Genomic DNA, 56,321 nt, shown 5'->3' on the forward strand with positions numbered 1-56,321 from the left:
CAGCAGGGTGGTCTTGCCCGCCCCGTTGGGCCCGACGAGGGCCACGACCGCCCCCTCCCCCACCCGGAAGGAGACGTCGCCGAGCAGCGCCCTCCCGTCGGGAAGGTAGTACTCCAGGTGCGCGGCTTCGAGGTGACCCATGGGGCCTGATTCTGCGGCCCCGGGCGCGTCCCGGGCAAACCATTTCACGCGCCGCGCGGCCGGGGGCGCCGGCACGGGGCGGGCTGCTCCGGCAGAAAACGCCGTCGGCAGGGTATTCGGCAGGCATGAGCCCCGACGTAGACCTCACCGCCCCGATGCCCGGCACGCACCCGGTCCGCAACGGTTTCCTGCGACTGGACCAGCGGGTGTTCGAGGCCGTCGCCGCCCGGACCTGGCCCGGCGCCGACCCCCTGCTGCCCCGCCTGAGCCGTGGCGCCAACCACGGCGTGCTGTGGTTCGCGGCCGCCGCCGCTCTGGCGGCGGCCCGTACCCCGAGGGCCCGTCGCGCCGCCGCCCGGGGCCTTGCCTCGCTCGGTCTGGCCTCGCTGACGATCAACACGCTCGGCAAACGCTCGGTCCGCCGCCCCCGTCCCGTACTGGACCCGGTGCCGCTGGTCCGGCAGCTGAAGCGGCAGCCGATCACGACGTCCTTCCCGTCGGGGCACGCCGCCTCCGCCGCCGCGTTCGCGACCGGCGTCGCCCTGGAGTCCCCGGCCTGGGGGGCGGCGGTGGCACCGGTGGCCGCCGCGGTCGCCCTCTCCCGGGTCTACGCCGGCGTCCACTTCCCGAGCGACGTGCTGGCCGGTGCGGCCCTCGGTGCGGGGGCGGCCTTCGCCGTGCGGGGGATGGTGCCGACGCGCGCCCAGCACACCCCGCCGGCCCGGCCGCGCGCCGACGTGCCGGCGCTGCCCGGGGGCGAGGGACTCGTCATGGTGGCGAACATCGGCTCGGGCACCTCGGACCGGGTACGGGCGCTGTGCGACGCGCTGCCCGACGCGGAGGTCGTCGAGTGCGAGCCGCAGGACGTGCGGGCGGAGCTGGACAAGGCGGCGGACCGCGCCCGGGTGCTCGGCGTGTGCGGCGGCGACGGCACCGTGAACGCCGCCGCCGGGATCGCGCTGCGCCGCGGACTGCCGCTGGCGGTGCTGCCCGGGGGGACGCTCAACCACTTCGCCTACGACCTGGGCGTGGAGGACGTAAGGGATCTGTGCCGGGCGCTGGAGCGCGGCGAGGGCGTGCGCGTGGACGTGGGCCGGTTCGCCTCCGGCGGGCAGAGCGGCATCTTCCTGAACACCTTCAGCCTCGGGGTGTACCCGGAGCTGGTGCGGGAGCGGGAGCGCTGGTCGCCCCGGATCGGCGGCTGGCCGGCCGGGGTGGTCGGGGCCGTCCGGGTGCTGCGCGCCGACCGGCACCCGCTGGAGGCCGAGGTACGGGGCCGCAGGCGTCCCCTGTGGATGCTGTTCGCGGGCAACGGCACGTACCACCGCAGGGGCATCGCCTCGGGCCGCCGGCTGGATCTGGCGGACGGGCAGCTGGACGTGCGGGTGGTGCACGGCGGCCGTTGGCCGGCCCTGCGCCTGCTGTCCGCGGCCCTCGCCGGTCCGCTGACCCGCTCCCCCGCCCACGCCGCGGTGCAGGTGCCCCGTCTGCACCTGTCCGGTGTCGCGCCGGGCACCCTGCTGGCGTTCGACGGTGAGCTCACCGAGACACAGGGCGAACTGACGCTGGAGAAGCTGCCCGAGGCGCTCACGGTGTACCGCCCGCTGCCCGGGGACGGGCTCCTCTCCTGACACCTGGCACCTCGGGCGGCCGGCACACCGCGTCCGACACACCGTCAGTCCGGAGTGTGAGACGCAGGTCTCACGATTCGGCCGGTGGGCGTACGGTGATCCCACCGTCGGGAGAGGGGACCCACCATGCCGAAACCGCAGGAGACCGCCGTCTACACGCACGGGCACCACGAGTCCGTACTGCGCTCGCACACCTGGCGCACCGCCGCCAACTCCGCCGGGTACCTGCTCGGCTCCCTGAAGCCCCACATGCGGGTCCTGGACATCGGCTGCGGTCCGGGCACCATCACCGCGGACCTGGCGGAGCTGGTCCCGGACGGGCACGTCACCGGCGTGGACCGGGCTCCGGAGATCGTGGAGCGGGCCCGGGCCACGGCCGCGGCCCGCGGGCTGGGCAACACCGACTTCGCCGTCGCGGACGCGCACGCGCTGGACTGGCCGGACGACACGTTCTGCGTGGTCCACGCCCACCAGGTGCTCCAGCACGTGGGCGACCCGGTGCGGGTCCTGCGCGAGATGAAGCGGGTCGTGAAGCCGAACGGGTTCGTCGCCGTCCGCGACTCGGACTACGCCGCGATGACCTGGTATCCGGCGTCCGCGGGCATGGACGACTGGCTGGACCTGTACCGTCGGGTGGCCCGCGCCAACGGAGGCGAACCGGACGCCGGACGCCGGCTCAAGTCCTGGGCGCTCCGGGCCGGGTTCACGGACATCACGGCGACCTCCGCCACCTGGACCTTCTCGACACCGCAGGAGCGGGAGTGGTGGAGCGGCCTGTGGGCGGACCGCACCGTGGCCTCCGCCTACGCCGAGCGCGCCATCGAGGGCGGCCACGCGACGGCGCGGCAACTGCGGGACGTCTCGGCGGCCTGGCGCGAGTGGGGAAAGCAGCCGGAGGGCTGGTTCAGCGTCCTGCACGGAGAAATCCTGTGCCGAAAGGAAGCATGACGTACGTCTGATCCACGCATTCCGGGAAACCAGTACGACAGGAGGTTCACAACTATGGTTCCACTTCTGCTCGTACTGCTTCTCGCCATTGTCCTCTTCGGCGCCGGATTCGCCGTGAAGATTCTCTGGTGGATCGCCCTGGCGGTCCTGGTCGTGTGGCTGCTGGGTTTCCTGGCCCGCGGCACGACGGCCGGCGGCGGCCGGGGCCGCTGGTACCGGTGGTGAACGAATGACGGAACGCGGGCGGTGAACCGTCCGCGACGAGGCTGCTGCCCCGGGAGGCTCACTCCCGGGGCAGCAGCGGTCCCAGCGGCCCGAGGTCCAGGTTCAGGTCCTCGGGCCGCAGACCGTAGCGGTCGCGCAGTTCGGTCATGCGGTCGTCGAGGAGCATCAGGGTGAGCCCGATCCGCTCCTCCTGCTCCTCGCTCAGGTCGCCCTCGTCGACCCGGCGCAGCGCCTGGCGCTCCATGAGCTGGCGCAGCAGCTCGACGACGGTGAGCACCAGCTTGACCAGGTCGCGCTCGACCGTGTCGGGCTCGAGGTCGAGGCTCTTGCGGCGTTCGGACACGTCAATCCCCAAACGGCGACGAGACAGTGCGGTTGACCGAGCTGATCAGCGCGTTGAGGTCGATGCGGACCAGATCGACGTCCGCGATGCGCAACGTGACGTCCCCGGTGATCACGACTCCGCCGGCCAGCAGCCGGTCGAGGAGGTCCACGAGAGCGATCTCACGGCGTTCGACGACGGTCACGACCCCTCCCCCGCGTTCGTCCCGCCGGCGGCTTCCTCGCCGTCCGCCTTTTCATCGGTGGCCTTTTCACCGGAGGCCTTACCGCCGGTGGCCTTTTCGCCGGAGGCCTTTTCACCGGAGACGTCTTCACCGGAAACCTCTTCACCGGCGAACGAATAGGCGGCCCACGGTCCGGTGAGTTCCACGCGAATTCCGGGGGCGTCGTCCTTCGTCCGGTCCACCATTTCCACGAATTCCTCGGAAACGTCCCGCCGCACCAGATAGGCGGCATTGAGGACGTTCCGGCCGGCGGCACCGGAAAGGGTGGGATTCTGCGGCGCGTGCAGCCGCGCGTCGTCGGCCCGGGAGGACAGTGTCCCGTGCAGGCGGGTCGCGAACTCCTCGGCCCTGGACCACAGGTCCTCGGTCGCCCGTGTCTGCCTGCGCCGCTGCCGCAGGTAGTCCCGGCCCGACACCGGTTTCGGGGCGGGCTCGGCCGGCCCCGCGGCCCGCTCCGGCTTCCCCTCGACGTAGACCTTGACGCCCCATTCCACCCGGCCCTCCAGCCGGTCGAGCGTGCGCAGGAACGCCGCCTCCCGCTCCTCCATCATCACGCGGACGCCGCTGTCGTCCCGGAAGACGGTGGCCAGCCGGAGCGGCAGCGGGGTGGTGACGGCGGTGAGCGCGTCGATGACCTGCTGGTGGGCGCGGGCGGTGGCGGCGAGCCAGTCCAGGTCCTCCAGGTGGGCGCGCAGCGACTCCTCGGAGAAGTCGGCCTCGGGCACATGACTGACGACGGCGATCAGGCCGCGGTGGGCCAGCAACCGGGGCGGATCGCCCGCCACCCCCGTCAGCTGGGTCTGGAGGGCTGCGTCGAAGGGGCGGCAGACGGCGTAGACGTACCGCAGTCCGGTCACGGTGCCTCCCTCGGTACACGGCCCGGATCCAGCTCGCGCAGCCGTTCGCGCAGCGCGGCGTTCTCCCGGGTGAGCTCGTCCTGCCGGGCGCTGGAGGAGAGCGCGGGGTCGCTCTCCCACCAGTCGATGCCCATCTCCTTGGCCTTGTCGACGGAGGCGACGACGAGCCGCAGCTTGATCGTGAGCAGCTCGATGTCGAGAAGGTTGATCCGGATGTCGCCGGCGATGACGATGCCCTTGTCGAGCACCCGCTCCAGGATGTCGGCGAGATTGGCGCCCTGTCCCTGGCCGTAGGTTTCGGGCAGCCGGCTGGGTGTGGTCATCGACGGCCCCCGCGGTCCGCGTCCTCGTACTCGTCACGGGACGCATAAGCGTCCTCGTCGGCTCCCCTCTCGTCCTCGTACTCGCCCTCCGGCTCCTCGTCGTCCTCGTCCTCGTACTCGCCGTCCGGCTCCTCGTCGTAGCCGTCCTCGTCCTCCTCCTCGTCCTCGTCGTAGTCGTCCTCGTCCTCGCCGTCCGGCTCCTCGTCGTGTTCGGCCTCCGCGTCTTCGTCCTCCCCCCCGCCGTCCTCGCGTTCCTGTCCGTGGGCTTCCTCGTGCTCCTCGTCGTACTCGTGCTCCTGCTCCTCCTCCGCGAGCGCGTCCTCGTGGCTGCGGACGACCTCGCCGTCGCGGATCTCGCCGCGCCAGCTGTCGTCCGACTCACCCTTGAAGGTGATGTAGCGGACGTAGTTCTTCAGGTCGAGGCGGGCCCGGCGGCCCTGGGCGCGCCAGATGTTGCCGGTCTTCTCGAACAGACCACTGGGGTAGTACTCGATGACCAGGACCACCCTGGTCAGGCTGTCGGCGAGCCGGTGGAAGCTGACGACGCCCTTCGTCGTGCCCTTGGCACCCTCCGAGGTCCAGGAGATCCGGTCGTCCGGCACCTGCTCGGTGGTCTTCGCCTTCCAGCTGCGGTTGGACCAGAAGACCTTCAGCTGCCAGTCGGACGTCGTGTCGTCGGCGCGGTTCGCGCTCTTGACGCCCTTGGCGAAGGTGCTGAAGTCCTGGTACTGGGTCCACTGGTCGTAGGCCGTGCGCAGCGGTACACCGACGTCGACGTACTCGATGATGACGGTCGGCTTCTGACCGCCGCCGCCCTTCTTCCTGCCCTTCCCGCCGCCGAGGTTCTTGAAGGCGCCGACCACGTTGTCCTTCACCCTGCCGGCGCCGACCTCGAGGGCGGCCCGCACCGGGCTCTTGCCCTCGGCGAGCTTGCGTCCGCCGTCGAGGGCGAGCTTGGCGAAGCCGGGGCTGTTGCCCTCGGCTATGTCGTTCAGCTTGCCGGTGGTCTCGCCGAGCTTGGTGCCGACGCCGGTCAGCAGCCGCGTGGCCTGGGCGGCGAGGTAGTCCTGCACCTCAGCCTTCAGGCGGTCGGCCGCCTCGCTCCGGGCCACGTCGGCGATCGGGTTCTTCTTCGCGGCGCTGCCCGCCGTGGAGGCCGCGGAACCGAGGGAGTCGGTCATCGCTCACCACCGCCCTTCGACTGCCTGGGCCCGGCACCGCGGGCGGCGCTCCTGGCAGCGGCCGTCTTCTTGCCGACCGCCTTCTTCGCGGGCTGCGTCCGCTTCGCCGCGGCCTTCTTCTCCGGAGCCCTGCCGGCGGCCTTCTTGGCCGGTGCCTTGCTGGCCGCCTTCCGGGGCGGTGGCGGAGCCTTCTTCGCGGCCCGTTCACGCCGCGGCTCGCGCCGCTCCTCGCGCTCTTCCCCGGGGCCTCGCGCGGACCGCTCGTCCTCGTGGGGCTCGTCCTCGTGGCGCTCGTCCTCGTACTCCGCGTCCGGCTCCGAGCCCTCCGAGTCCTCGGAGTCGCGGGAGTCGCGGGAGTCGTCGGAGTCGTCGGACCCGACGCCCGGCACGCCCGACGCCACGCCGGAGACCTGGTCGCGCACCCGGGCCGTACGCCCGTGGAGACGGTCGGCGAGCGCGTCGATCTGCCGCTCGACCATGGCACCCGAGGCGGCCTTGCCCGCCCCGCGCAGCTCCGTGCGCAGCTGGTCCCCGATCTCCTTGACCTGCGGGTTGTTCTGCAGCTGCGTGGAGACCAGGTCCGCGATGCCCTTCGGGGACAGGTTCAGCTTCTTGCCGGCCACCATGGTGCCCACCGCGACCGCCAGTTTCAGCTTCTTCGTACGTCCCAACAGATAGCCGGCCCCTACCGCGAGGCCGAGTCCAGCTCGGTTCATGGTGCCGTCCCGTTGCCCAATCCCGCGCAGTTGCGCGATGCGAACTCCAGCCGGTCCAGAAGCCCGTCCTCCTGTCGGTCGAACTCCTCCTCGGTGATCTCACCGGCCTCCAACCGCTCCTCCAGACGGGCCAGTTCGGCTCGGACCGTCGCGGGGTCGTAGTAGATCCGCTCGGCCTCGTTCAACACCTGTCTGATGGCCCAGGCGCCGCCGCGCACGGGTGCCAACGGCAGCAGCAGGACCTCCGAGATCAGTCCCACGTCGTCACCTCATCCCACTCCGGTGTCCCCGCCGCCGGCCGCGCTGCCCGCGGGCTCGGACGGGCCGGGCTCGACGAAGCTGTACGGCGGCAGCGGTCCGTTCACGCGCACCTCCAGGTGCGGCATCTCCGTGCGCACCCGCTCCACCGCGGCCAGGAACTCCTCGGCCGAGTCCCTGCCCACCAGGAACGACACGTTGGCCAGCCAGCCGGTGGACTCGGGGCCCACGCTCACCGCGTCGGCGGCAGGTTCCAGGGCGCGCTCCAGCGTGGTGGCGTCCTCGGCCTCCTTGCCCTTGACCGCGGCCGCGACCATCTCACCGAGCCGGATCTTGTCCTCGTAGCTGCCGCCGCCCGACTTCCGGTTCGACTCCGCGAGGGCGCGGATCTCCGGGTGCTCGGCCATGACGTGGTGCAGCACGGCCTCTTCCACGTGGTTGGCCTTGATGTTGTACTCGACCCGGCCGTCCAGCGCCCCGAGACGTTCCCTGTAGTGCTCGGCCCGCTCGGCGAGCACCGCGGTGACCGCCTCGTCGTCGGGGGCGACGCTGCCGAACCGCATGGGCAGCACGCAGCCGGCCTCTCCCACCGCGCTCAGCACGTTCTGGTGGGCGAGCAGTTCCCGGCGCTTGGGGCGCAGTCCTTCGGGCGCGTCGCTGACGACCGCCGCCAGCTCGCCCTCCTTGAGGATCCGCACCTCGCTCGGCGGTTCGCCGACGCCGCCCACCCCGTCGGGAAGTGACGGGTGCGAGCCGGCGGTGATGCCGTAGACGTACGTACTCACTCCTGCTCCTCCTTCCGACGCGACGGGGCGGCCCTGCGGGCGCGCGGACGCGACGCGGTCTCACGCTCGGAGCCGCTCTCGTCACGGGCCTGCTTGAACGCGTCGGAGATGGTCTCGGCGGCGCCGGACAGCGCTCCCTTGGACTTGCCGCGGGCGCCGGACTCGGTGATCTGCCCGACCATGTCGGGCAGGCCGGGGGACTTGCGCGGCCCGGCCTCCAGGTCGAGCCGGTTGCACGCCTCGGCGAAGCGCAGGTAGGTGTCGACACTGGCGACGACGACGCGCACGTCGATCTTCAGGATCTCGATGCCGACCAGGGAGACGCGCACGAACGCGTCGATGACGAGTCCCCTGTCCAGGACGAGCTCCAGCACGTCGTAGAGGCCGCTGCTGCCGCCTCCGCCGCCGGTCTGTTGTGCCGGTACGACAGTCATGCCTGCTGTTCCTCCGTCTTGTCGGTGGTGATCTACCGGTGGGTGATCGGCCGGTGGGTGGTCTGCCGTCGGTGATCCCCCTGGATGTGGGTGCGGTGGGTTCCGGTCGGGCGGTCTAGTGGCCGCCGCGACCGTCGGCCCGGCCGCGCTCGTAGCGCCCGGCGCGCCGGTAACCGGTGAGCTGCCCCTCGGAGTCGAGCTCCACCTGGTAGCTCGCCATCAGGCTCATCGTGTCCGGCACCCGCTCGAGCTCGAGGACCTCGATCTCCAGCGCCCAGCCCTCCTCCGTCTCCACGAAGGACGACACGGACTCCGCGGTCATGCCGGTGAGCTCCGCGAACTGGGCGCGTGCCTCGCGCAGAACCTCCATCGGCCGGGGCCGCCGCGCCTTGTGTGTCTCGTGTGTCTTCTGGGAGTGCTGTGTTTCCTGCGGTTCTTGAGACTTCTGCGACTTGTGCGATTCCTGTGAACTCTGTTCTGAGCCCTGCGATTCGGACGTGTTGTTCGTGTTCGACATGGGCACCTCCCCCTCCGTGTGGCCGCAAGAGTGTTCGCCAAACCTCCACGGGCGCGTGCGTTGCCGATCGCCGGCAGTTCCGTGCTCGTCCCCGTGGGCGCGGCTCAGCCGCGCAGGGCGTTCAGCTTCCGCCGGGCGGGTCCGAGGGCCCGGGCGTGGCTCATGGCCCCCTCCCAGGGCCGGGTGCGGGCCTGGTCGACGGCGTCCGCGATCGTCCAGCGCCGGGCGTCCACGGCGGGGTCCTTCAGCTGGTCCCAGGACAGAGGCGTGGCCACGGGCGCGCCGGGCAGCGCGCGGACGCTGAAGGGTGCCACGGCGGTCTGGGCGTAGGCGTTGCGCTGGACGTCCAGGTAGAGCCGGTCACCGCGGTCCTTCTTGCGTGCGGCGGTGGTGAGCCGGTCCGGGTGGGCCTCGGCCAGGGTGCCGGCGGCGTCCCGGGCGAAGTCCCGTACCTCGTCGAAGTCATGGTGCCCCGTCAGCGGTACCACCACGTGCAGCCCGCGGGACCCGGTGGTCATGATCCCCGCGGGCAGTCTCAGCTCGGCGAGCAGCTCACCCAGCAGGCCCGCGGCCTCCCGGACCGCCCCGAAGTCGTCGCCGGCCGGGTCGAGGTCGAAGACCATCCGGTCCGGCCGGTCGACGTGCCCGGCCCGGGACAGCCAGCGGTGCAGGGTGAGGGCGGCCTGGTCGGCGAGGTAGAGGAGGGTGGCGGTGTCGTCGCAGACGGTGTGGCAGACCGTACCGCCCTCCTTGCCGACCTCGACGCGGCTGATCCAGTCCGGGTAGTGCGCCGGGGTGTTCTTCTGCATGAACCGCGGTCCGTCGACGCCGTCCGGATGCCGCTCCAGCATCAGCGGGCGGCCCCGCAGGTGGGGCAGCATGAAGGGGGCGACGGCCCGGTAGTAGTCGACGAGGTCCCCTTTGGTGTACCCCGTCGCGCCACCGTCGCCGCCGCGGCCCTCACCTCGCCCGCCTCCGTCGCCGGCGGGGAACAGCACCTTGCCCGGCCGGTGGACCTCCACCGTGTGCCGTCCGGCCCGGACGCTCCGCGCGGCGTCACCGCTCACGCGACGATCGCCTGCTCCACCAGCATCTGCGCCGCCGACGCGATGGCCTCGGCGTCGATCCCCGCGGCGTGCAGCTCCTCGGCCGGGGTGGCCGAGCCCGGCATCGTCTGGACGGCGAGCCGGACCAGGCGCGGCACGGGCCGCCCGTCGCTGAACGCGTCGAGGACCGCGTCCCCGATGCCACCCTCCGGCCGGTGGTCCTCCACCGTCAGCAGACAGCCCGTGTCCTCGGCGGCCTGCCGCAGGGTGGCCCGGTCGACGGGCTTGACCGAGTACAGGTCGATCACCCGCACCGCGATGCCCTCCCCGGCCAGGGCGTCGGCCGCGGCGAGGGCCTCGTGCAGGGTGACGCCGGCCGCGACGACGGTGAGCCGGTCCCGGTCGGAGGAGCGCAGTACCTTGCTGCCCCCGACGGGGAACTCCTCGTTGGGGCCGTAGATCACCTCGCTCTCGCCGCGCGCGGTGCGCAGATAGCGGATGCCCTCGAGGCCGGCCATCTCGGCGACGAGGCGGGCGGTCTGGTTGGCGTCGCACGGGTACAGCACGGTCGAACCGTGGACGGCCCGCATCATCGCGAGGTCCTCCAGACCCATCTGGCTGGGTCCGTCCTGCCCGATGGCGACGCCCGCGTGCGAGCCGACGAGGTTGATGCCCGCGCCGCTGATCGAGGCCATGCGCACGAAGTCGTGTGCGCGGGTCAGGAAGGCGGCGAACGTGGTCGCGAACGGCACCCAGCCGCGCGCCGCCATCCCCACCGCCGCGGCGACCATCTGCTGCTCGGCGATGTAGCACTCGAAGTAGCGCTCGGGGTGCTCCTTGGCGAAGAACTCGGCGCGCGTGGAGTCGCCGACCTCGCCGTCCAGGGCGACGACGTCGCCGCGGGCGGTGCCGAGCGCGGCGAGCGCCTCTCCGAAGGCGTTGCGGGTGGCCACCTCGTCGCCCTTGTCGTAGCGGGGCAGCTCGGTCTGCCCGGTGCCGGCCGAGTGCAGCGCCCGCGCGGTCGGCGGCTCCTGCACCCGCACAGCCAGCCCGCGCGGGCCGCCCAGCTCGGCGATCGCCTCGTCGGCGTCCGGCAGCGGCTTGCCGTGCTGTCCCTCACGGTCCTCGACGGCCTCCACGCCCTTGCCCTTGAGGGTGCGGGCGATGATCGCGGTGGGCTGGCCCTTGGTGGACAGGGCCTCTCCGTAGGCGCGGTCGATCGCGTCGACGTCATGGCCGTCGATCTCGACGGTGTGCCAGTCGAAGGCCCGGAAGCGGCGCGCGTACGCGTCGAGGTCGTGACCGTGCCGGGTCGGGCCGCGCTGGCCCAGGCGGTTGACGTCGACGATCAGGGTGAGGTTGTCGAGGTGCTCGTACCCGGCGTGCTCCGCGGCCTCCCACACCGACCCCTCGGCCATCTCGCTGTCGCCGCACAGCACCCAGACGCGGTAGTCGCTGTGGTCCAGCCGCTTGCCGGACAGCGCGATGCCGACTCCGACGGGCAGCCCCTGGCCGAGCGAACCGGTGGCCGTCTCGACCCACGGCAGCCGCTGCGGCGTGGGGTGTCCCTCCAGTCGGCTGCCCAGCTTGCGGAAGGTGAGCAGTTCCTCGTCGTCGATGGCGCCAGCCGCCTTGTAGGCGGAGTACAGCAGGGGCGAGGCGTGCCCCTTGGAGAGGACGAAGCGGTCGTTGCCGGGGTGGGCGGGGCGCGCGAAGTCGTAGCGGAGGTGGTTGGCCAGGAGTACGGCCATCAGGTCCGCGGCGGACATCGAGGACGTCGGGTGTCCGGAGCCCGCGGCGGCGGAGGTCCGTACGCTGTCGACGCGCAGTTGCTGTCCGAGGTCGACGAGTTCACCGGTGTTCATGAGTCTCCTTCCGCGGCACGGCCGTCGGAACGCCTGACGGGGCCGGGGGCGATGTCGGGTCCTGGGGGCGGCTGGTCCGCCGGTGGTTCGGGTCCGGGGTCGCCGGGCGGTGTCCCGGCGGACCGGCTCGGGGCGGGAGCGCCGGCGGACCGCGGCCGGCCGCGCGGGCCGTCCGACCGCGGTCCGCCGCCGGACGGCCCCGCGGCCGGGGGCTTCGCGGAGGCCCCGGTGGACCGGGACTTCCCGGGCGTTCCGCTACGACGGGATCCGGCGGACACGCCGCCGGCACGGGGCCCGGCGGGCCCACGCTTGGCGGGCTCACCACCGGGCTGGTTCCTCGCCGGCTCACCACCGGGCTGGTTCCTGGCAGGTTCACCGCCCGGCTGGTTCCTGGCAGGCTCACCGCCCGACTGGTTCTTGACCGGCTCACCGCCCGGCTGGTTCCTGACGGGCACACCGCCCGGCTGGGTCCTGGCGGACTCGCCGCCCGGCTGCTCCTTCGTCGGCTCACCACCCGGCCGGCCCCTGAGGGTCCCACCGCCGGGCCCGCTCTCGGCGAGGCCGACACCTGGCCCGGTGCCCCCACCGCGGTCCCGCGCCGCGTCCGAAGCGTTCCCGGCCGCCCCGCCCTCCTCCGTGCGGGCCGTCGCGCTCCCCGGCACCCGTGCCAGCTCCGGCGACGCCGACTCCAGGGGCACGGACCCGGACCGTACGAGGCCCAGCTGTACGGCCTGGCGGGGCAGAACCGCGTCGAGCAGCCAGTCCGCGGCGACCCGCACGCGGTTGCCCGGCATCGCCGCCAGGTGGTAGCCCCGGGCGACCGCTCCCGCCGCCGGGCCGGACAGCGCGACGCCGAGCGGGTTGGCGGCGGCCTTGGCACCACCCAGGTCCACGACGAACCCCATGTCCCGGTGACGGTAGGCACGCCGCTCCCCGATGCCCAGCGACGCCGCGACGTTCTGGGCGCAGACCTTGCCGTGCCGCCAGGCGTGCTGCGCGGTCATCGGCGTGTACTGGCCGGGCTGGTTCAGGTCGGGCACCGCGGCCACGTCACCGCACGCGAACACCTCGGGCCGCCCCGGCACCTGGAGGTGCGGGTCGACGAGCAGCCGGCCACGCTCCAGGGGGAGGCCGAGGGACTCGACCAGGGGGTCGGGCCGCACGCCCACGCACCACACCAGCGTGCGCGAGGCGACGGTCGACCCGTCGGTCAGCAGGACCCCGTCGTGCGTGGCCTCCTGTACGGAGGTCCCCATCCGCACGTCGACCCCGCGCTGCCGCAGCACCCGCTCGGCGGTGCGGGAGAGCCGTTCGTCCAGCTCGGGCAGCACCCTGGGCGCGACGTCGAGCAGCATCCAGCGCGGCCGCATGCCGGTCCGCATCGGGTGCCCCCGCACCTGCGCCTCGGTGTACATCTGGCCGTGCGCGGCGACCTCGGTGCCGGTGTACCCGGCGCCGACCACGACGAAGGTGCACCGGGCGGCGCACTCCGCGCGGTCGTCGGTCGCGGCGGCCAGTTCCACCTGCCGCGTCACGTGGTCGCGCAGGTAGAGCGCCTCCGGCAGCCCGCGAAAGCCGTGGGCGTGCTCGGCCACGCCGGGGACGGGCAGCAGTTTGTTGACGCTGCCCGCGGCGAGCACCAGCCGGTCGAAGGGCAGGGTGCCCTCTCCGCCCTCCGGGTCCGTGTAGTGCACGGTGTGCCCGTCGAGGTCGATGCCGTCGGCTTCGCCGAGCACCAGCCGTACGCGCGGCAGGGTGCCCGACAGGGACACGCTGACCCGGCGGGGTTCCAGGACTCCGGCGGCGACCTGGGGCAGGAGAGGCAGGTAGAGGAAGTAGTCGGTCGGATTGAGCAGGGTGATGTCGGCCTGGTGCCGGGTGAGCCGGGACAGGGTGCGGGCCGTCCGGTACCCGGCGAAGCCGGCACCGACGATCACGATGCGGGGTCGGCTCACGGTTCGCCTCCGGGCTGTCGCGTACCTCGTGAGCCTTCCGCGTCCCCCTGGCCAGGGCGGCCAAACGTCCGCCGGACCCGTGCGGCGAACCGCCCCGCCGGTTTCCGGCCGGGCGCCCGGGTACCCGTACCGGGACCCACCCGCTCCCCTCTCCCGGAGGCAACCACCCATGCCCGAGTACGGCTACTTCCTCTCGTGCGAGCAGTACGGTCCCGCGGAGCTGATCGAGCAGGCGCGGATGGCCGAACAGGCCGGATTCCAGGCGCTGTGGATCTCGGACCACTACCACCCCTGGAACGACGAGCAGGGGCAGAGTCCCTTCGTGTGGTCGGTGATCGGCGCCCTGGCCGAGGCGGTGTCCCTGCCCGTCGAGACGGCCGTGACCTGCCCGACCGTGCGCATCCACCCGGCGGTGGTGGCCCAGGCGGCGGCGACGAGCGCGGTGATGACGCAGGGCCGCTTCCGACTCGGCGTCGGCACCGGCGAGGCGCTCAACGAGCACATCCTCGGTGACGCCTGGCCGGCCGCGCACGTGCGCCTGGAGATGCTGGAGGAGGCCATCCTGGTCATGCGCCGGCTGCTGACCGGAGAGGAGGTCAACCACCACGGCACGCACTACACGGTGGAGAACGCCCGCCTCTACACCGTCCCGGACGAGCCCGTCCCGATCGACATCTCCGGCTTCGGCCCGGCGGCGACCAAGCTGGCGTCGCGGGTGGGCGACGGCTACATCACGATGATGCCGGACGCCTCGATGGTGGAGCAGTACCGCAAAGGCGGGGGCGGCGGGAAACTGGTCAGCGGAGGCACGAAGGTCTGCTACGACACCGACCGGGACGAGGCGGTACGGACCGTGCACCGGCTGTGGGCCAACGAGCTGCTGCCGGGCGAACTGGGCCAGGTGCTGCCGTCGCCCAAGCACTTCGAGCAGGCGCAGACGCTGGTCACCGAGGACATGGTCCGGGGCAACCGGGTGTGCGGCGACGACGTGGACGAGCACGTCGCGGAGCTCAAGTCGTTCGCCGACGCCGGCTTCGACCGGATCTACGTCAACCAGATCGGCCCGGACCTGCGCGGCTTCTTCGACTTCTACCGCACGAAGGTGCTGCCGCAGCTCCAGCAGGACACCTGACCCACGGACGGCACCGCGCCCAACTAGGCTCCTCCGTATGGACATTCTGGGAGCCACACTGCGTGTCTACGTCGACGACCTGGACAAGGCGATCCCCTTCTACGAAGGTCTGGCCGGCGGCCGGGCCCTGCGCTTCGAACGCGGTGGCGTCCAGGTCGCCGCGGTCGGCTGCTTCCTGTTGATGAGCGGGCCCGAGGCCCAGCTGGAGGTGTTGCGCAAGGTCGCCGCGACGATCGCCGTGACGGACGTCGAGGAGACCCACCGGGTCCTCACCTCGCTGGGTGCGGACGTCATCGCGGGCCCGGTCCCGACACCCGCGGGCCGCAACCTGATCGCCCGTCACCCGGACGGTGCGATCTACGAGTACGTGGACCGGCGGGCGTAGGGGGCGGGCAGACGTAGGGGACCGGCAGACGTAGGAGGCGGGCAGACGTAGGGGACCGGCAGACGTAGGAAGCGGGCGGGCGTAGGGACGGGCGGGCCACCCGCTCGCCCGGCGGCCGGCCGCGTCCGGGAGTCGTGGCGGGTCCGGAGCGGTCCGTCGCCGGACCGGGCCCGCGGCAGGGGGTCGCGCCGTCTCGCGCCGGCCACGTCCCCGTGGAAGGCACTCGTGGGCGCGCTGAGCACGGCGCCCACCGTTATTCGATGGGCGGCGACCGGGGGCCGACGTAGAGTCGGGCGGTCGGCGCATGGGCGAAGGAGAGACACATGAGTGAGCAGCACACCTACCGGGTGATCGTCCGGGGTACCTGGGACGGCCTGACCGAGGAGTCCCGTTCCCGTTTGCTCGCCGAGGCCGCCGACCACGGGATGGCGAGCATGCGGTTCACCGAGGAGGGCACACTGTCCTACGAGGCGTCACCGCTGAAACACTTCTCGATGCGGTACGTCGTGGTGTCGGACGCGGCGGACGGCGAGGAGATGGCCGGTGCGATCGCCGAGGACCGGGCGGAGACGACGCTGCGCGAGCTCGGCCACGGCTTTCGCGACCTGCGGTCGACGGTGACGGACCTGGACACGATGAAGGTCAACCGGAAGTCACGCTCTCGGCGGTGATCGCCCACCGCTGGTGGTCGCGCCAGGCCCCGTCGATGTAGAGCATCCGCGGCGAGAAGCCCTCCAGGTGGAAGCCGCAGGCGCGGGCCAGCGCGATCGAGGCGGCGTTGCCCGGCTGCACGTTGATCTCCAGCCGGTGCAGCCGCATGGGCCCGAACGCGTACCGCACGACGAGACCGAGCCCCTCGCGCATCAGCCCGCGGCCCGCCGCGTGCACGAAGGCGCCGTAGCCCAGTGCCCCGCTGAGGAATCCGCCCTGGACGATGTTGTTGATGTTGACGAAGCCGGCGATGGAACCGCCGCCCGCCGGGTCCGCGTCCTTCTCGCACACCAGGAACCCGGCCTTGGTGGGGTCCTCGATCAGCCGGGTCGCGTAGGCCTCATACGCCTGGGGGCTGTCCGGCGGGAAGAGCCACGGGTGGTGCAGGTCCTTGCTCTCCCGGACCCGGGCGGTGAACTCGGCGCCGTCCTCGTAGGTGAAGTGCCGAATGCCCACGCGGGGGCCCTCGGCGAGGTGACGGGATGCGTTGTGCGGCATTCCGCCAGCCTACGACGCGCCGCCCGCCCGGTCAGCGCAGCGCGGGCCGGTCCAACGTCAAGGTGCCGGCGTCGGCGTCGACTTCCGCCATCAGGCCGAACGGGACGGTCAGCGCCCCCGCGCAGTGCCCGAAGCCGAAGTCCTCGACGACCGGCACACCGAGGCCGCCGAGCCGGTCGGCCAGCATCGGCCGCAGCCGCTCGTAGGGACCGCACCGGTCCCAGGAACCGAGCAGCACCCCGCCGACCCCGTCGAGCCAGCCGGCGCGCAGGAGCTGGGTGAGGTAGCGGTCCAGCCGGTACGTCTCCTCCCCGACGTCCTCCAGACAGAGCAGCCCGCCGCGCGCGGAGGGACGGGCGTGCGGCGTGCCCAGGTCGGCGGCGAGCAGGCTCAGGCAGCCGCCGAGGGTGACGCCCCGAGCCCGGCCGGGCACCAGCGGCGTGCCGCCGGAGGTGATCACGCGCACCGTCTCCGGCGCGAACAGGGTGGCCTTGAGGTGCTCCTGCGCCCGCGTGTTCTTGAGGAAGTCGATTCCCGCGGCCATGGGGCCGTGCAGGGTGACCAGGCCCAGCCGGGTGGCGAACGCCTCGTGCAGCGCGGTGATGTCGCTGAAGCCTACGAACACCTTCGGCCCCGCCGCGCGCATCGCCTCCCAGTCGAGCAGGCCGGTCATGCGCTGGACACCGTACCCGCCCCGGGCGCACAGCACCGCGTCCACGGACGGGTCGCACCAGGCGGCCTGGAGGTCGGCGGCCCGGTCGGCGTCGGCGCCCGCGAGGTAGTCGAAGGCGTCGTGCCGGTCCAGGACGTGCGGCGCCACGACCGGGTCGAGGTCCCAGCCGCGCAGCACGTCCAGGCCGGCCTGCAACCGCTCCTCGGGCACGGGCCCGCTGGGCGCGACGACGGCCACCCGGGCGCCGGGGGCGAGCCGGGCGGGACGGGTCAGCTCTCTCACTCGGTCAGCTCCAGGGTCGGGATGTCGCTCCGGTGAAGGCCGAAGACCTGCGCGTAGAGGGAGAGTTCGGACTCGAGGGCGCGCACCATGGTCCCGGCCCGGCGGAATCCGTGTCCCTCGCCCGCGAAGGCGAGGTAGGCGTGCGGCACCCCCCGGCCCGCCATGCGGGCGAGGAACCGCTCGCACTGCGCGGGCGGGCAGATCACGTCGTCCAGGCCCTGGAGCAGCAGGAACGGCGCGGTGACCCGGTCGGCGTGCGCGGTGGGCGACCGCTCGGCGTACCGGGCGGGCACCTCGGCGTACGGGCCGACGAGGCTCTCCAGGTACTGCGACTCGAAGTCGTGCGTCTCCCCCGTGCCCCAGCCGGTCAGGTCGAGGATCGGGTAGATGACCGTGCCGCAGGCGTAGACGTCGGTCGTGGTCAGTGAGGCCGCCGCCGTCCAGCCGCCCGCGCTGCCGCCGCGCACGGCGAGCCGCTCCCGGTCGGCGGTGCCCTCCTCGGCGAGGGCGAGGGCGACGGCGGCGCAATCCTCGACGTCGACCACGCCCCACTGCTCGCGCAGCCGGTTGCGGTACTCCCGGCCGTGTCCGGTGGAGCCCCCGTAGTTGACCTCGGCGACGCCGATGCCGCGGGAGGTGAAGTAGGCGATCTCCAGGTCCAGCACCAGGGGCGCCCGGCTGGTGGGTCCGCCGTGCGCCCAGATGACGTACGGCGGCAGTTCGCCGTCGGGGGCGACGCAGCCGGGGTTGCGCGGCGGGTAGAGGTGGGCGTGGATGTCGCGACCGCCGGGGCCGGTGAAGGTGCGGACCTGCGGTTGCGGGTAGTAGGCCGGGTCCACGGCGTCCTCGTGCGGGGAGCCGATCACCCGGGCCCGGCCGGTACGGGTGTCCAGCTCGACGACCTCGTAGGCGCTGCGCGGGCCGGCGCCGACGGCCACGACCCGCTCGCCGTGGGTGGTGAGGGTGGCCGCGAACTCGGTCCACGGCCCCGCCGCGTCGACGACCTCGCCGGTCTCGGGGTCGAGTACCCCGAGGGTGGCGGCGCCACGGCCGTGCACCACGGCGACCAGGCCGCTGTCCAGCGGGGCGAACCAGCGTTGGCCGAGTTTCCACAGGGGCCCGCCGAACTCCTCCTCGCGGGCGCACAGCGGCCGCCCGTCGCGGTAGAGGTTCCACCAGCCGGTGCGGTCGGAGGCGTGGAGCAGGGCGCCGTCGACGGCCCAGTCGGCCTGGGCGATCGACTCCTCGGGCCCGCCCGCGACGGTCCGGGCGTCCCGCAGGACGCCCTCGGGGCCGACGTCTGCGACGATCAGCTCGGTGCCGTCCCAGGGCATGCGCGGGTGGTCCCAGGCGAGCCAGGCCGCACGCCGGCCGTCGGGCGAGAGCCGGGGCCCGGTGACGAACCGGTGCCGGTCGTCGGTGAGTTCACGCACCGCGCCGCGGTCGTCGGCCGCCGAGCCGTCCAGCGGCACCGCCGCCAGGACCCGGCGCACGTCGGTGGGCCCGTCGCCGGTGAACTCCTCCAGGACGCACCACACCTCGCCGCGTTCGGGACGCGGCTGCGGCTCCGCCCAGCGCAGCCCGCCGCCCACCGGGGAGAGCGGCGTCAGCGGACGCGGCTCGCCGCCGCCCGGCTCGTAGGCGTACAACCGCTGGTCGGCGAAGTTCACGAAGACCACCAGCGGCCCGTCGGCGGTCATGAGCGCGGCCCAGGGCCGGCCGCCGTACTCGATGACGCGGCTGCGCACGTTCCACGGCGCGGGCAGCACGGACTCCTGTGTCCCGTCGGCCCGGCGGCGTACCAGCGTGCGCCGGCCGCCCTCGGTGGGCCGGGGGGCGGTCCACCACACCTCGTCGCCGACGAAACCGACGTCCTCCGGACGCCCGTCGTGCGCGGCGGCGAGCGCCGCGTCGATGGGCGAGGGCCACGACCCGTACGCGAGGGTCCGCACTGACTGCCCCACTTCTCTCCTCCAGCTCCTCGTCTATGCCGTGCGCAGGAAACGGTCCAGGACGCGGACGCCGAAGTGCAGCGCCTCGACGGGAACTCGTTCGTCGACGCCGTGGAAGAGGGCCTGGTAGTCGAAGCCCTCGGGCAGCCTGAGCGGCGCGAAACCGTAGCCGGTGATGCCGAGCCGCGAGAACTGCTTGGCGTCCGTGCCGCCGGACATGCAGTACGGCACCACGTGGCCCTCGGGGGCGAACTCCTCGACGGCGGTGCGCATCCGGGCGTACGTCGGCGAGTCCACCGGCGCCTGGAGGGCGACCTCCCGGTGGGCGAACTCCCACTCCACGTCCGGTCCGGTGAGCCGGTCCAGGGTGCTGCGGAACTCATCCTCGCAGCCGTACAGGAACCGTCCGTCGACGTGGGCGACGGCCTCCCCGGGAATGACGTTCACCTTGTAGCCGGCGTTCAGCATGGTCGGGTTGCTGCTGTTGCGGACGGTGGCCTCGACGAGCGCGGCGGCGGGCCCGAGCTTGTCCAGCAGCGCGTCGACGTCGCTCAGGTCGGTCTCGATGCCGTAGACGGCGGCGAGTTCGGTCAGCGCGGCGCGCACGGTCGGGGTCAGGCGCAGCGGCCACTCGTGGTCGCCGATGCGGGTGATCGCCTCCGCGAGCCGGGTGACCGCGTTCTCCCGGTTCACCTTGGAGCCGTGCCCGGCCCGCCCCCGCGCGGTGAGCTTGAGCCAGCCCGTGCCGCGCTCACCTGCGGCGATCGGATAGAACTGCCGGCCCGCGCCGTCATGGAAGGTGAACGCGCCGGACTCGCTGACGCCCTCGGTGCAGCCCTCGAACAGGGCGGCGTGCCGGTCGGCGAGGAAGCCGGAGCCGTCCTCGGCGCTGGCCTCCTCGTCCGCGGTGAACGCGAGCACGATGTCCCGCCGGGGACGCACGCCCTGCCGGGCCCAGTCGCGCACGACGGCCAGGATCATCGCGTCCATGTTCTTCATGTCGACCGCGCCGCGCCCCCACACGACGCCGTCGCGGATCTCCCCGGAGAACGGGTGCACGCTCCAGTCGGCGGCCTCGGCGGGCACCACGTCGAGATGGCCGTGCACGAGCAGTGCGTCGGCCGACGGGTCGGTGCCCGCGATACGGGCGACGACGTTGGTGCGGCCCTTGGTGCGCTCCAGCAGCGTGGGTTCGATCCCCGCCTCGGCGAGGCGCGCGGCGGCGTACTCGGCGGCGGGGCGTTCCTGGCAGTCGCCGCCGCCCCGGTTCGTCGTGTCGATGCGGATGAGCTCGGAGGTGAACCGGACGACCTCGTCCAGCGCCCGCGCGTCCACGGTCTCGGACGTGTCCCCGGTGGCCCGGGTCGTGGTCTCGGACTGCTCAGCCATACTGCTCCTCCACCGCGGCCGAGGCGATCGTGGTGACCGCCTTGAAGGTACGGATCGCCTCGAACATGGTGTCCTGCGTGTACTCCACCTTGCGCTCCCCGACGTGGACCACCCCCGGCACGACGGTCGAGGCCGCCGCGAGGTGTTCGGCGTCGAACTCCACCGCGACGGTGAACGGCCCGCCGCGCACCGGTTCGTACCGCACGGCGAGGGCCGCCGCCTCCTTGGCCGCCGCCCGGATGTCGGCGGCGGTTCTGGCCGGCGTACGGCACACGGCCGCGTACCGCGACACGTGGTCCTTGACCGCGACCTTCAGCGCCCCGGGCGCGTACCCGAGCGCGTCCTCGCAGGCCACGTCGTCCCCGGTGACCAGCACGACCGGCACCCCGTACTCGGCGACGACGTGCGCGTTGAGCAGACCCTCACTGGCCCGTACGCCGTTCAGCCACACGCCGGTGATCTGGTTGGCGAGGTAGGTGTGCGCGAGGACGCCCTCCATGCCGGCGCCCGCGTGGTACCCGATGAACGCGATGCCGTCCACGTCGCCGTGCTGGACGCCCTCCACCATGGACAGCGCCTTGTGCCGTCCGGTGAGCATCTGCGTCCGCTCGTCGAGCCGCTCAAGGAGCAGGTTGCGCATGGTCCAGTGGGCCTCGTTGACCAGCACGTCGTCGGCGCCGCCGTCGAGGAAGCCCAGCACCGCGGCGTTCACGTCCGAGGTGAACATCGACCGGCACCGCTCCCACTGCGGTGTCCCCGGCAGCACGTCGGCCGGCCAGGTGACACCGGTGGCGCCCTCCATGTCGGCGCTGATGAGGATCTTCATGCTGCGCCACGTTACGCGGTCGCGCCGAACGCCAGCCAGGCCTGTGGAAAACTCTCACCGGTCCAGACCGGTGACCGGGCCGGGGCACCGCACCGCCCTCACGCGCCCCGCCCCGCCACCACCCACGTCGACGGCAGCTCGATCCGGATGCCGTCGGGGGTGTACTCCGTGGTGACCAGCGGGAGTTCGCCGCTCGCCAGGACGGTGAGACCGGCCGCGCGCAGGTGTTCCGGCACCGCGGCGTCGGGGATCGCGCCCGGGGTCAGGCCGTGCCGGAGGACGGGCGCGAGTTTCGCGGGCGGGCCCGCGGGACCCTGGGCCAGGTCCTCCAGGACCGTCCTGGCGTCCTGGGAGGGTTCCACCAGGAAGGCGCGGCCGCCCTCGCCGAGGAGCACGGCGAGGGCGTCGGCCAGCGGCTGCCGGTCGTCGGGCTCGCACTGGTGCAGGACTCCCCGCAGGTAGACGTTGGCGTCGCCGAGCTCCGCGTGCAGCGTCTGCGCCTCGGCCTCGTCCGCCGCGTCCAGCTGCCGGTACGCGGCCCGGCCGGCGCGGTCGGCGTGCCGGGCACGGTCGAGGGCGGCGACGGCCAGGTCGGCGCCGACGACCTGCGGGAAGCGGTCGGCCAGGTAGCGGGTCTGCGTGCCGTTGCCGCATCCGAGGTCGATCATCGGCAGGTTGGCGTCGGCCAGGAGCGGTTCGAAGTGGGCCAGGTGCCGGCCAGCGGTCAGCATCGGCTCCGCGTCCCAGATCACCGCCCCCTGGCCCTGCGGGGCCTCGCTCCAGAAGCTCTCCCAGGCGTCCCGGTACCGACTCGTCACGCTCATGCCCGTCTCCCCAGGTGCGACGACGTACTGGCCCGCCGCGGGTGACGGGCCAGTACGGTGTATCGCGCCCGGCGCACGGCCACAAGCGCCCGGAGGGTTCCTTCACCGGACGTGCGACGGACACACCCCGGCGGTGCGGCGCGGCTCTGCGACGGGGCGTCATCAGTTCGAACAGGAGGGTCGTGCCGGCCTACGTACGGCTCACGCCCCGTCCGCGGGAGAGGGCGCCGACCGGCCGCGGCCCGCGGCCGGTTCCGACGCCGGGCCTCCCCCACGGCGCCGCGGTGCGTGGCACGGGCCCTCCCTCCCCACGGCCCACCGGCGCGACACCTGGTCACCGACCGGCCTCAGTCCTCGTGCCCGAGTTGGAGGTCGCGCTCTGTGCGGCCGCCGCCGGCCACCTGGAGCACGGTGGCGACGGGCGGGTAGCCGGCGGCGATGACGGTGTACTCGCCGGACGACAGGTCGACGAACCGGAAGGTGCCGTCCGGCCCGGTGGTCAGCGTGTCCACCACGTTGCCCGCCGCGTCGAGCAGCGTCACCCGCGCGTCCTCCACGGCCCGCCCGCCGGTGGCGCGCACGGTGCCGCGCAGCACGGCGCCACCGGCCAGCTCGACGTCCTGGCGGGTTTCCCGGGCGGCCTGGACACTGACGGGCAGTGCGGCCGGACGGAAGGCGGGGGCGCTGGCGGCGAGGGTGTACTCGCCGGCCACCAGTTCCGTGAAGACGTAGCCGCCCTCCCGGCCGCTGCGGGTGGCGGCGACGACCTCGCCGTGGACGTTGGTGAGCGTCACGGTCGCGTCGCGTACCGGGCTGCCGTCCGCGGTGACGACGCTGCCGGCGAGGCGGCCGGCGCCGCCGAGGACCACGTCCAGTTCGACCGGGCGCTCGCCGACGGTCACGGAGACCGCCTGCGGCTGGTGACCGCCGGCCGCGGCGATCAGGACGTACGAACCCGCGCCCGGCGTGGCCAGCGCGTAGCGGCCGTCGTCGCCGCTGGCGCCCCGGCCGATCTGCTGACCGCCGATGTCGATGAGGGTGAGGGCCGCGCGGGGCACGACGGTGCCGTCGGGGTGCTGCACCGTGCCGCAGACCGGGATGCCGGCGGCGTAGGGCGAGCGGGCGTGCGGGACGTGGGGGGTGTGCTGTGCGGTCTCCGGCTCGGTGACGGGGGCGTTGTGGGACACCAGGGGTTTCTCCTTGAGGAAGAAGGCGATGAGCAGCCCGAGGACGAGCACCGGCACCAGGTAGAGGAAGATCCGTGGCATGGCGTCGGCGTACGCCCCGATGTAGGCGTCGCGCAGCGCCGGGGGCAGGGAGTGGACGAGTTGGGGGGTGACGGCCTCGGCGTCGGGCAGCCCGGCGCCCGCCTCGGCGGGGAGCCGGCCGGCCAGGGAGTCGGCGAGCCGGCCGGCGAAGAGCGTGCCGAAGACGGCCGCGCCGACGCTGCCGCCGATCTGACGGAAGTAGTTGTTGGCGCTGGTGGCGGTGCCCAGGTCGGAGGGGCGCACGGAGTTCTGCACGGCGAGGACCAGGACCGGCATCACCATGCCGATGCCGGCGCCGAGCAGGGCCATCCAGATGCTGTAGTGCAGCCGGGGCGTGTCGGTGTCGAGGCGGGAGAGCAGCCACATGCCGACGACGGACAGCGCCCCGCCGATGATCGGGTGGGCGCGGTAGTGCCCGGTGCGGCTGATGAGCTGTCCGGAGATGACCGAGGCGCCCACGATGCCGCCCATCATCGGCAGCATCAGCAGGCCGGACTCGGTGGCGGTGGCGCCGTCGACCATCTGCAGGAAGGTCGGCAGGTAACTGGCGGCGCCGAACAGGGCGACGCCGACGACGAGGCCCACCAGGCCGGTGACGTTGAAGACGGAGTCCCGGAACAGCCGGAGCGGGATCAGCGGTTCGGGCGCGAAGCGCTCGGCGACCAGGAAGAGGACGGTGGCCGCGACGGCTCCGGCGCCGAGGCCGAGGACGACCCGGGAGTCCCAGGCGTACTCGGTGCCGCCCCAGCTGGTGAGCAGCACCAGGCAGGTGGAGGCGGCGGCGAGCAGCAGGGCTCCGAGGACGTCGAGGCGGGGCCGGACCCGCGGCTTGGGCAGCTTCAGTACGACCGCGACGACGACCATGGTGATCAGGCCGAAGGGCACGTTGACGTAGAAGCACCAGCGCCAGGAGAGGTGGTCGGTGAAGTAGCCGCCCAGCAGGGGCCCGGCGACCGAGGCGAGTCCGAAGGCGGCGCCGATCAGGCCCATGAACCGGCCGCGCCGGCGGGGCGGCACGATGTCCGCCATGATCGCCTGTACGCCGATCATCAGGCCGCCCGCACCGACGCCCTGCACGGCGCGGAAGACGATCAGCTGGTCCATGGTCTGCGCCCGCCCGGCGAGTGCCGAGCCGACGACGAACACCAGGATGGCGAACTGGAAGACGCCCTTGCGCCCGTAGAGGTCACCGAGCTTGCCGTAGATCGGCAGTCCGACGGTGGAGGTGAGCAGGTAGGCGGTGATCGCCCAAGACATCTTCTCCAGGCCGTGCAGCTCGCCGACGATCTTCGGCAGCGCCGTGGCGACGATCATCTGCTCCAGAGCGGCGAGCAGCAGCGCCAGCATCAGCCCGACGAAGACCAGCCGCACCCGGCGCGGGCTCAGCCCCGCGTCCGGCGCCGGCTCGGGCGCGGGGGCCTCTGGAGGCGCAGGAGGTGCGACGGCCCGTTCGACCTGCACCAGAGTGATCCCGCCCACGTGCCGCTCCCCTCGTCACACCTGCTCACCATTGCCACCTGCGGCGACAACTAGGAACAAGTGCGACGAGTTACGGCACACGGTCAGATCTCATGGAGATCACTCGAACCGGTGAGAGCCTCAACACCCCCCGGAAAGCTGCCTTTTGGCTACTTCTCGACCTCGGCGGCGAGCCTGGCGAGCACCGCGTCGTAGATCCGGGCGAGCCCCTTGGGCGCGAAGGTCTTCTCGAAGAAGCCGCCGACGCCGCCGGCCCCCTGCCAGGTGGTGGTGACCACGACGCGGGACCTGCCCTCGCCGGCCGGGGTGACCCGCCAGGTGGTGACCATGGAGGAGTTGCGGTCCTTCTCGACGAGGTCGCCGTCGGCCGGCTCGGTGACCTCCAGCAGGCAGTCACGGATGCGCTTGCTGGTGGCCTGGAGCTTCCAGTGCACCAGGGTGCCCTCGCCGTCGCCGCCCTCGCGGACCTCGTACTCGCTGAACTGCTCGGGCAGCAGCTTCGCGCGCGTGCCGCTGTAGTCGGCGAGCGTGTCGAACACCGTCTCCGCGTCCGCCGCGACGATCCGCTCCGTCGTCGACTCGACCTGCGCCATCGGGTCCCTCCAGGGCCTGTTTCTCGGGGTCGGGGCAAGCCAACCACCCCGCTGCCCGGCCGCCAAATCGGGGGGCGCGAAGCCGCCCCGCGAGCGGTCGGGCGGGGCGCCGGGAGCCACACGCACACGATCAAGGGAACAAGTGTTCTATTGTGTGGGCCGAGCACTACCGAGGAGGCGTCAATGCGCTGGGACAACCTCACGGACACCGACCACGCCCGAGCCGCAGACCCCGCGCTGTTCGGCGCGGACGCGGTGACCACCCGCACCTTCGACTCGCCCGAGTTCCGCGGCATCACCTTCCACGAGGTGCGGGCCCGCTCGATCCTCAACCGGGTGCCGGGCGCCTCGCGCATGCCGTTCGAGTGGACGGTCAATCCGTACCGGGGCTGCACACACGCGTGCGTCTACTGCTTCGCCAGGAAGACGCACGGCTATCTGGACCTCGACACGGGACTCGGCTTCGACTCCCAGATCGTCGTCAAGGTGAACGCGCCCGAGCTGCTGCGCCGCCAGCTGGCCTCGCCCCGCTGGCGGGGCGAGCACGTCGCGATGGGCACCAACGTCGACTGCTTCCAGCGCGCGGAGGGCCGCTACCGGCTGATGCCGGGCATCATCACGGCGCTGACCGAGCACGCGAACCCCTTCTCGATCCTCACCAAGGGCACGCTGATCCTGCGCGACCTGGAGCTGCTCACGCGGGCGGCGCGGGTGACCGACGTGGGGATCTCCGTCTCGGTCGGCTTCACCGACCCCGGGCTGTGGCGCACCGTGGAGCCGGGGACACCCGCCCCGGAGCGCCGCCTGGAGGTCGTACGGACCCTTGGAGAGCACGGCATCGGGTGCGGCGTGCTGATGGCGCCGGTCATTCCGTTCCTGAGCGACGAACCGGCCCAACTGCGCGAGACGGTACGGGCTGTGGCCGCCGCCGGCGCCACCTCGGTGACCCCGCTCGTGCTGCATCTGCGGCCGGGCGCCAGGGAGTGGTTCATGGCCTGGCTCGGGAGGCACCACCCCCATCTGGTGCGCCGCTACGAGCGGCTGTACGCGGAGGGCGCCTACGCCCCGACGTGGTACCAGCGCCGGATCACGCGTCAGGTGCACGACCTGGCCCGGGAGTACGGCATCGGCCCCACGCGCGCGGGGATGCCGCGGAGGGGCGGCGAGCCGGAGCGGCACGGGACGGCCGGGCCGACGGCATCCGGACCGGTTCAGCTTTCCCTCATCTGAGAGCGTTCGAGGGCATCCCACGATCCAATCGGGTCAAACACGGACTCAATGCGTTCATTCGAGGACGCTCCCCGGGACGATGCGGCGAGGACCGCGACCCACGCGGACCATCGCCCCCTCCGTCCTGGAAGGACTCCATGAGACAACGCGCAGCCGTGCTGTGCGGTGCCGCCGTCATCGCCGCCGGGGCCGTCACGGCCGTCCCCGCCGAGGCGAGCGCACCGCATCCCGCGGGCACCTCGCACGCCGCGAAACCCAGCTGGAAGAAGTGCGGCACCGACGACTACCCGACGCTCCAGTGCGCGTCCCTCGAGGTACCGCTGGACCACGCCCGCCCGAGCGGCAGGCGGATCACGCTGGCGCTGTCGCGCATCCCGCACACCGCGCGGACGTACCAGGGGCCCTTGCTGGTCAACCCCGGCGGCCCCGGCGGCAGCGGGCTGACGCTCGCCGGGTTCGTGGCGTCCTCGCTGCCCAAGGAGGTGGCCGCCCAGTACGACGTCATCGGCTTCGACCCGCGGGGCGTCGGCGAGAGCGAGCCCTCCCTGGACTGCCGGCCGGGCCACTTCTCCCCGGTGCGCCCCGACACCGTGCCGGCCGCCCCGGCCGTCGAGAAGGCCAACGTCACGCGGGCCAGGACCTTCGCCGAAGCCTGCGGCAAGAAGTACGCGGACCTGCTGCCGTACATCGACACGGTCAGCGCCGCCAAGGACGTGGAGGCCCTCCGCAGGGCGCTCGGCAGCGAGAAGATCAACTACTTCGGCTACTCGTACGGCACCTACCTGGGCGCCGTCTACGCCAAGCTCCACCCGGACCGGGTGCGGCGCCTGGTCCTGGACTCCGTCGTCGACCCGACCGACGTCTGGTACGACGCCAACATCGGCCAGGACCACGCCTTCAACGACCGTCACCGCGCCTTCCTGGCGTGGGTCGCGCGGCACGACGCGACCTACCGGCTGGGCAGCGACCCGGAGCGGGTCGAGGCCCGGTGGTACGCCATGCGGAGCGCGCTGGCGAGGCAGCCGGCCGAGGGGAGGGTCGGCGCCTCCGAGCTCGAGGACACCTTCATCCCCGGCGGTTACTACAACGGCTACTGGCCCTACCTGGCGGAGGCGTTCGCGGCGTACGCGAACGACCAGGACACCGGCCCGCTCGTCGAGGCCTACGAGAACTTCGGTGCCGTGGACGCCGCCGGCGACAACGCGTACAGCGTCTACACCGCGGTCCAGTGCCGCGACGCCGGCTGGCCGCGCGACTGGAACGCCTGGCGCGACGACAACTGGGACGTGTACGGGAAGGCGCCGTTCATGGCCTGGAACAACGCCTGGTACAACGCACCGTGCGCGTTCTGGCCCACGGCCCCGCGGCAACCGGTGGACGTCACCAACGGCGATCTGCCGCCGGCCCTGCTCTTCCAGGCGACCGGCGACGCGGCCACCCCGTACGAGGGCGGCGTCACGATGCACCGGTTGCTGCGCGGATCCCGCCTGGTGGTCGAGGAGGGCGGCGGGAACCACGGCATCACGCTGAGCGGCAACACCTGCCTCGACCAGCACCTGGCCGCGTACCTGGCCGACGGCACGGTGCCGCGCGGCGACGGCGAGGCGGACGCGGTGTGCGCGGCGCTCCCCGGCCCGGAACCGCTGCGGTCCAAGGCGGCGTCGACGTCCTCGCGCGGCTCGACACTGCACGGACTGATCGGCCGCCGGGGGTAGCCCCTTCCCGGAAGACCCCGTCGGGGGCGTTGTCAGTCCCGTGGTCCACGATGGACGCATGAACGAGCTGACCAGGATTCCCGCCCCCGACGGTGTCGCGCCCGCCGCCCAGTACTCCCATGTCGTCCTCGGCTCCGGACGGTTCGTGGCCGTCTCCGGTCAGCTCGCCCTGGACGAGGACGGCGGGCTGGTCGGCGAGGGCGACCCGGCGGCGCAGGCCCGCCAGGTCTTCGAGAACCTGCGCCGCTGCCTCGCGGCGGCCGGAGCGACCTTCGACGACGTGGTGAAGCTGACCTTCTTCGTCACGGACATGGCCCACATGCCCGCGATCCGCGCGGCCCGCGCCGAGCACATACCCGACGACCGGCTCCCCGCCGCCTCGGCGGTGCGGGTCGCCGGGCTCGTCCGGCCGGAGTTCCTGATGGAGATCGAGGCGTTCGCGGTGGTCGCCCCGTGAGCGGTCCGGTGGTGCGGGAGATGACGCTCGCCGACTGCGACCGTGTGTCCGAGATCCGCGTCCGGGGCTGGCAGTCGGCGTACCGGGGACTGATGCCGCAGCCGTACCTCGACGGGCTCGGAGTCACCGAGGACGCCGAGCGGCGCCGCGCCTCCTTCACCCGGGCTCCGGCCGGCGTGGTGAACCTGGTCGCGGAGGTCGGTGCCGGCGAAGTCGTCGGCTGGGCCTGCCACGGCCCCTACCGGGACGGCGGACAGCTCACCGAGGACGCCGAGTTGTACGCGATGTACGTCGACACCGGTCGTCTCGGCACCGGCGTCGGGCGGGCCCTGCTCCAGGAGTCGGTACGCCGGTGCTCCGCCGCCGGGCACGGGCGCATGCTCCTGTGGGTCCTCAGGGGCAACGCCCGCGCCCGGCGCTTCTACGAGCGCGCGGGTTTCGCCGCCGACGGCGCCGAGGAGGCGTCCGAGGTGGACGGGGTGAGCGTGCCCGAGGTGCGGTACGCGAGAGCGCTGACCGGCTGAGGAGGCGGGCGCCGGCTCACCGCTGCCGCGGGATCCGCGCCAGCGCCCGCACCGCCGCCTCGGCCAGCGCCGGGTGGGCCAGGGCGTCGTTCAGGACGGGCGCGGCCCGGCCGTCACCCAGCGAGCCGAGCCCCTCGACGCAGGCGAGGGCCACGCGCCGGTACGGGTCGTGCGGGCGCAGTCGGCGCTCCAGTGTGGTGATCAGCGCGGGCACGGACTCGGGGGCCCGCAGCTCGACCAGCAGCCGCACCGGGTACAGGGCGTAGGCGACGCGCAGTTCGTTGGTGGCGAGGGCGGCGGCGGCGCGGGCGGTGCGGGGGTCGCCGAGACGGGCGAGGGCGTGGGCGGCGGAGGCGCAGCGCGGCGGGTCGCGGTGGTTCAGCAGCAGCACGAGGGACTCGAAGGCCCGCCGGTCCCCCGCCACCCCCAGCCGGAACGCGGCGAGTTCGCGGGCCCACAGCGGCTGTCCGGGCGCCGTGAGCACCGCGGCCAGCTCGTCGTGGTCCCCGGTCTCCACGAGACGGTCGTACTCCGCCCGGGCGCCGGGTGCGCCCGACGCGTTCGACTCGGCCCGTAAGCGCTCCGTGAGCGAGCGCGACTCTTCGTCCATGACACCGAGGTTAGGCGCGTCCCCGCGCGCGTGGGACGTACATCACGAACACCGGGGGCTGGCGCGCTCGTTACTCGCGAGTTAAGCTCAGACGAGCGAGTTACCCACTCGCGGCACTCCTCCCGGCGGTCTGGTGACGCGGCCGCCGTGAGAGCGGAGCAAGTCGGTTCGGTACCCGCGGTACTGGGTGCCGCGGTACGACCCGGCCCCGGGACAGGGCCGGTCGGACACCACCGCCGCGCGGGCGTGTGCGCGCCCCGAGCGACGGCACCGGGCGTGTGCGCCAGCCAGCCCGGCACCACCCGCACTCCTCACCTCACGCACCCGGTGCGCCGCTCGGCGCACCCGGGCGCGCTTCCCGTCGTCACCCTCATTCCTGGAGTCCCGCGATGGCCACTCCCCTGTCCGACACCCCTCTGTCCCCGCTCCGGACCATCGCCGTCGTCGGCCTCGGCACGATGGGCACCGGCATCGCCGAAGTACTCGCCAGGGCCGGACGTGACGTCGTCGGCATCGACATCAGCGAGGCGCAGGCCGCGACGGCCGTCACCGCGCTGGAGACCTCCACCGCCCGTGCCGTCGAGCGCGGACGCCTCACCGCGCGGGAGCGCGCCGACGTCCTGGCCCGCCTCCGCACCTCCACCGACCTGCGTACGGCGGCCGACGCCGACCTGGTGATCGAGGTGGCCCCGGAGTCGTACGAGGTCAAGCAGCAGATATTCCGGGAGCTGGACGGCATCGTGCGCCCCGGCACGATCCTGGCGACCGGCACCAACGCCCTGTCCGTCACGCGGCTGGCCGCCGACTCGTTGCGCCCGGAGCGGGTGCTCGGCCTGCACTTCTTCAACCCGGCCCCGGCGATGAAGCTGGTGGAGGTCGTCTCCTCCGTGCTGACCGCGCCGGCCGCGGTCACGGCGGTCACCGACCTCGCCCTGGCCCTCGGCAAGGAGCCGGTCGCGGTCGGCGACCGGCCCGGGTTCGTCGCCGACGGGCTGCTCTTCGGCTACCTCAACCAGGCCGCGGCGATGTACGAGGCGAAGTACGCCTCACGCGAGGACATCGACGCGGCGATGCGGCTCGGCTGCGGTCTGCCCATGGGCCCGCTGGCCCTGCTGGACCTGATCGGCGTGGACACGGCGCGCACGGTCCTGGAGGCCATGTACGCCGCCTCCCACGACCGTCTGCACGCCCCGGCGCCCGTCCTCGGGCAGCTCAGCGAGGCGGGCCTGACGGGCCGCAAGGCCGGGCGCGGCTTCTACACCTACGAGGCGCCGGGCAGCGCGACGGTCGTGGAGGACTCCCTCACGCCACGCGCGGACGACGTCCCGGTCCCCGGCCGTCCCGTGCGGGCGGTGGGCGTCGCCGGTTCGGGCACCATGGCGTCCGGCATCGCCGAGGTCTTCGCCAAGGCCGGGTACGAGGTCGTGCTCGCCGCCCGCAGCGCGGAGAAGGCCGAGACCGCCAAGGCCCGCGTCGGCAGGTCGCTGGCGCGCGGCGTGGACAAGGGGCGGCTGACCGCGGAGGCCGCCGCGCGGGCGCTGGAGCGGATCACGCCGACGGGGACGTACGACGACTTCGCCGGCGTCGATCTGGCCGTGGAGGCGGTCGCCGAGGACCTGGAGGTCAAGCGGCAGCTCTTCGCCACGCTGGACAAGGTCTGCAGGCCCGGCGCGGTCCTCGCCACCACCACCTCCTCCCTGTCCGTCGTCGCCTGCGCCCGCGCCACCTCGCGCCCGCAGGACGTCATCGGCATGCACTTCTTCAACCCCGCGCCGGCGATGAAGCTGGTCGAGGTGGTCCGCACGGTGCTGACGGCGGACGACGTGCACGCCACCGTCCGGGAGGTCTGCGGCAAGGTCCGCAAGCACGCGGTGGACTGCGGCGACCGGGCCGGTTTCATCGTGAACGCGCTGCTGTTCCCGTACCTCAACAACGCGGTGAAGATGGTCCAGGAGCACTACGCGACGCTCGACGACATCGACGCGGCGATGAAGCTGGGCGGCGGGTACCCGATGGGTCCCTTCGAGCTGCTGGACGTGGTCGGGCTGGACGTCTCGCTCGCCATCGAGAAGGTGCTGCACCGCGAGTTCCGCGACCCGGGCCTGGCCCCGGCCCCCCTGCTGGAACACCTGGTGGCCGCGGGCTGCCTCGGCCGCAAGACGGGCCGCGGCTTCCGCGAACATGCCCGCCGCTGAGCGACCGGGCGACTGGTTCCGGTCCGAGGAGGACTGGGGCGGACTGCTCGGTCCCGCCGGGTCTCCCCCGCCCCGCGCGGGCGGGGGAATCCCCGGTCACGCGCATGATGGCGCGAACATGCAGTACGTTCGGGTCATGTCCCAGCCCGCCAAGTCCTCACGTACACCCGCCACGCCCGACGCGCCGGAGAGCGCGGCCGGCAGCCGGGCCGCCGCCCAGCGGCTCAAAATGCGCCGGGAGCTGGCGGCGGCGGCCATGGAGCTGTTCGCGACCAAGGGGTACGAGGCGACCACCGTCGACGAGATCGCGGCCCAGGCCGGGGTCGCGCGCCGCACCTTCTTCCGTCACTTCCGCTCCAAGGAAGAGGCGATCTTCCCGGACCACGACGACACCCTGGTCCGCGCCGAGGCGGTGCTCAACGCGGCGCCCGCGCACGAGCACCCGCTCGACACGGTGTGCCGCGGCATCAAGGAAGTCATGAAGATGTACGCGGCCCAGCCGGAGATCTCGGTCGCCCGCTACAAGCTGACGCGCGAGGTGCCCACCCTGCGCGAGGCGGAGATCGCGTCGGTGGCCCGCTACGAACGTCTCTTCACCCGCTACCTGCTCGGCCACTTCGACGAGCACGCGCACGACGACGACGCCAACGACGACCCGCTGCTGGCGGAAGTCGCCGCGTCCGCCGTGGTCACCGCCCACAACCACGTGCTGCGGCGCTGGCTGCGGGCGGGCGGTCAGGGCGACGTGGAGACCCAGCTCGACCACGCCTTCGCGATCGTGCGCAAGACGTTCGGCACGGGCATCGGGGCCGGTCGCTCCACGGCCTCCGCCGCGCGGCCGGCCGCCTCCTCGGCCTCCGTGCAGGGCGAGGTGCTGGTGACGGTCGCCCGCACCGACGCGCCGCTGCACGAGGTGATGCGCACCATCGAACAGGCGCTCAAGGAGCGCTGACCCGACCTTCCCACCTGTGACGACGGCCACCCGACGGGTGGCCGTTCTTGCATGCCGCCGCCCCTTTTCCCGGTTCTCCCGGCCTCTCTTTCCCGGTTCCCCCGGCTCCGTTCGATCGATCATCGCTCATCTGTCGGGTAAAGCTTTCATCTGAGAGCAATTTCTGGCACCCAGTGCCTTGCGGGGTGACACGCGGTGTCATACGTTGAAGGTGTCCGGGCTGTCCCCGCAAGCCATCGCCTGCGTGCCCGACGCCTGCGTCACAGGCACCCTCCGCGCCACAAAGCGCCGCCGCACAGCACCACCGCCGAACCGACGGCCCTCCCTCATCCCACCCTCAGCAGCACCGCCGTACCCCTCAGCGCCCCTCCCTCAGGGCGCTCACCGCCGGAGGCAACACCGTGACCGTGAAGGACATCCTGGACGCGATCCAGTCGCCCGAATCCACGCCGGCCGACATCGCCGCGCTGCCCCTCCCCGAGTCGTACCGCGCGATCACCGTGCACAAGGACGAGACGGAGATGTTCGCGGGTCTCGAGACCCGCGACAAGGACCCCCGCAAGTCGATCCACCTGGACGAGGTGCCGGTGCCCGAGCTGGGCCCCGGCGAGGCCCTGGTGGCCGTCATGGCCTCCTCGGTCAACTACAACTCGGTGTGGACCTCCATCTTCGAGCCGCTGTCGACCTTCGGCTTCCTGGAGCGCTACGGCAAGGTCAGCGAACTCACCAAGCGCCACGACCTGCCCTACCACGTCATCGGCTCCGACCTGGCCGGCGTCGTCCTGCGCACCGGCCCCGGCGTCAACGCCTGGCGGCCCGGCGACGAGGTCGTCGCGCACTGCCTCTCCGTCGAGCTGGAGTCGTCCGACGGCCACAACGACACGATGCTCGACCCCGAGCAGCGCATCTGGGGCTTCGAGACGAATTTCGGCGGTCTCGCCGAGATCGCGCTGGTCAAGTCCAACCAGCTGATGCCCAAGCCGGGCCACCTCAGCTGGGAGGAGGCCGCCGCCCCGGGCCTCGTCAACTCCACCGCGTACCGGCAGCTGGTCTCCCGCAACGGCGCGCAGATGAAGCAGGGCGACAACGTCCTGATCTGGGGCGCCAGCGGCGGTCTCGGCTCCTACGCCACCCAGTTCGCGCTGGCCGGCGGCGCCACCCCGATCTGCGTCGTCTCCAGCGAGCAGAAGGCCGAGATCTGCCGGCGCATGGGCGCCGAGCTGATCATCGACCGCAGCGCCGAGGACTACAGGTTCTGGGCGGACGAGCACACCCAGAACCCGCGCGAGTGGAAGCGGTTCGGCAAGCGCATCCGCGAGCTCACCGGCGGCGAGGACGTCGACATCGTCTTCGAGCACCCGGGCCGCGAGACCTTCGGCGCCTCCGTGTACGTCACGCGCAAGGGCGGCACCATCGTCACCTGCGCGTCGACCTCCGGCTACGAGCACAGCTACGACAACCGCTACCTGTGGATGTCCCTGAAGCGCATCATCGGCTCCCACTTCGCCAACTACCGCGAGGCCTGGGAGGCCAACCGCCTCGTCGCCAAGGGCAGGATCCACCCGACGCTCTCCAAGGTGTACTCGCTGGAGAACACCGGCCAGGCGGCGTACGACGTCCACCGCAACCTCCACCAGGGCAAGGTCGGCGTGCTGTGCCTGGCCCCCGAAGAGGGCCTGGGCGTGCGCGACGAGGAGATGCGGGCCCAGCACGTCGACGCCATCAACCGCTTCCGGAACATCTGAGGAGCGCCGCATGAGTGAGCGTCAGACCGCGCTTTCGGCCGGCGCCGGCACACAGCGCCCCCGGCCGAAGGCGCGGAAGGAAAGGGACCGGCCGTGGCTGATGCGGACCTACGCCGGTCACTCCACGGCCGAGGCGTCCAACGAGCTGTACCGGCGCAACCTCGCCAAGGGCCAGACGGGTCTGTCGGTCGCCTTCGACCTGCCGACCCAGACCGGCTACGACTCCGACCACGTCCTCGCCCGCGGCGAGGTGGGCCGGGTCGGCGTGCCGGTCGCGCACCTCGGTGACATGCGCCGGCTGTTCCAGGACATCCCGTTGGAGCGGATGAACACCTCGATGACCATCAACGCCACGGCCATGTGGCTGCTGGCGCTCTACCAGGTCGTCGCCGAGGAGCAGGGCGCGGACATCACCCAGCTCCAGGGCACGACCCAGAACGACATCGTCAAGGAGTACCTGTCCCGGGGGACGCACGTCTTCCCGCCGGGGCCGTCCCTCCGCCTGACGACCGACATGATCGCGTACACGGTCTCCCACCTCCCGAAGTGGAACCCGATCAACATCTGCAGCTACCACCTGCAGGAAGCGGGCGCCACGCCGGTGCAGGAGATCGCGTACGCGATGTCCACCGCGATCGCCGTGCTCGACGCGGTGCGCGACGGCGGCCAGGTGCCCGCGGAGCGCATGGGCGACGTGGTCGGCCGCATCTCCTTCTTCGTGAACGCGGGCGTCCGCTTCGTCGAGGAGATGTGCAAGATGCGCGCCTTCGGCCGCATCTGGGACCGCCTCACCCGCGAGCGGTACGGCATCGAGAACCCCAGGCACCGCCGCTTCCGCTACGGCGTCCAGGTCAACTCCCTCGGTCTGACCGAGGCCCAGCCGGAGAACAACGTCCAGCGGATCGTGCTGGAGATGCTGGCGGTCACCCTCTCCAGGGACGCGCGCGCGCGTGCCGTGCAGCTGCCGGCCTGGAACGAGGCGCTGGGCCTGCCCCGGCCCTGGGACCAGCAGTGGTCGCTGCGCATCCAGCAGGTGCTGGCGTACGAGAGCGACCTGCTGGAGTACGGCGACCTCTTCGAGGGCTCGAAGGTGGTCGAGGCGAAGGTGGACGAGCTGGTCGCCGAGTCGCTCGCCGAGATCGAGCGCATCCAGGAGATGGGCGGCGCGATGGCCGCCGTCGAGTCCGGCTACCTCAAGTCGCAGCTGGTCGCCTCGCACGCCGAGCGCCGGGCCCGGATCGAGACGGGCGAGGAGAAGATCATCGGTGTCAACGCCTTCGAGGGCACCGAGCCGAACCCGCTCACCGCCGACCTGGACACCGCGATCCAGACGGTCGACCCGGCGGTGGAGGCCCGTGTCATCGCCTCGCTCCAGCACTGGCGGGACACCCGCTACCAGCCGCCCTTCAACCACCCCCGCCCGTGCAAGGCGCTGGAGAAGCTGAAGGAGGCCGCCAAGGGCACCGACAACCTCATGGAGGCCACCCTGGAGTGCGCCCGCGCCGGTGTCACCACCGGCGAGTGGGCCGGGGCCCTGCGCGAGGTGTTCGGCGAGTTCCGCGCCCCGACCGGTGTCTCGTCGGCGCCGGTCGCGGTCACCGCCGAAGAGGGCACCGCGCTGGCCCGGGTGCGCCGCAAGGTGGAACTGACGGCGCAGGACCTCGGCGTCGGCAAGCTGCGCTTCCTGGTCGGCAAGCCCGGCCTGGACGGCCACTCCAACGGTGCCGAGCAGATCGCCGTACGGGCCCGCGACGCCGGGTTCGAGGTGGTGTACCAGGGCATCCGGCTCACCCCGGAGCAGATCGTGGACGCCGCTCTCGCGGAGGACGTGCACGCGGTGGGCCTGTCCATCCTGTCCGGCTCGCACGCCCAGCTGGTGCCGGACGTGCTGGAACGGCTGCATGTGGCCGGTGCCACAGATATTCCGGTGATCGCCGGTGGCATCATCCCCCACGGTGACGCCGAACGGTTGCGGGCCGCCGGAGTGGCGGCCGTCTTCACCCCGAAGGACTTCGACATCACCGGCATCATCGGCCGCATCGTCGACGAGATCCGCACAGCGAACGAGCTCGACCCCCTGGAGGTCCCCGCATGACGACCGTCAACCACCCCCCCGTCTCCCACCACCCTCTGACGGCGTCCCTGCGGGACGGCACCTCCCGCCTTCGCCCCCGGCGTTCCTGCCTGGCGGTGCCCGGCTCGAACCCGCGCTTCCTGGAGAAGGCCCAGGGCCTCCCGGCGGACCAGGTCTTCCTCGACCTGGAGGACGCGTGCGCCCCGCTGGCCAAGCCCGAGGCCCGGCACACCATCGTGAAGTTCCTCAACGAGGGCGACTGGACGGGCAAGACCCGCGTCGTGCGGGTCAACGACTGGACGACCGAATGGACGTACCGCGACGTCGTCACGGTCGTCGAGGGCGCCGGCCCGAACCTCGACTGCATCATGCTGCCGAAGGTCCAGGACGCCCAGCAGGTCGTCGCGCTCGACCTCCTCCTGACCCAGATCGAGAAGACGATGGGCTTCGAGGTCGGCCGGATCGGCATCGAGGCGCAGATCGAGAACGCGCGGGGCCTGAACAACGTCAACGAGATCGCCCAGGCCTCTCCGCGCGTCGAGACCATCATCTTCGGCCCGGCCGACTTCATGGCGTCCATCAACATGAAGACGCTGGTCGTGGGCGAGCAGCCGCCCGGCTACCCGGCGGACGCCTACCACTACATCCTGATGAAGATCCTGATGGCCGCCCGCGCCAACGACCTCCAGGCGATCGACGGCCCCTACCTCCAGATCCGCAACGTCGACGGCTACCGCGAGGTCGCCCGGCGCGCCGCCGCCCTCGGCTTCGACGGCAAGTGGGTGCTGCACCCGGGCCAGGTCGAGGCGTCCAACGAGATCTTCTCGCCCTCGCAGGAGGACTTCGACCACGCCGAGCTGATCCTGGACGCGTACGACTACTACACCTCCGAGGCGGGCGGCAAGAAGGGCTCCGCGATGCTCGGCGACGAGATGATCGACGAGGCCAGCCGCAAGATGGCCCTGGTCGTCTCCGGCAAGGGCCGCGCCGCCGGCATGCGACGCACCAGCAAGTTCGAGATCCCGGAGGGCTGAGGGCGATGCAGTTCGGACGGACCTACGAGGAGTTCGAGGTCGGGGCGACGTACAAGCACTGGCCCGGGAAGACGGTCACGGAGTACGACGACCACCTGTTCTGCCTCCTCACCATGAATCACCACCCGCTCCACATGGACGCCAACTACGCGGAGAAGACGACCGACTTCGGCAGGAACGTCGTGGTCGGGAACTACGTCTACTCCCTCCTGCTGGGCATGTCGGTCCCGGACATCTCCGGCAAGGCGATCGCCAACCTGGAGATCGAGTCGCTCAAGCACGTGGCGCCGACCTTCCACGGCGACACGGTCTACGGCCAGACCACCGTGCTCGACAAGTGGCCGTCGAAGTCGAAGAACGACCGCGGCATCGTGCACGTCGAGACCAAGGGCTACAAGCAGGACGGCACGCTCGTGTGCGTCTTCCGCCGCAAGGTGATGGTGCCGACCGAGACGTACACCAAGGAGCGCGGCGGCGAGCAGCCCGGCCGGCCCGAGCTGAAGGAACAGGGGAAGTAGATGAGCCGCCTCGCCCAGACCCACGGCCTCACGGACGTCCAGCGGGAGATCCTCTCCACCGTCCGGGACTTCGTGGACAAGGAGATCATCCCGGTCGCGACGGAACTGGAGCACCGCGACGAGTACCCGCAGGACATCGTCGACGGGCTCAGGGAGCTGGGCCTGTTCGGGCTGATGATCCCGGAGGAGTACGGGGGCCTGGGCGAGTCGCTGCTCACCTACGCCCTGTGCGTGGAGGAGATCGCCCGCGGCTGGATGTCGGTGTCCGGCATCATCAACACGCACTTCATCGTGGCGTACATGCTCAAGCAGCACGGCACGCAGGAGCAGAAGGACCACTTCCTGCCCCGCATGGCGGCCGGCGACGTCCGGGGGGCGTTCTCCATGTCGGAGCCGGCGCTCGGCTCCGACGTGTCCGCGATCTCCTCGAAGGCGGTGAGGGACGGCGACGCGTACGTCCTGAACGGCCAGAAGATGTGGCTGACGAACGGCGGCACGTCGTCGCTGGTGGCCGTCCTGGTGAAGAGTGACGAAGGCCACTCCCCTTCGGAGGTGGCCGCGGCGCCGCACAGGTCGATGACGACCTTCCTGGTGGAGAAGGAGCCCGGCTTCGGTGAGGTCCGCCCCGGACTGACCATCCCGGGCAAGATCGACAAGATGGGCTACAAGGGCGTCGACACGACCGAGCTCATCATGGACGACCTGCGCGTTCCGGCCGACCGGGTGCTCGGCGGCGTCACCGGCCGAGGTTTTTACCAAATGATGGACGGTGTCGAGGTCGGCCGCGTCAATGTGGCGGCGCGTGGCTGCGGCGTCGCTCAGCGTGCCTTCGAGCTCGGCGTCCGGTACGCCCAGCAGCGTCACACTTTCGGCAAACCGATCGCCCAGCACCAGGCCATTCAGTTCAAGCTCGCGGAGATGGCTACCAAGGTGGAGGCGGCGCATGCCATGATGGTGAACGCTGCACGCAAAAAGGACTCGGGCGAACGAAACGACCTGGAAGCAGGGATGGCCAAGTACCTCGCCTCCGAATACTGCAAGGAGGTCGTCGAGGACGCCTTCCGGATCCACGGCGGATACGGCTTCTCCAAGGAGTACGAGATCGAGCGCCTCTACCGCGAGGCGCCGATGCTCCTGATCGGTGAAGGCACCGCCGAGATCCAGAAAATGATCATCGGCCGCCGACTGCTCGAAGAGTATCGATTCCAGGGTTAGATGTCCGGATACGGGGTGTTTTCTTGGAGAACAAGGTCACACCCCGTAGGCACTGTTCGGCCGCCGACTCGGCTTCCTGGCTTACCCAGTTGCGGTGGAGAGCCGCTACGATCGCCGGAAAGCCGCCGTCCCCCGTCAGAGCGCGGCATCATCCTACGAAGGTCATCCATGCCCCACAGCCAAACCTCTGCACCTCGCGACAGCCTCGCCGGCGTACGCCTCGCGCGCGGAGCATCGCCGTGGCTTCTGCCGACCGTCGCCACCGCAGCCGTCAGTCTCCTTGGTGCCCGTCGCTCCAACGTCGCCAAGGCCGTCGCCGTACCCGCCACCGCGCTCGCGGCGGGGATGCTGTGGTTCTTCCGCGACCCCGAGCGCGAGATCACCCGGGGCCGGGTCATCTCGCCCGCCGACGGGGTGGTGCAGAGCATCATGCCGTGGAAGGACGGCCGTACCCGCGTCGCGATCTTCATGAGCCCGCTCAATGTCCACGTCAACCGCGCACCCCTGTCGGGCACGGTGACGTCGGTCGAGCACGTCCCCGGTGGCTTCGTTCCCGCCTTCAACAAGGAGAGCGAGAACAACGAGCGGGTGGTGTGGCACTTCGACACCGAGCTCGGCGACATCGAGATGATCCAGATCGCCGGCGCGGTGGCCCGCCGCATCGTCCCCTACGTGCCCCAGGGCACCAAGGTCGAGCAGGGCGACCGGGTCGGCCTGATCCGCTTCGGCTCGCGCGTCGACCTGTACCTGCCGGAGGGCGTGGAGGTCGCGGTCGAGGTGGGGCAGAAGACGGTGGCTGGGGTGACTCGAATTGACCGTGATTGATCCGCAGACCCAGGCCGGGTGGGTGCCCGAGGCCGACGAGATGGACGACGAGGAGGAGATGCCCCTCTCGCTCCGCCTGTCGATAGCGGACACCCTCACCCTCGGCAACGCCACGTGCGGCTTCATGGCGGTGTACTTCACCACCACCGGCATCCTGATCCCGCACCTCATGGGCAGCGAGGAGTCGGGCATGGCCCGGCACAGCGCGGCCACGGCGGTCATCCTGATGCTGTGCGCGGCGATCTTCGACCTGTTCGACGGTCTGGTGGCGCGCAAGCTGCGCAGCTCGCCGATGGGCGCCGAGCTGGACAACCTCTCCGACCTCATCAGCTTCGGGCTGGCGCCGGCGTACTTCGTCCTCGTCTACGGCATGGTCGCGCACGACGCGTACCAGCGGGTGGCCGCGGTCGGGGCGATCGTGGTGCTGCTGGCGGTGGTGCTGAGACTCGCGCGGTTCTCCTGCGTCACGGTCAAGGACGGCACGTTCCAGGGCATGCCGTCGCCGTTCGGTGCGCTGACGGTGGTGTCGATCGTGCTGCTGGAGCTGCCCTTCGTGGCGACGCTCCTCGCGATCATCGGTACCGCCTGGCTGATGGTGAGTCGCGTCGAGTACCCGAAGCCGCGGGGGCGCCTCGCGGGGGCGATGCTGTCGTGGATCGTCCTGTCCATGGGGCTGCTGGCCGCCTGGGCCTTCGACGCGCCGAGCGGGCAGCTGCTGCTGCAGACGGGATGTGCGCTGCAGCTGGTCATGGGCGCGGTGATTCCGCTGTTCGCGACGGCTCGGCGGGTGAACAACTTCCGTGACAACCGGCGGGAGGCGCGGGCGGCGCAGCTGCCGTAGCGCTCCGCTGGGAGGGCCCCGGACCCGGGTCGGGTCCGGGGCCCTTCTGTCTGTGCGCCCTTCTGTCTGTGCGCCCGGCTGTCTGTGCGCCCGGCGCCGGTGCGGGCCCTGCCGGGGCTCCGCCCACTCACACCGGGCCTGTGCTGGGCCGGCGACGGACCGGGAGGGGCCCCTCAGCCCTCCGGCGCCTCCGGCGTTCGAGGACGGGGCCCGTGCGGTGCCTGAGCGGGGTCCGGGGCGGCGGGCGCCGAAACCCCGCGCCGCCCCTCGCCTCGGCTCAGCCCAGGAAGTCCCGGGCCACCCGCTCCGCGACCCGCTCCAGGACGGGCCCGGCGTCCGCGATGCACTTCGCCACGTCCGGCTCGACGTCCGTCAGGGGATACGCCCGCCGGATCCCGGCCCGCCCCAGCACCTCGGGCGGCAGGGCCAGCCGCCCGCACACCGCGACGACCTCCTTGCCGGCGGCGCGCGCCGCCGCGGCCACGCCCGCCGGCGCCTTCCCGTGCAGGGTCTGCTCGTCCAGCGAGCCCTCCCCGGTGATCACCAGGTCCGCCCGCTCCAGTGCCGGTGCGAAGCCGAGCACGTCCAGCATCACCTCGATGCCGGGCCGGAACCGCGCGCCCAGCAGCATCGCGCCGAACCCGATGCCGCCCGCGGCGCCGGCGCCCGGCGAGGCCGCGTACTCGGCGGCCCGCGCGCCCACGGTCTCCTCCAGCACCTTCGCGAAGTGCGCGAGGGCCGCGTCCAGGGCCTCCACGTCCGAGGCGGAGGCGCCCTTCTGCGGGCCGTAGACCGCCGGGGCGCCCGTCGGGCCGGTCAGCGGGTTGTCGACGTCGCTGGCGAGCACCAGCTCGACGCCGGAGAGCCGCGGGTCGAGACCCGACAGATCGGCCGAGGCCAGGTCGGCGAGGCCGCCGCCGCCCGGCGCGACCGGCTCCCCGTCCCCGCCGGTGAACCGCGCGCCCAGCGCCGACAGCATCCCGGCGCCGCCGTCGGTGGTCGCGCTGCCTCCGACGCCGAACACGATCGTCCGCGCGCCCGCGTCCAGCGCGGCCCGCACCAGCTCACCGGAGCCGTACGTGGACGCGGTCAGCGGGGCGAGGACGCCGGCCGGCAGCCGCTGCAGGCCACTGGCCTCGGCCATCTCGACGACCGCGGTGCCCTCGCGCAGCGCGAACGCCGCCGTCACCTCGTCACCGAGGGGCCCGGCGACCCGTACGACCCGGCGCTCGAACCCGGCCGCGACCGCGGCGGCGACGGTGCCGTCGCCACCGTCGGCCACGGGCAGCGCCTCGACGGCGAGGTCCGGCACGACGCGGCGCAGCCCGGCCGTCACCCGCTCCGCGACCTCGACGGCCGTCAGCGACCCCTTGAACTTGTCCGCGGCGACGAGCACCCGGCGGGCCCCGTCCACAGCAGCGTCAGCCACCTTGCTCTCCCCTTGCTCTCCGAGCCTTGCGCACGTCAAGGCAGTCGCGCCGCTGCGACCTTAACCGCAGGACGGCCACGCCGTCATGCCCCTGCCCGCAGGGTGGAACGCCGGGGTCTCGTTACGCTTTCGGGATGACCACTGTCGACTACGCCACCTACATCGCCGGTCTCCCCCGCGTCCTCGCCGGTGCCGCCGCCGTCCTCCGGGACGCCGAGGGACGGGTGCTGCTCGTGGAGCCCAACTACCGCGAGGGGTGGACCCTGCCCGGGGGGACGATCGAATCCGATGACGGGGAGACCCCGCGGCAGGGCGCGTGGCGGGAGACCGCCGAGGAGATCGGGCTGGACGTGCGGATGGGCCGGCTGCTCGCGGTGGACTGGGTGCGCGGGACGGGACGGCCGCCGATCGTGGCGTACCTGTACGACGGCGGGGTCCTGTCCGAGGACGATCTCAAGGCGATCCGGTTGCAGGAGGAGGAGCTGCTGTCCTGGCGGCTCGTGCCGCGCGAGGAGCTGGGGGACCACCTGCTCGGCGCGCTGTACGGCCGGGTGATGGCCGCACTGGACGTGCTGGCCGACGGGTCGGGGACGGCCGAGCTGGAGAACGGTGTCCGGGTGGACCGGTAACCGGTCGCCGGGCCCGCACCGGCGTCCTACCCTCGAACACATGACCAGCAAGCCCCTCGTCGCCCTTCTCAGCGGCGCCGGCGTGTCGACCGACTCCGGCATACCCGACTACCGCGGGCCGAACGGGCTGTGGCGGCGCGATCCGGAGGCCGAGAAGCTCGTCACGTACGAGTACTACATGGGCGATCCGGAGATCCGGCGCCGCTCCTGGCAGATGCGGCGCGCCAACCGCACGCTGCGGGCGCGACCGAACGCCGCGCACCGCGCGGTGGCCGAGCTGGAGCGGTCCGGGGTACCGGTCCGGGTGATCACGCAGAACGTGGACGGCCTGCACCAGCTCGCCGGGCTCTCCGCCCGCAAGGTCCTCGAACTGCACGGCACCGCGCGGAGCTACGTGTGCACCGGCTGCCACGCCCGGGGGCCGATGGAGGACGCGCTCGCCCGGGTGGAGGCCGGCGAGGACGACCCGCCGTGCCTGGAGTGCGGCGCCATCCTGAAGTCGGCGACCGTGATGTTCGGCGAGCGCCTCGACCCGGTGGTCCTGCGTGAGGCGGTGGCCATCAGCAAGGCGTGCCAGGTGTTCATCGCCGTCGGCACCAGCCTCCAGGTCCAGCCCGCCGCCGGACTGGCCGGGGTGGCCGCCGAGCACGGCGCTCGCCTGGTCGTCGTCAACGCGGAGCCGACGCCGTACGACGGGCTCGCGGACGAGATCGTCCGCGAGCCCATCGGCACCGCCCTTCCCGCGCTGCTGCGCGAGCTGGGCTGAGCCGCCCCGCGGAGTGCGGACGACGTCCTTCCGCGCGGACGGGTGACCGGCTCAGAACAGCGCCGCGCCCGACGAGCCCCGCTCGAAGTCCAGCAGGCGCTGCTTGCGCTCCAGGCCGCCGCCGTAGCCGGTGAGGCTGCCGCTCGCGCCGATGACGCGGTGGCAGGGGACGATGATGCCGATCGGGTTGCGGCCGTTGGCGAGGCCGACGGCCCGCGAGGCGGCCGGGTTTCCGAGGGCGTCGGCGAGTTCGCCGTAGGTGCGGGTCTCGCCGTACGGGATGCGGCGCAGCTGGTCCCAGACGGTGCGTTGGAAGGGGGTGCCGTTCAGACGAAGGTCGAGGGTGAATTCCTTCAGGTCGCCGTCGAAGTACGCCGTCAGTTGCTCCTCGGCCTGCGCGAACGGCCCGTCGTCGGCCGTTCCGAAGCTCTCCTCCGGCGGGCGGTGGCGTTGGCCGGTCATGTACAGGCCGCACAGGACGCCGTCCTCGGCGACGAGGGTGAGCGCGCCGTACGGGCTGTCGGTCACGGTGTGCTGTCTCACGGATGCCACGGGGTTTTTCCTCACACGGGCAGGAAGTTGATCGGATGGCTGTCGGTCGCCCACAGGTACTGGACCGCGTACGCCCGCCAGGGCCGCCAGGTGGCCGCGCGGGCGGTGAGCGCCGCCGGTGTCGAGGGCAGGCCCAGCTCCCCGGCGGCCCGGCGGATGCCGAGGTCGGTGGGGAGGAAGGCGTCGGGGTCGCCGAGGGCGCGCATCGCGATGACGTCGGCGGTCCAGGGGCCGAAGCCGGGCAGGGCGAGGAGCCGGGCGCGGGTCTCGGCCCAGTCGCACTCGACGCCCAGGGTGAGCGAGCCGTCGGCCAGGTGGGCCACGAGGGTCGTCAGGGTGGTGCGGCGGGTGCGGGGCATGGCCAGGGCCGCGGGGTCCACCTCCGCCAGCGCCCCGGCCGTCGGGAAGAGGTGGGTCAGGCCGCCGTCGGGGTCGTCGACCGGGTCGCCGTGCGCCGTGACCAGGCGTGCGGCGTGGGTGCGGGCGGCGGCGGTGGAGACCTGCTGGCCGAGCACGGCCCGTACGGCGAACTCCGCCTCGTCCACCGTGCGCGGGACGCGTCGGCCGGGCGCCTTGTCGACCAGTGGGGCGAGCAGCGGGTCGGTGCGGAGTTGGTCGTCGATCGCCGTCGGGTCGGCGTCCAGGTCGAGCAGGCGCCGGCAGCGGCTGATGGCGACGGTCAGGTCGCGCGGGTCGCTGAGGGTGAGGCGGCAGGCGATGTGGTCGGGATGCGGAGTGAGGGCCACGATGCCGCGACCGTACGGGAGGCGCAGGGTGCGCCGGTACGCGCCGTCCCTCCACTCCTCCACGCCGGGTACGGCGGTGGCGACGAGGTGGCCGAAGAGGTTGTCGGGGTTGAGGGGGGCGCGGAACGGCAGGCGCAGGGACAGGGCGCCCGGGGTGGTGCCGGCGCCCCGGTCCTTCGGCGTGCGGGCGCGCAGCTCGCTCGGGGACAGCGCGAAGACCTCGCGGACCGTGTCGTTGAAGGTGCGGATGGAGGCGAAGCCCGCCGCGAAGGCGATGTCCGCCATCGGCATCCGGGTCGTCTCGACGAGCAGCCGGGCGGTCTGGGCGCGTTGCGCGCGGGCGATCGCGAGGGGTCCCGCGCCCAGCTCGGCGAGCAGCTGGCGTTCGACCTGCCGGGTGCTGTAGCCGAGCCGGGCGGCGAGGCCGGGCACGCCCTCGCGGTCCACGACGCCGTCGGCGATCAGCCGCATGGCGCGGGCCGTGAGGTCGGCCCGCTGGTTCCACTCCGGGGAGCCGGGGCTGGTGTCGGGACGACAGCGTTTGCACGCCCGGAACCCGGCCTGCTGGCAGGCCGCCGCGCTCGGGTAGAAGGTCATGTTCTCGGCCTTGGGCGGCACCACCGGGCAGCTGGGCCGGCAGTAGATACGCGTGGTCAGGACCGCCGTGAAGAACCAGCCGTCGAACCGCGCGTCCTTGGACCGCACGGCACGCGCGCAGCGTTCGGTGTCGGTGTGCATCCCCTTCTGCATGTGTCCAGGATGGTCCACCCGCCGGGCCGGGTCTGGCGGGAATCCGACATCGACGTCACGCTTCCTGGGCCGGTGCGGATCGCCAGGCGGACTCGCGCAGCAGTCGCAGGCCGTTGAGGCCGACCAGGACGGTCGAGCCCTCGTGCCCGGCGACGCCGAGGGGCAGGGGGAGGTGCCCGACGAGATCCCACAGGACGAGCGCCGTGATGAACGTCCCCGCGATGACCAGGTTCTGCAGTACCAGCCGTCGGGCGCGCCGGGACAGGCGTACGACGGCGGGTACGGCCACGAGCTCGTCGCGCACCACGACCGCGTCGGCCGTCTCCAGGGCCAGGTCGGAGCCGGCGCGGCCCATGGCGATGCCGGCGTGCGCGGCGGCCAGCGCGGGGGCGTCGTTGACGCCGTCGCCGACGAAGAGCACCTTGCGGCCGGCCCCCTCCTTCTCCCGCAGGGCCGCGACCTTGTGCTCGGGCAGCAGGTCCGCGCGGACGTCGGTGATGCCGGTCGCGGTGGCCACCGTGGCGGCGGCGGGCGCGTTGTCGCCGGTGAGCAGGGTGGGGGCGGTGCCGGTGAGGGCGGTGAGCGCCGCGGTCGCCGCGGCGGCGTCGGGGCGGAGGCGGTCGGTGAGGACGAGGGTGCCGAGGAGGGCGCCGTCGCGGGTGACCCGGACGGTGGTGCCGGCGTCCTCGGGTGTCTCGGCGCGGCCGACGTGCACCTCGTGGCCTGCGACGACCGCCGTGACGCCGCGCCCCGGGGTCGCGGTGAAGCCCTGGGCGTCGGCGACGCGCAGGCCGCGCGTGCGGGCGGCGGCCACGATCGCGCGGGCCAGGGGGTGCTCACTGGGGTGCTCGGCCGCGGCGGCGAGCGCGAGGAGGGCGTCCTCGTCGAGGCCGGAGCCGGGCAGGGGGCGTACGGCGGTCACCTCGGGGGTGCCCTCGGTGAGGGTGCCGGTCTTGTCGAGGGCGGTGGCGTCGATCTCGCCGAGGCGTTCCATCGCGACCGCCGACTTCACCAGGACGCCGTGCCGGCCGGCGTTGGCGATGGCGGAGAGCAGGGGCGGCATCGTCGCGAGGACGACCGCGCAGGGCGATGCGACGATCATGAAGGTCATGGCGCGCAGCAGGGCGTCGGTGAGGTCGGCGCCGAAGGCGAGGGGGATGCCGAAGACGGCGAGAGTGGCGGCCACCACGCCGACCGCGTAGCGCTGCTCGATCTTCTCGATGAACAGCTGCGTCGGCGCCTTGGTGCGGGACGCCTCCTCGACCAGGGTGACGATCCGGGCGATCACCGAATCGGCCGGGTCGCGTTCGACGCGGACGCGCAGGGCGCCGGTGCCGTTGAGGGTGCCGGCGAAGACGTCGTCGCCGGGGCGCTTGACGACGGGGACGGACTCGCCGGTGATGGTGGCCTGGTCGACCTCGCCGGTGCCGTCGACGACCGTGCCGTCGGCGCCGATCCGCTCCCCCGGGCGGACCAGGAGCAGGTCGCCGACGGCGAGGTCGGCGGTCGGCACGGTCTCCTCGCGGCCGCCGGTCACGCGGGTCGCGGTGGTGGGCGCGAGGTCGAGCAGGCCGCGTACGGAGTCGGCGGTGCGGGCGGTGGCCAGGGCTTCCAGGGCGCCGGAGGTGGCGAAGATGACGATGAGCAGGGCGCCGTCGAGGACCTGCCCGATGGATGCCGCGCCCAGCGCCGCGACGATCATCAGCAGGTCGACGTCCAGGGTCTTCTCGCGCAGTGCCCGCAGGCCCTCCAGGGCCGGCTCCCAGCCGCCGGCGGCGTAGGCGACCGCGTACAGCGGGCCGTACGTCCAGGCGGGGGCACCGCCGAGGTCGAGGGGCAGCGCCAGCAGGAACGCGACCAGGGAAGCGAGCGCCCAGCGGGCCTCGGGCAGGGCGAGGACGCGGGTGCGGCGGCGGGGCGCCGGAGGGGAGGGTGCCGCCGCGGGGGCGGAAGCGAGGGTGGTGGACACGCGGCACACCATACAGGAACACATGAAGACTCATTCATTCTTTCATCCGTTCATGCGTCCGAGTGGGGTGCGTAAGATGACCCCATGGGTCACGGAGCCGCCACCACCGCGCAGGCCGCCGCGCGCGTGCGCCTGGACGCGGACAACGTCGCCAAGGTCGCCACCACGCTCCAGGCCCTGTCCACCCCGTCCCGGCTGCTGATCCTCGCGCGGCTGCGCGAAGGGCCGTTGCCCGCCACCGAGTTGGCGGCGGAGGTCGGCATGGAGCAGTCGGCCTGCTCGCATCAGCTGCGGCTGCTGCGCAACCTGGGCCTGGTGGTGGGTGAGCGCCGCGGCCGGTCGGTGGTGTACGCCCTGCACGACCACCATGTCGCCGAGCTGCTCGACCAGGCCGTGTACCACGTGGAGCACCTGCGGCTGGGGATCAGCGACGCGGCGGAGTGACACCGCCGGCGCCCGGGCGGAGGACCCCGGAGCCCTCCCTCAGCGCCGTGACCCGAAGGTACGAGCCACGGTCGCGGGGCCGGACGAGCGGGCCGATCGGGTCCTCCAGTGATCGGACTCGAGTGGCCGGACTCGAGTGGTCGAAGGGGCCTACGGGCAGGAGAAACCGCCCGCCCAGGAGGGACCGGTCAGCCCCGGCCGGGCCTCGGAGCCGGCCGGGGCGGCCAGCAGCCGCCGCATCTGCTCGGCGGCGCGCACGGCGGCGTCCGCGCAGCAGTTGTTGAAGAGCACGTGCAGTTCGTCCGCCCGCGCGGCGGCGCGCCGCAGCCGGGGTACCCAGGCGGCCAGTTCGGCGGCGGAGTAGTCGTACCGGAAACGGTCCTCCTTGCTCCCCCTCCCCCACGCCCGGCTGCGTCCGTGGAAGCGGACGACGGCGAGCGCGGGGCGGGTGACCGGCGCGATGGGCGGCAGGGACGCGGACAGGTCCTGGACCATGTCGGTGCCGACGGCCGACGCGCCGAGCGCGGACAGCAGTGCGTGGGTCGCGTCCGCCTGGTGCGGCGCCCACCAGTCCGGGTGCCGGAACTCCACGGCGAGCGGCCAGTCCCCCGCGCGCCGGACGCAGGCTTCGAGCGCCGCCTCGGCCGGGCCGCCGGGGGCGAACCACGGCGGGAACTGGAACAGCACGGCGCCGAACCGCCCGGCCTTGCGCAGGGGTTCGACCGCGTCGGCGAAACGCCCCCACACCTCGTCGAGCAGCCCCTCACCCGCCCGTCCAGGCCGCAGCGGGCCGGTGCCGGCCGCACCGCGCAGGTCGGCGGGCAGCGCCTGCGGCCGGGTGGGGTGCCCGGTCAGCAGGGAGAAGGCCTTCACGTCGAAGCGGAAGCCGTCCGGCGTGCGCTCCACCCACAGCTCGCTGTTGCGGCGGCTCGGCAACGCGTAGTACCCGGCGTCCACTTCGACGACGGGCAGCCGCGAGGCGTAGTACCGCAGCCGCCCCTCGGCGTCCCGCCGTCCGCGCGGGTACCAGCCGCTCGAGACGAGTTGCCGGTCCGTCCACGAGCAGGCCCCGATCAGTACGTCACCCATGGGAGCCCGGATACCCCGGGCTCCCGGTTCGATCCGGGCCTACTCGGTCGCCGTGGGCCGCCGTGAGGCCGGCATCGCGTCACGGACGTCGGTGAGCGGGCGCAGCCGGTACGTGTACGCGTAGTCCCGGTCGGCGAAGAGCTTGAACTCGTCGTGGGTGTGCGCGCCCCAGCTGTTGTCGCCGCCGACGCCCATCTGACGGTGGTTCAGGCGCAGGACGACCTCGTCCCTCGGCGTGAGCTGGTAGTCGTGCCGTACGCCGACGGACAGGTCCTCCGGTGTGAAGTGGGAGGCGTTGGCCTCCAGCAGGGGTTCGCCACAGGCGAGCAGGCCCACGCCGTGGCGGTCGGTGAGGGCGATCCAGCGGACGTCCGTCTTGTTGCCGTTCTCCTGTGGGCGGATGTAGGGGGTCCACTGCTCGGCGACGGTCCCGGAGTAGAGGCCGACGTCGGTGCCGGTGTTGCGGTCCCAGTGGTTCTCCTCGGGGCCGCGTCCGTAGTAGTGCAGGCGGTCCAGGCGGCCGGGCAGGAACAGCATCGTGCCGACCTCGGGGATGTACGGCAGGTTCGCGGCGCCCGGGTGCAGGGTGTTGTCGACCTTGATCTCACCGTTGCCGAACACCGTGTAGGTGGTGGTGTACGTCGACTCCACCCTGGTGGGCAGCGTGCCGCTGACCTTGATCTCGACGGCCCGGTCGCCCAGGGGACGCACGGCGACGTCCGTGACCTCGCGGCGGGCGCCGGCGTCGCGCCAGGTCTGGTTGCGGGTGTGCTGGCCGTTGCCCTTGTCGTTGTCCGTGGGTGCCCGCCAGAAGTTGGGCACGGGCCCGGAGGTGATCAGCCGGGTGCCGTTCGCCTCGTAGGAGGTGATGGTGCCGGTGCGCTTGTCGACGGTCACCGAGAACCCCCTGCCCTTGACCCTGACGTCCTCGTCGCGGTCGTCGTGGCGCAGGGCCGGGACGCTCCCCAGGGGTACGGGGGTCACCTCGGGGCTCGCGGCCTCGACGGGGAGCTGCTGCCGGGCTACCTCGAAGCCGGCCTTGGCCCAGGGTGTGGACTCCTTGGTGGTGAAGGAGAGTTCCAGGAAGTACTCCGTGCCCGGGGCCGGGTCGTCGGGCAGCCGGACGGGGACGGTGATGTCCTTGCCTGCCAGTGGTGCCACGTCCAGCTGGTCCCGGGTCAGCCTTCCGCGCTGGACGACCCTGCCGTCGGCGACGAGCTCCCACCGGCCGTCGAACTCGCGGAGGTTGGTGAACAGGAACTCGTTGGTGAGGGTGACGGCCCCGGGTGTGCCGCCGGAGCCGCGGGCGGCGTTGATCGCCTGGTAGACGCGTTTGACCTCGGCGGCCTTGCCGGTGTGTCCGCGGTCGGCGGTGACGACGCCGTCCGCGACGAAGGCGCCGTCGTTGGGGTTGTCGCCCCAGTCGCCGCCGTAGGCAGGGAACGTCCTGTCCGTGGGCCGTTTCGTCGAGGTCTTCACGATCGCGGCGTCGAACCAGAACCGCACGCCGTCGTCACCGGGGCCGCGGCCCTCGGCGGCCAGTTCGGCGGCGGTGAGGGCGCGGGCGTAGACACGGGCACGGCGGATGGTGCCGCTGAACTCCCGGGTCTGGGCGTCGGCGTCGGTGGCGAGCGCGAGCGGCGCCGTGTTGCTGCTGGGCCGCCGGTCGGTGGTGCGGGTGGCCTTCGCCGCGCCGTCGACGTACAGGGTCAGCGTCCCGGCGTCCGCGTCGAAGACGCCCGCGATGTGGTGTTCCCGGCCGGTCCAGTCCTCCGGCACGGCCCAGCTCGCGGTGATCCACTGGCCGTCGGAGTGGATGAAGAACTCCAGTCTCCGGTCGGTCTGCTTCAGCGCGTACTGGGTGTCGCCCTTGGCGAGGATGGGCTGATGGTAGCCCGTCACATGCGGGGTGATCCAGGCCTCCAGGGTGAGGGAGCCCGTGAGGTCGAGGCTGTCGTCGCGCTCGAAGACCGTGATGCCGGACAGGCCCTTGTCGCGGTCGAGGGTGCCGCGGGTGGCGAGGATCTCGCCGCGCAGCCCGGCCGGCCCCGACTCGGTCAGCAGGGTGCGGGCGGGGACGGGCGTGTACAGGGACTGGTCGACGAAGTCCCAGATCCAGCCGCCCTGGAGCACGTCGTGGCGGCGCACGACGTCCCAGTACTTCTTGAAGTTGCCGGTGGAGTTCCCCATCGAGTGGGCGTACTCGATCATGACGTAAGGCCGGGTGTCGGAGGTGTCCTTCGCGCGCTGCTCGACGCGCTGCGGGGAGTCGTACATCTCCGACCGGATGTCGCTGATCCCGGGGCGGTCGTCGCCCTCGTACTGGATGACGCGGGTGGGGTCGTAGGAGCGGATCCAGTCGTGCATCGCGGTGAAGGTGCTGCCGCCGCCGGCCTCGTTGCCGAGCGACCAGATCACGACCGAGGCGTGGTTCTTGTCCCGGTGGACCATGTTCTGGGCGCGGGCCACGCAGGCCTCGGTCCAGTCGGGGTGGTCGCCGGGGTACTCGCCGCGGATGCCGTGCGTCTCGAGGTTGGTCTCGTCGACGAGGTAGAGGCCGTACTCGTCGGCGAGTTCGTACCACAGGGGGTTGTTCGGGTAGTGCGAGGTGCGGACGCTGTTCATGTTCATCCGCTTGATGATCCTGATGTCCTCGACCATGTCCTCGCGGGTCAGGGCCGTGCCGCGGGCCGGGTGCATCTCGTGGCGGTTGGTGCCGCGGAAGGAGACGGGCTTGCCGTTGATCCGCATCAGGCCGTCCTTGAGCGCGAACTCGCGGAAGCCGACCCGGTGGGAGAGGGTCTCGACCACCTTGCCCGCCGGGTCCCGCAGGCGCAGTACGGCGGTGTAGAGGTTCGGGTGCTCGGCCGACCAGAGCCTGGGCGCCGGTACGGGTTTCGCGGCCCGCACGGTGACGTCCCGGCCGGTGCCGGCCGTGCCGACGTCGGCGGTCTGCTCCAGGGGCCGGGACCAGACGGCGTGGCCGCGGGCGTCGTACAGCTGGGTCTCGACGGTGTAGCGGCCGGTGCCGCCGTCGCCGTACGCCCGCACACTGGCGGTGACCGCCAGCTCGGCGGAGGTGTAGGTGTCGTCGAGCGGGGTGTCCAGCTTGAAGTCGCGCAGGTGGACGGCCGGGGTGGAATAGAGGTAGACCGAGCGGAAGATGCCGCTCAGCCGGATCATGTCCTGGTCCTCCAGCCAGTCGCCGTCGGAGTAGCGGTACACCTCCACCGCGATCTGGTTGGTGCCCGGCTTGAGGTGGTCGGTGACGTCGTACTCGGACGGGGTGTAGGAGTCCTCGTCGTAGCCGACCAGTTCACCGTTGATCCACACGTAGTGAGCGGACTTGACGCCCTCGAAGTGGAGGAACGTCCGCCGGCCCGACCAGTCGCGGGGGACGGTGAAGGTGCGCCGGTACTGGCCGACCGGGTTGTAGCGGGTCGGCGCGGCGGGCGGCTGCGGCTCCTCGCCGAGGCCGTTGGGGCCCCAGTAGGGGTAGGTGATGTTCAGGTAGATCGGGAAGTCGTGGCCGTGGAGCTGCCACACGGACGGGACCGGGATGGTCTCCCAGTCCCGGTCGTCCACGTCGGTGCGGTGGAAGTCGGCGTCCCGGTCCTCGGGGCGGTCGGCGTAGGCGAACTTCCAGGTGCCGTCGAGGCTCAGCCGGTGGGGCGAGCGCGTGCGGTCGCCGGCGAGGGCCTGCCTGACGTCGGCGTACGGCATGAGGGTGGTGTGCGGCGGCTCGGTGCCGAGCCGGAAGACACCGAAGTCGTTCCACTCCGGGGGCTCACCGGCCGCCGCCCTCCGGCCGGCCGCGTGCGCCGCGAGGGGTGACGCGGACAGGGCGAGCGCACCGAGGACTGCTGCCCCGCCCTCCAGGAGGCGGCGACGGCTGACGACCGGGCGGGGCGGGCGGGCCGGGACTTCGGCGGGTGACACGGGCGAGTGCGGCATGACCGTGGCCTTCCATGGGCTTCGGGGGGCGGCTCAACGCACAGTGCTGGGGAGGCAGTTGACGTGGAGACGGTCGGCAACTGCCGGTGACGCGGCGACTACTGAGTCAGGGCCACCCTAGGACTCGAACACAACCGAATCAATTACCTCGTCGGAGTTTGTTCGGTCCTGGTGAACATGGGCCTTCGGGACGGACGGTCATGCGACCAGGGCCGTTGAGACGTCCAGGACTGCCCCGAGGGACCCTGACAGGAACACGATCACCTCGTAACATTCCTCCGTGAGCCTGTGGACTTCCATCGAGCCTGCGTCCGCGTCAGTGGACCCCGGCAGTAGTACGCGCGTACGGCTGAGGGTGCGCAATACCGGCGACGTGGTGGACGAGTACCGGTTCGAGCCGGTGGGGGACGTGGCTCCCTGGACGACGGTCGAACCGCAGACCCTGCGCCTGTATCCCGGCACCACCGGCACCGTGGAGCTGACCTTCGCGCCGCCGCGTACGCCGGACGCGACGGCGGGACCGAACCCGTACGCGGTGCGCGTCACGCCGACGGAGCATCCGGACGCGGTGACGGTTCCGGAGGGGAACCTCACGATCACCCCCTTCTCCGAGGTGCGGGCGGAGTTGGTGCCCCCGACCGTGAAGGGACGGTTCCGGGGCCGGCCGCGACTGGCGGTGGACAACCTCGGCAACACCAGGGTGACGGCGTCGGTCGCGGGCAGCGACACCGGTGACCAGCTGTCGTACGAGATCCGCCCGTCGAACGTGCAGATCGATCCGGGGCGTGCGGCGTTCGTGGAGGCGACGCTCAAACCGAAGCAGGTCATCTGGTTCGGCGCGAAGGAGGAGCGGCCGTACAAGCTGGTGGTGCGGCGTTCCGGGGTCGATCCGACCGACGTCGAGGGCACCTATGTGCAGCGCGGGTTCCTGCCCCGCTGGCTGATGACGTTCCTGGGGGTCGCGGTGGCGCTGACCATCGCGTTCGTCATGATCTGGATCGCCTACAAACCGCAGGTCCGTACCAGCGCCACGGAGCAGACGCAGCAGGCGGGCGCCGCTCTCGCGCCCAGTCCCAGCGCCACCCCGGAGCTTCTTCCCAGCACCGCCGGGTCGGCCGCCGCCGAAGCGCCCCCACAGCAGCAGCCGGTCACGCGGGAACCGGAGGGCGACGGCGGCGAAGAGGCGCCGGCTCCCGAGAAGCCCGGGAAGCCCCAACCGCCCCAGCAGCCCCAGCAGCGCCAGCAGCCCGAGAAGGAGACCTCGGGCGGGGGCGGCGAGGAGAAGCAGGACGTCGAGGCGCCGGAGACCGTCGCCCCCGGCACGACCATCTACGGTCATGCCTCGAACCGCTGCATCGAGGTCGCGGGCCACAAGTGGAGGGACGGTGCGCCCCTGCAGATCGCGGACTGCAACGGCAAGAACTGGCAGAAGTGGGACTTCCGTCCCGACGGCACGATCCGGTCGCTGGGCCTGTGCATGGACGCGACCTGGGGCGGCACGGCCAACGGAACGGTGGTCCAGGTGGCGGTGTGCAGCGGCAACCCGGCACAGCAGTTCATCCTGGCCGGCCCCCGGGACCTGGTCAACGTGCAGGCCAACAAGTGCGTGGACGTCATCAACGAGAACACCGGCAACGGCGCCAGGCTCCAGCTGTGGGAGTGCAACGGCCAGGACAACCAGAAGTGGAGCACGCGCTGACCTGCCCGGGGTAGGGGGTCAGCGCTCCGGCGAGGAGGCCACGGAGGCCCATTCGACGGTGCGGTCGCACCAGCGGTCGAGGAGGACCCGGTCGTGGCCGACGGCCAGCAACCCCGCGCCGGTCTCCGCACGGTAGTCCTCCACCACCCGGACCAGGGCGGCGGTCGTCGAGGCGTCCAGCATCGCCGTCATCTCGTCGCACACCAGCCAGCGCGGACGCAGCACGAGGGCGCGGGCGAGGCAGGCGCGCTGCAACTGGCCGTCGCTGACCTCGTGCGGGCGCCTGGTCAGCAGGTCGGCGGTCAGCCCCACGGTGGCGGCCAGTTCGGGGACCCGGGCGGGCACGCCTCGCCGTCGGCCGGTGGCGCGCAGCGGTTCGGCGATCAGGTCGGCGAGCGACAACCGGGGGTCCGCGGACAGGCGGGCCTGCTGGAAGACGACGCCGAAGGCGGTGCGTTGTGCACGGGGGGCACGGTGGCGCCAGCGTCGTACGGGGGTGCCGTCCAGCACCAGGGCGCCGGCGTCGGGCCGGTGCAGCAGGGCCGCGACGCGGGCGAGGGTGGACTTGCCGCAGCCGCTCGGGCCGAGCAGCCCGACGGCCTCACCCGGCGCGACGGACAGGGAGACGTCCCGGAACACGGGCGCCTTCGCGGCGTAGCCGGCGGTCACGGTGCGCAGTTCAAGCACGGTCGGCGGCCTCCGTGAGCGCTGCGTGCGGGTGGTGGCAGGCGACGGTGCCGGCCAGTGACGGCAGTACGGCGCAGGCCTCGCTCGCCCGGTCGCAGCGCGCGGCGAAGGCGCAGCCGTCGGGGAGGGCACCGAGTTCGGGCGGCAGGCCGGGGATGGGGGTGAAGGCACGGTCGGGCAGGGCGTCGAGCAGGCCCCGGCTGTAGGGGTGG

The 56,321-nt window shown here is 72.5% G+C and carries 54 protein-coding genes (1 of these 54 running past the window's edge); 23 read left to right on the forward strand and 31 right to left on the reverse strand.

Features of this window, described 5'->3' with window-relative positions; genetic code table 11:
- Positions 1-141, reverse strand: a 141-nt coding sequence (locus KUM32_RS01505; RefSeq protein ID WP_217139971.1) for an ATP-binding cassette domain-containing protein, incomplete at its 3' end; no start/stop codon positions are given.
- 125 nt (positions 142-266) lie between these two features.
- Here KUM32_RS01505 and KUM32_RS01510 point away from each other — a divergent pair.
- The 3 genes from KUM32_RS01510 (at position 267) to KUM32_RS01520 (ending at position 2,945) form a co-directional block, all read left to right on the forward strand.
- Positions 267-1,772: a bifunctional phosphatase PAP2/diacylglycerol kinase family protein gene (locus tag KUM32_RS01510; protein WP_217139904.1), complete on the forward strand. Its 1,506-nt coding sequence runs from the start codon at positions 267-269 to the stop codon at positions 1,770-1,772.
- Positions 1,773-1,898: 126 nt separating this feature from the next.
- Positions 1,899-2,720: a class I SAM-dependent methyltransferase gene (locus tag KUM32_RS01515; RefSeq protein WP_217139905.1), complete on the forward strand. Its 822-nt coding sequence runs from the start codon at positions 1,899-1,901 to the stop codon at positions 2,718-2,720.
- A gap of 54 nt (positions 2,721-2,774) precedes the next feature.
- Positions 2,775-2,945 carry a hydrophobic protein gene (locus KUM32_RS01520; protein ID WP_217139906.1) on the forward strand — a complete coding sequence of 57 codons (171 nt, stop codon included), beginning with the start codon at positions 2,775-2,777 and terminating at the stop codon, positions 2,943-2,945.
- 58 nt (positions 2,946-3,003) lie between these two features.
- Here KUM32_RS01520 and KUM32_RS01525 read toward each other — a convergent pair whose 3' ends face one another.
- The 13 genes from KUM32_RS01525 to KUM32_RS01585 all read right to left on the reverse strand — a co-directional run bounded on the left by KUM32_RS01525 (position 3,004) and on the right by KUM32_RS01585 (position 13,448).
- Complete coding sequence (locus tag KUM32_RS01525) at positions 3,004-3,288, reverse strand: gas vesicle protein K (RefSeq protein ID WP_217139972.1); 285 nt, start codon at positions 3,286-3,288, stop codon at positions 3,004-3,006.
- 1 nt (position 3,289) lies between these two features.
- Entirely contained in the window at positions 3,290-3,472 is a 183-nt protein-coding gene (locus KUM32_RS01530; protein ID WP_217139907.1) for a gas vesicle protein, read from the reverse strand.
- A complete protein-coding gene (locus KUM32_RS01535) occupies positions 3,469-4,368 on the reverse strand; it encodes a GvpL/GvpF family gas vesicle protein (protein ID WP_217139908.1) in 900 nt (299 codons plus the stop codon). The genes KUM32_RS01530 and KUM32_RS01535 overlap by 4 nt, the downstream gene beginning before the upstream one ends.
- Positions 4,365-4,691, reverse strand: coding sequence for a gas vesicle protein (locus tag KUM32_RS01540; protein WP_217139909.1), 327 nt, complete (start codon positions 4,689-4,691; stop codon positions 4,365-4,367). Before KUM32_RS01540 ends, KUM32_RS01535 begins: the two co-directional genes overlap by 4 nt.
- Positions 4,688-5,872, reverse strand: a complete 1,185-nt coding sequence (locus KUM32_RS01545; RefSeq protein ID WP_217139910.1) for an SRPBCC family protein — start codon at positions 5,870-5,872, stop codon at positions 4,688-4,690. The genes KUM32_RS01540 and KUM32_RS01545 overlap by 4 nt, the downstream gene beginning before the upstream one ends.
- On the reverse strand, positions 5,869-6,588 hold the full coding sequence (locus tag KUM32_RS01550; RefSeq protein ID WP_217139911.1) for a DNA primase: 720 nt from the start codon (positions 6,586-6,588) through the stop codon (positions 5,869-5,871). The genes KUM32_RS01545 and KUM32_RS01550 overlap by 4 nt, the downstream gene beginning before the upstream one ends.
- Positions 6,585-6,848: a gas vesicle protein GvpG gene (locus KUM32_RS01555; RefSeq protein WP_217139912.1), complete on the reverse strand. Its 264-nt coding sequence runs from the start codon at positions 6,846-6,848 to the stop codon at positions 6,585-6,587. Before KUM32_RS01555 ends, KUM32_RS01550 begins: the two co-directional genes overlap by 4 nt.
- A 9-nt stretch (positions 6,849-6,857) precedes the next feature.
- The gene (locus KUM32_RS01560) at positions 6,858-7,631 is read right to left on the reverse strand and encodes a GvpL/GvpF family gas vesicle protein (RefSeq protein ID WP_217139913.1); all 774 of its coding nucleotides are present in this window, start codon (positions 7,629-7,631) and stop codon (positions 6,858-6,860) included.
- A complete protein-coding gene (locus tag KUM32_RS01565; protein WP_217139914.1) occupies positions 7,628-8,065 on the reverse strand; it encodes a gas vesicle structural protein GvpA in 438 nt (145 codons plus the stop codon). Before KUM32_RS01565 ends, KUM32_RS01560 begins: the two co-directional genes overlap by 4 nt.
- A gap of 115 nt (positions 8,066-8,180) precedes the next feature.
- Positions 8,181-8,582, reverse strand: coding sequence for a gas vesicle protein (locus KUM32_RS01570; RefSeq protein ID WP_217139915.1), 402 nt, complete (start codon positions 8,580-8,582; stop codon positions 8,181-8,183).
- A gap of 104 nt (positions 8,583-8,686) precedes the next feature.
- The gene (ligD, locus tag KUM32_RS01575; RefSeq protein ID WP_217139916.1) at positions 8,687-9,649 is read right to left on the reverse strand and encodes a non-homologous end-joining DNA ligase; all 963 of its coding nucleotides are present in this window, start codon (positions 9,647-9,649) and stop codon (positions 8,687-8,689) included.
- Positions 9,646-11,493: a transketolase gene (locus KUM32_RS01580; protein WP_217139917.1), complete on the reverse strand. Its 1,848-nt coding sequence runs from the start codon at positions 11,491-11,493 to the stop codon at positions 9,646-9,648. The genes ligD and KUM32_RS01580 overlap by 4 nt, the downstream gene beginning before the upstream one ends.
- On the reverse strand, positions 11,490-13,448 hold the full coding sequence (locus tag KUM32_RS01585; protein WP_217139918.1) for an FAD-dependent oxidoreductase: 1,959 nt from the start codon (positions 13,446-13,448) through the stop codon (positions 11,490-11,492). The genes KUM32_RS01580 and KUM32_RS01585 overlap by 4 nt, the downstream gene beginning before the upstream one ends.
- Before the next feature lie 169 nt (positions 13,449-13,617).
- Between KUM32_RS01585 and KUM32_RS01590 the strand changes: the two genes are divergently transcribed.
- The 3 genes from KUM32_RS01590 (at position 13,618) to KUM32_RS01600 (ending at position 15,636) form a co-directional block, all read left to right on the forward strand.
- On the forward strand, positions 13,618-14,580 hold the full coding sequence (locus tag KUM32_RS01590; RefSeq protein ID WP_217139919.1) for an LLM class F420-dependent oxidoreductase: 963 nt from the start codon (positions 13,618-13,620) through the stop codon (positions 14,578-14,580).
- Between the two features lie 37 nt (positions 14,581-14,617).
- Positions 14,618-14,965: a VOC family protein gene (locus tag KUM32_RS01595; RefSeq protein ID WP_217139920.1), complete on the forward strand. Its 348-nt coding sequence runs from the start codon at positions 14,618-14,620 to the stop codon at positions 14,963-14,965.
- Between the two features lie 323 nt (positions 14,966-15,288).
- Positions 15,289-15,636: a DUF6204 family protein gene (locus KUM32_RS01600; protein ID WP_217139921.1), complete on the forward strand. Its 348-nt coding sequence runs from the start codon at positions 15,289-15,291 to the stop codon at positions 15,634-15,636.
- On the opposite strand, the gene KUM32_RS01605 is transcribed toward KUM32_RS01600, so the two are convergent.
- The 8 genes from KUM32_RS01605 to KUM32_RS01640 form a co-directional block, all read right to left on the reverse strand.
- Positions 15,608-16,174, reverse strand: coding sequence for a GNAT family N-acetyltransferase (locus KUM32_RS01605; protein ID WP_217139922.1), 567 nt, complete (start codon positions 16,172-16,174; stop codon positions 15,608-15,610). The genes KUM32_RS01600 and KUM32_RS01605 overlap by 29 nt on opposite strands.
- Before the next feature lie 31 nt (positions 16,175-16,205).
- Positions 16,206-17,129 (reverse strand): LD-carboxypeptidase, encoded by a 924-nt coding sequence (locus KUM32_RS01610; RefSeq protein ID WP_217139923.1) that lies wholly within the window; start codon positions 17,127-17,129, stop codon positions 16,206-16,208.
- Positions 17,126-19,093, reverse strand: a complete 1,968-nt coding sequence (locus KUM32_RS01615; protein ID WP_217139924.1) for a prolyl oligopeptidase family serine peptidase — start codon at positions 19,091-19,093, stop codon at positions 17,126-17,128. Before KUM32_RS01615 ends, KUM32_RS01610 begins: the two co-directional genes overlap by 4 nt.
- A gap of 21 nt (positions 19,094-19,114) precedes the next feature.
- Complete coding sequence (locus tag KUM32_RS01620; RefSeq protein ID WP_254404887.1) at positions 19,115-20,470, reverse strand: M20/M25/M40 family metallo-hydrolase; 1,356 nt, start codon at positions 20,468-20,470, stop codon at positions 19,115-19,117.
- Positions 20,463-21,296, reverse strand: a complete 834-nt coding sequence (locus KUM32_RS01625) for a M55 family metallopeptidase (RefSeq protein ID WP_217139925.1) — start codon at positions 21,294-21,296, stop codon at positions 20,463-20,465. Before KUM32_RS01625 ends, KUM32_RS01620 begins: the two co-directional genes overlap by 8 nt.
- Before the next feature lie 98 nt (positions 21,297-21,394).
- Positions 21,395-22,120 carry a class I SAM-dependent methyltransferase gene (locus tag KUM32_RS01630; RefSeq protein WP_217139926.1) on the reverse strand — a complete coding sequence of 242 codons (726 nt, stop codon included), beginning with the start codon at positions 22,118-22,120 and terminating at the stop codon, positions 21,395-21,397.
- A gap of 347 nt (positions 22,121-22,467) precedes the next feature.
- A complete protein-coding gene (locus KUM32_RS01635; protein WP_217139927.1) occupies positions 22,468-24,867 on the reverse strand; it encodes an MFS transporter in 2,400 nt (799 codons plus the stop codon).
- A gap of 149 nt (positions 24,868-25,016) precedes the next feature.
- The gene (locus KUM32_RS01640) at positions 25,017-25,460 is read right to left on the reverse strand and encodes an SRPBCC family protein (RefSeq protein WP_217139928.1); all 444 of its coding nucleotides are present in this window, start codon (positions 25,458-25,460) and stop codon (positions 25,017-25,019) included.
- Between the two features lie 183 nt (positions 25,461-25,643).
- Between KUM32_RS01640 and KUM32_RS01645 the strand changes: the two genes are divergently transcribed.
- From KUM32_RS01645 to KUM32_RS01660, 4 genes are all read left to right on the forward strand, one after another.
- Positions 25,644-26,690 (forward strand): Rv2578c family radical SAM protein, encoded by a 1,047-nt coding sequence (locus KUM32_RS01645; RefSeq protein WP_217139929.1) that lies wholly within the window; start codon positions 25,644-25,646, stop codon positions 26,688-26,690.
- Positions 26,691-26,827: 137 nt separating this feature from the next.
- Positions 26,828-28,405 (forward strand): alpha/beta hydrolase, encoded by a 1,578-nt coding sequence (locus tag KUM32_RS01650; RefSeq protein WP_217139930.1) that lies wholly within the window; start codon positions 26,828-26,830, stop codon positions 28,403-28,405.
- 58 nt (positions 28,406-28,463) lie between these two features.
- Positions 28,464-28,862: a RidA family protein gene (locus tag KUM32_RS01655; RefSeq protein ID WP_217139931.1), complete on the forward strand. Its 399-nt coding sequence runs from the start codon at positions 28,464-28,466 to the stop codon at positions 28,860-28,862.
- Positions 28,859-29,386, forward strand: a complete 528-nt coding sequence (locus KUM32_RS01660) for an N-acetyltransferase family protein (protein WP_374227473.1) — start codon at positions 28,859-28,861, stop codon at positions 29,384-29,386. Before KUM32_RS01655 ends, KUM32_RS01660 begins: the two co-directional genes overlap by 4 nt.
- A gap of 16 nt (positions 29,387-29,402) precedes the next feature.
- On the opposite strand, the gene KUM32_RS01665 is transcribed toward KUM32_RS01660, so the two are convergent.
- On the reverse strand, positions 29,403-29,996 hold the full coding sequence (locus KUM32_RS01665) for an adenylosuccinate lyase (protein WP_217139932.1): 594 nt from the start codon (positions 29,994-29,996) through the stop codon (positions 29,403-29,405).
- Positions 29,997-30,385: 389 nt separating this feature from the next.
- Here KUM32_RS01665 and KUM32_RS01670 point away from each other — a divergent pair, with 389 nt between their 5' ends.
- From KUM32_RS01670 to pssA, 9 genes are all read left to right on the forward strand, one after another.
- Positions 30,386-32,191 carry a 3-hydroxyacyl-CoA dehydrogenase family protein gene (locus tag KUM32_RS01670; RefSeq protein WP_217139933.1) on the forward strand — a complete coding sequence of 602 codons (1,806 nt, stop codon included), beginning with the start codon at positions 30,386-30,388 and terminating at the stop codon, positions 32,189-32,191.
- A 136-nt stretch (positions 32,192-32,327) separates the two neighbouring features.
- Entirely contained in the window at positions 32,328-33,143 is an 816-nt protein-coding gene (locus tag KUM32_RS01675; RefSeq protein WP_217139934.1) for a TetR family transcriptional regulator, read from the forward strand.
- A 407-nt stretch (positions 33,144-33,550) separates the two neighbouring features.
- Positions 33,551-34,888 (forward strand): crotonyl-CoA carboxylase/reductase, encoded by a 1,338-nt coding sequence (gene ccrA, locus KUM32_RS01680; protein WP_217139975.1) that lies wholly within the window; start codon positions 33,551-33,553, stop codon positions 34,886-34,888.
- A gap of 100 nt (positions 34,889-34,988) precedes the next feature.
- The gene (locus tag KUM32_RS01685) at positions 34,989-36,983 is read left to right on the forward strand and encodes a protein meaA (protein WP_217139976.1); all 1,995 of its coding nucleotides are present in this window, start codon (positions 34,989-34,991) and stop codon (positions 36,981-36,983) included.
- Positions 36,980-37,996 carry a CoA ester lyase gene (locus KUM32_RS01690; RefSeq protein ID WP_254404888.1) on the forward strand — a complete coding sequence of 339 codons (1,017 nt, stop codon included), beginning with the start codon at positions 36,980-36,982 and terminating at the stop codon, positions 37,994-37,996. The genes KUM32_RS01685 and KUM32_RS01690 overlap by 4 nt, the downstream gene beginning before the upstream one ends.
- 5 nt (positions 37,997-38,001) lie before the next feature.
- Complete coding sequence (locus tag KUM32_RS01695) at positions 38,002-38,514, forward strand: MaoC family dehydratase (RefSeq protein ID WP_217139935.1); 513 nt, start codon at positions 38,002-38,004, stop codon at positions 38,512-38,514.
- Complete coding sequence (locus tag KUM32_RS01700; protein ID WP_217139936.1) at positions 38,515-39,729, forward strand: acyl-CoA dehydrogenase family protein; 1,215 nt, start codon at positions 38,515-38,517, stop codon at positions 39,727-39,729.
- 168 nt (positions 39,730-39,897) lie between these two features.
- Positions 39,898-40,554: a phosphatidylserine decarboxylase gene (locus KUM32_RS01705; RefSeq protein ID WP_217139937.1), complete on the forward strand. Its 657-nt coding sequence runs from the start codon at positions 39,898-39,900 to the stop codon at positions 40,552-40,554.
- 22 nt (positions 40,555-40,576) lie between these two features.
- Complete coding sequence (pssA, locus tag KUM32_RS01710) at positions 40,577-41,395, forward strand: CDP-diacylglycerol--serine O-phosphatidyltransferase (protein ID WP_217139978.1); 819 nt, start codon at positions 40,577-40,579, stop codon at positions 41,393-41,395.
- A gap of 277 nt (positions 41,396-41,672) precedes the next feature.
- On the opposite strand, the gene KUM32_RS01715 is transcribed toward pssA, so the two are convergent.
- The gene (locus KUM32_RS01715; RefSeq protein WP_217139979.1) at positions 41,673-42,791 is read right to left on the reverse strand and encodes a glycerate kinase; all 1,119 of its coding nucleotides are present in this window, start codon (positions 42,789-42,791) and stop codon (positions 41,673-41,675) included.
- A 167-nt stretch (positions 42,792-42,958) separates the two neighbouring features.
- Here KUM32_RS01715 and KUM32_RS01720 point away from each other — a divergent pair, with 167 nt between their 5' ends.
- Positions 42,959-43,453: an NUDIX hydrolase gene (locus tag KUM32_RS01720; protein WP_217139938.1), complete on the forward strand. Its 495-nt coding sequence runs from the start codon at positions 42,959-42,961 to the stop codon at positions 43,451-43,453.
- Between the two features lie 40 nt (positions 43,454-43,493).
- Complete coding sequence (locus KUM32_RS01725) at positions 43,494-44,219, forward strand: Sir2 family NAD-dependent protein deacetylase (RefSeq protein WP_217139939.1); 726 nt, start codon at positions 43,494-43,496, stop codon at positions 44,217-44,219.
- 51 nt (positions 44,220-44,270) lie between these two features.
- Here KUM32_RS01725 and KUM32_RS01730 read toward each other — a convergent pair whose 3' ends face one another.
- The 3 genes from KUM32_RS01730 to KUM32_RS01740 are packed head-to-tail and all read right to left on the reverse strand — an operon-like array spanning position 44,271 to position 48,248.
- Positions 44,271-44,762, reverse strand: a complete 492-nt coding sequence (locus KUM32_RS01730) for a methylated-DNA--[protein]-cysteine S-methyltransferase (RefSeq protein ID WP_217139980.1) — start codon at positions 44,760-44,762, stop codon at positions 44,271-44,273.
- Positions 44,763-44,782: 20 nt separating this feature from the next.
- Positions 44,783-46,267: an AlkA N-terminal domain-containing protein gene (locus tag KUM32_RS01735; RefSeq protein WP_302185108.1), complete on the reverse strand. Its 1,485-nt coding sequence runs from the start codon at positions 46,265-46,267 to the stop codon at positions 44,783-44,785.
- A gap of 55 nt (positions 46,268-46,322) precedes the next feature.
- Positions 46,323-48,248: a heavy metal translocating P-type ATPase gene (locus tag KUM32_RS01740; protein WP_217139982.1), complete on the reverse strand. Its 1,926-nt coding sequence runs from the start codon at positions 48,246-48,248 to the stop codon at positions 46,323-46,325.
- Between the two features lie 72 nt (positions 48,249-48,320).
- Here KUM32_RS01740 and KUM32_RS01745 point away from each other — a divergent pair, with 72 nt between their 5' ends.
- A complete protein-coding gene (locus KUM32_RS01745; protein ID WP_217139940.1) occupies positions 48,321-48,680 on the forward strand; it encodes a metalloregulator ArsR/SmtB family transcription factor in 360 nt (119 codons plus the stop codon).
- A 150-nt stretch (positions 48,681-48,830) separates the two neighbouring features.
- Here the strand turns inward: KUM32_RS01745 and KUM32_RS01750 are convergent, their stop codons facing one another.
- Positions 48,831-49,769, reverse strand: coding sequence for a DUF72 domain-containing protein (locus tag KUM32_RS01750; RefSeq protein WP_217139941.1), 939 nt, complete (start codon positions 49,767-49,769; stop codon positions 48,831-48,833).
- Between the two features lie 39 nt (positions 49,770-49,808).
- On the reverse strand, positions 49,809-53,723 hold the full coding sequence (locus KUM32_RS01755) for a glycoside hydrolase family 2 TIM barrel-domain containing protein (RefSeq protein WP_217139942.1): 3,915 nt from the start codon (positions 53,721-53,723) through the stop codon (positions 49,809-49,811).
- A gap of 280 nt (positions 53,724-54,003) precedes the next feature.
- On the opposite strand from KUM32_RS01755, the gene KUM32_RS01760 reads away from it, so the two are divergent.
- A complete protein-coding gene (locus tag KUM32_RS01760) occupies positions 54,004-55,422 on the forward strand; it encodes an RICIN domain-containing protein (protein WP_217139943.1) in 1,419 nt (472 codons plus the stop codon).
- An 18-nt stretch (positions 55,423-55,440) separates the two neighbouring features.
- Here the strand turns inward: KUM32_RS01760 and KUM32_RS01765 are convergent, their stop codons facing one another.
- A complete protein-coding gene (locus KUM32_RS01765) occupies positions 55,441-56,109 on the reverse strand; it encodes an ABC transporter ATP-binding protein (RefSeq protein WP_217139944.1) in 669 nt (222 codons plus the stop codon).
- Positions 56,102-56,321 carry the final stretch of an ABC transporter ATP-binding protein gene (locus KUM32_RS01770; RefSeq protein ID WP_217139945.1) on the reverse strand. Its footprint extends 767 nt past the window's final position, so the window shows 220 of its 987 coding nt (coding positions 768-987); the start codon falls outside the window, past its right edge; the stop codon is at positions 56,102-56,104. Before KUM32_RS01770 ends, KUM32_RS01765 begins: the two co-directional genes overlap by 8 nt.

Source organism: Streptomyces sp. AC627_RSS907 (genome assembly GCF_019049165.1).

Coding starts and splice junctions, on each gene's coding strand:
- KUM32_RS01510 (WP_217139904.1), top strand. CDS start 267: ATGAGCCCCGACGTAGACCTCACCGCCCCGATGCCCGGCACGCACCCG.
- KUM32_RS01515 (WP_217139905.1), top strand. CDS start 1,899: ATGCCGAAACCGCAGGAGACCGCCGTCTACACGCACGGGCACCACGAG.
- KUM32_RS01520 (WP_217139906.1), top strand. CDS start 2,775: ATGGTTCCACTTCTGCTCGTACTGCTTCTCGCCATTGTCCTCTTCGGC.
- KUM32_RS01540 (WP_217139909.1), bottom strand. CDS start 4,691: ATGACCACACCCAGCCGGCTGCCCGAAACCTACGGCCAGGGACAGGGC.
- KUM32_RS01545 (WP_217139910.1), bottom strand. CDS start 5,872: ATGACCGACTCCCTCGGTTCCGCGGCCTCCACGGCGGGCAGCGCCGCG.
- KUM32_RS01550 (WP_217139911.1), bottom strand. CDS start 6,588: ATGAACCGAGCTGGACTCGGCCTCGCGGTAGGGGCCGGCTATCTGTTG.
- KUM32_RS01565 (WP_217139914.1), bottom strand. CDS start 8,065: ATGACTGTCGTACCGGCACAACAGACCGGCGGCGGAGGCGGCAGCAGC.
- KUM32_RS01570 (WP_217139915.1), bottom strand. CDS start 8,582: ATGTCGAACACGAACAACACGTCCGAATCGCAGGGCTCAGAACAGAGT.
- KUM32_RS01580 (WP_217139917.1), bottom strand. CDS start 11,493: ATGAACACCGGTGAACTCGTCGACCTCGGACAGCAACTGCGCGTCGAC.
- KUM32_RS01590 (WP_217139919.1), top strand. CDS start 13,618: ATGCCCGAGTACGGCTACTTCCTCTCGTGCGAGCAGTACGGTCCCGCG.
- KUM32_RS01595 (WP_217139920.1), top strand. CDS start 14,618: ATGGACATTCTGGGAGCCACACTGCGTGTCTACGTCGACGACCTGGAC.
- KUM32_RS01600 (WP_217139921.1), top strand. CDS start 15,289: ATGAGTGAGCAGCACACCTACCGGGTGATCGTCCGGGGTACCTGGGAC.
- KUM32_RS01605 (WP_217139922.1), bottom strand. CDS start 16,174: ATGCCGCACAACGCATCCCGTCACCTCGCCGAGGGCCCCCGCGTGGGC.
- KUM32_RS01620 (WP_254404887.1), bottom strand. CDS start 20,470: ATGGCTGAGCAGTCCGAGACCACGACCCGGGCCACCGGGGACACGTCC.
- KUM32_RS01625 (WP_217139925.1), bottom strand. CDS start 21,296: ATGAAGATCCTCATCAGCGCCGACATGGAGGGCGCCACCGGTGTCACC.
- KUM32_RS01630 (WP_217139926.1), bottom strand. CDS start 22,120: ATGAGCGTGACGAGTCGGTACCGGGACGCCTGGGAGAGCTTCTGGAGC.
- KUM32_RS01640 (WP_217139928.1), bottom strand. CDS start 25,460: ATGGCGCAGGTCGAGTCGACGACGGAGCGGATCGTCGCGGCGGACGCG.
- KUM32_RS01645 (WP_217139929.1), top strand. CDS start 25,644: ATGCGCTGGGACAACCTCACGGACACCGACCACGCCCGAGCCGCAGAC.
- KUM32_RS01650 (WP_217139930.1), top strand. CDS start 26,828: ATGAGACAACGCGCAGCCGTGCTGTGCGGTGCCGCCGTCATCGCCGCC.
- KUM32_RS01655 (WP_217139931.1), top strand. CDS start 28,464: ATGAACGAGCTGACCAGGATTCCCGCCCCCGACGGTGTCGCGCCCGCC.
- KUM32_RS01665 (WP_217139932.1), bottom strand. CDS start 29,996: ATGGACGAAGAGTCGCGCTCGCTCACGGAGCGCTTACGGGCCGAGTCG.
- KUM32_RS01670 (WP_217139933.1), top strand. CDS start 30,386: ATGGCCACTCCCCTGTCCGACACCCCTCTGTCCCCGCTCCGGACCATC.
- KUM32_RS01675 (WP_217139934.1), top strand. CDS start 32,328: ATGTCCCAGCCCGCCAAGTCCTCACGTACACCCGCCACGCCCGACGCG.
- KUM32_RS01685 (WP_217139976.1), top strand. CDS start 34,989: ATGCGGACCTACGCCGGTCACTCCACGGCCGAGGCGTCCAACGAGCTG.
- KUM32_RS01690 (WP_254404888.1), top strand. CDS start 36,980: ATGACGACCGTCAACCACCCCCCCGTCTCCCACCACCCTCTGACGGCG.
- KUM32_RS01695 (WP_217139935.1), top strand. CDS start 38,002: ATGCAGTTCGGACGGACCTACGAGGAGTTCGAGGTCGGGGCGACGTAC.
- KUM32_RS01700 (WP_217139936.1), top strand. CDS start 38,515: ATGAGCCGCCTCGCCCAGACCCACGGCCTCACGGACGTCCAGCGGGAG.
- KUM32_RS01705 (WP_217139937.1), top strand. CDS start 39,898: ATGCCCCACAGCCAAACCTCTGCACCTCGCGACAGCCTCGCCGGCGTA.
- KUM32_RS01720 (WP_217139938.1), top strand. CDS start 42,959: ATGACCACTGTCGACTACGCCACCTACATCGCCGGTCTCCCCCGCGTC.
- KUM32_RS01725 (WP_217139939.1), top strand. CDS start 43,494: ATGACCAGCAAGCCCCTCGTCGCCCTTCTCAGCGGCGCCGGCGTGTCG.
- KUM32_RS01735 (WP_302185108.1), bottom strand. CDS start 46,267: ATGCAGAAGGGGATGCACACCGACACCGAACGCTGCGCGCGTGCCGTG.
- KUM32_RS01740 (WP_217139982.1), bottom strand. CDS start 48,248: ATGGTGTGCCGCGTGTCCACCACCCTCGCTTCCGCCCCCGCGGCGGCA.
- KUM32_RS01745 (WP_217139940.1), top strand. CDS start 48,321: ATGGGTCACGGAGCCGCCACCACCGCGCAGGCCGCCGCGCGCGTGCGC.
- KUM32_RS01750 (WP_217139941.1), bottom strand. CDS start 49,769: ATGGGTGACGTACTGATCGGGGCCTGCTCGTGGACGGACCGGCAACTC.
- KUM32_RS01755 (WP_217139942.1), bottom strand. CDS start 53,723: ATGCCGCACTCGCCCGTGTCACCCGCCGAAGTCCCGGCCCGCCCGCCC.